Source organism: Propionivibrio limicola (assembly GCF_009469695.1).
In the GTDB taxonomy this organism is placed as follows: Bacteria; Pseudomonadota; Gammaproteobacteria; order Burkholderiales; family Rhodocyclaceae; genus Propionivibrio; species Propionivibrio limicola.
This window is the reverse complement of sequence record NZ_SSSR01000016.1, coordinates 1-55935: the sequence shown is the minus strand read 5'-3', so window position 1 is coordinate 55935 and position 55935 is coordinate 1. Positions and strand designations below refer to the sequence as shown.

Below are 55935 nucleotides of genomic sequence, written 5' to 3'. Positions count from 1 at the left end.
CCGACCTGTTCGCCGTGACTACCTATCCGGGGCCGTTTCGGGCCTCAACGTGCCGTTCCAATCGAAGCGGATGACCTTGGCGTCTGGGCTGTGTGACACTTGAAAGGCAATAAACGGGGACAGACCACGGTTTTTTCGTGCGCTTCTGCCGTAGCCGTGCAGCATACTTTCAGCTTCTTTGCATGTCTACGGCCTACGCTGACGCGATGGCCCGCTCAGTTGCTGCCCGCTCAGAGGATTAAACAGGGGGCAGACCACGGTTTCTGTTCGTGCAATTCAAATCAATTCTTGCGCAGTTGTCTCATCCTGCTTTCGCGGCCGCCCGGATTTTCCGGGGGTTGCGCGCCGTCCGAGTGCACGGGAAATCTCTTCTGTGAAGCGCGAATTGCCGAGCGCGAAATTTCCGTTTGTTGCGTTCCGGATCGCATCGACTACGCCCGGCTCCAGTTCGTAGCGGAAGAGTTCCCTGTAAGCGACTTGCCGGCAAGCAGGGTCGGCGCCAAGACCATCGTACAGAGCGTGCGTCGTGACCAGATCGCTGGCTTCGCCCTGCGCATTCGTGCGATAGCTGGACCACCGATAATCGCCCGGATGCTCCACCATGCCGGCGCGAACCGGATTGAGTTCGATATAGCGCTGGCAAGCGAGCAGATAGGATTCCTCCTGCGTCGGGCAGGAGCGAAAGCGCCCCTCCCAGAGTGAACCGGAACGCCGGTAGGTGCGGTTTACATACTGGACATAGCGCTGGCCCAGCGCCTTCATCAGCGCGCCGACGCCATTGCCGGAATCGGCGGAAACCAGCAGATGCACGTGATTCGTCATCAGCACGTAAGCGTGAATCCGGCAACCGGTTTTCGACGCATATTCCTTCAGCCAGTCGAGATAGAAACGATAGTCCTCATCGGCAAAGAAACAGGCTTGCCGGTTGTTGCCGCGCTGAATGACGTGCATGGGGACGTTGGGCAAGGTCAGTCGAGCGCGGCGTGGCATGGGGAGGGCTCCGTAAGGTCAAGACGGAAGCAGGATAGTATGAAACCGTGGTCTGTCCCCCTCATCGGCATGAAAACGCCCGGAAACAAACGGGGACAGACCACGGTTTTTTGTGCGCTTCTGCTGTAACCGTGCAGCATACTTTCAGCTTCTTTGCATGTCTACGGCCTACGCTGACGCGATGGCCCCGCTCAGTTGCTGCCCGCTCATGAAAACGCCCGGGCAGTGACGATTCGTCCCTTGTTTGATCCGAGTCTGCCGTACCTCCCCCCGTCTGCGCGATAATTGCGCGATGAACGATATTTCCCCCAAGACTGAACACGCCGCACCACGCGCACCCGGCAAACAAAAAGGAGGCCATGACCGACAGCCTGTGGCCTTCGATGTCCTCGCCGCCGATTCCCGTCGCCTCGCTTCGATGAAGCGCGACCTGCGCCATCTGTTTGGCGCCAAGCGCGATGCGCTGCAGGCCGAGTTTGAAAAGCTGCTGGAAAAATCCCGCGCCATTGTGGCGACTCGCCGCGAAAACCTGCCGAAGCCGAAATTCCCGGAAGAGCTGCCGGTCAACGAGCGCCGCGCCGAAATCGCCGCGCTGATCGCCAAGCATCAGGTCGTCATCGTCTGCGGCGAAACCGGCTCCGGCAAGACGACGCAGTTGCCGAAAATCTGTCTCGAGCTCGGGCGCGGCACGACCGGCCTGATCGGCCACACGCAGCCGCGCCGGATCGCGGCACGTTCGACGGCATCGCGCATCGCGCAGGAGCTGGAGAGCGAGCTCGGCAAGGTGGTCGGCTACAAGATCCGTTTCACCGACCGCACGTCGCCGCAGTCGTACATCAAGCTGATGACCGACGGCATCCTGCTGGCCGAAACGCAGGGCGATCCGCAACTGTCGGCCTATGACACGCTGATCATCGACGAGGCGCACGAACGCAGCCTGAACATCGACTTTCTGCTCGGCTATCTCAAGCAGTTGCTGCCGAAGCGTCCCGACCTCAAGGTAATCATTACCTCGGCGACCATCGACGCCGAGCGGTTCTCCGAGCATTTCAACAAGGCGCCGGTAATCGAGGTTTCCGGCCGGATGTTCCCGGTCGACATCCGCTATCGCCCGGTGCAGATGGAAGAAGCGGAGGAAGACGACGAGCGCGATCTGTACGACGCGATTGTGGATGCCTGCGACGAGTTGAACCGCATCGGCCCCGGCGACATCCTCGTCTTCCTGCCCGGCGAGCGCGAAATCCGCGACGCGGCGGAAGCTTTGCGCAAGCACACGTTCAACCGCGGCGGCGCGCAGACGGAAATCCTGCCGCTCTTTGCCCGCCTTTCGGCCGAGGAACAATCGCGCATTTTCAAGCCGCATCAGGGCCGGCGCATCGTGCTGGCGACGAACGTCGCCGAAACGTCGCTGACCGTGCCGGGCATCCGCTACGTCGTCGATACCGGGCTGGCGCGCGTCAAGCGCTATTCGTACCGCAACAAGGTCGAGCAGTTGCAGATCGAGAAGATCGCGCAAGCGGCGGCCAACCAGCGCGCCGGACGTTGCGGGCGGGTGTCGGCCGGCGTCTGCATCCGCCTCTACGACGAGGACGATTTTGCCAAGCGTCCGCCGTTCGCCGATCCGGAAATCCTGCGCTCATCGCTGGCCGGTGTCATCCTGCGCATGAAGGGGTTGCGCCTCGGCGACGTCGAGAAATTCCCCTTCATTGAAGCGCCGCCGCCCAAGGCGGTCAGTGACGGTTACCAGCTGTTGCTCGAACTGGGTGCGGTGACCGAAGAGCGCTCGCTGACGCCGGTTGGGCAGGAGCTGGCCAAGATGCCGCTCGACCCGCGTGTGGCGCGCATGATCGTTGCGGCGCGCGACGAAGGTTGCCTCAAGGAAATGCTGGTCATCGCCGCCGCGCTGACCGTGCAGGACCCGCGCGATCGTCCGCAGGAGAAGCAGGGCACCGCCGACGCCGCGCACAAGAAATTCGCCGACGAAAAATCGGAATTCCTCTCCTGGCTCAAGCTCTGGCAGTGGTACGAGGGCGAGCTGGAGAACAAAAAGTCGCACAAGAAGCTGGTACAGGCCTGCCATGCCAACTTCCTTTCGGCGCTGCGCATGCGCGAGTGGCACGACATCCACAGCCAGTTGCACGGCCTCGCCAACGAGCATGACTGGAAGGAAAACCAGATTCCGGCGACGTACGACGCGATTCACCGTGCCTTGCTCTCCGGTCTGCTCGGCAACATCGGCTGCAAGTCGGAGGATTCCGGCCATTACCTCGGCGCACGCGGCATCAAGTTCCTGATCCATCCCGGTTCGCCGCTCAACAAGAAGGCCGGCAAGTGGATTGCCGCCGCCGAAATCACCGAGACGACGAGGCTGTTCGCCCGCTGCGTGGCGCGCATCGAGCCGGATTGGCTGGAGAAGGTCGGCGCACATCTGCTCAAGAAGATCTATTTCGACCCGCACTGGGAAAAGAAGCCGATGCAGGCCGTTGCTTTCGAGCGCTCGACCTTGTACGGCATCGTCGTCAATCCGAAAAAGCGGGTGAATTACGGCCCGATGAACCCGCTTGAGGCACGCGAGCTCTTCATCCGCGAAGGGCTGGTGGCGGGCGAAATCGCCGAGGAATACGCGCGACGCTGGCCGTTCTACACGCATAACCACCAGTTGATGCTCGACATCGAGACGCTCGAACACAAGTCGCGCCGGCCCGACGTGCTGGTCGACGACGAACTGATTGTTGCGTTCTATGACCGGCTGATTCCTGAAGACATCACCAACGGCGCCGATTTCGACAAGTGGCGCAAGGAAGCCGAACGCGAAGATCCGAAGCTGCTGTATCTGCAGCGTGAAGACTTGATGCGCCACGAGGCGGCCGGCGTGACGACCGAGGCGTTCCCGCCCCAGATCAAGCTCGGCGGGGTGGATTTTCCGCTGTCGTACCACTTCGAGCCGGGAACGCCGCGCGATGGCGTGACGATGACGGTGCAGCTCGCGCAGCTCAACCAGATTCCGGTGGCGCGCTGCGAATGGCTGGTGCCGGGGCTGCTCAAGGAAAAGGTCGTGCAGCTCGTCAAAACGCTGCCGCAGAAAATCCGCTCGAAACTGGTGCCGGTGCCCGAGTTCGCCGCCGAGTTCGTCGGCGCGGTGCAGCCGTCCGACAAGGGTTTGGTCCCGGCGCTGATCCACTACATCCTGCAAACGCGTGGCCTCAATGCGCGGGGCTGGGAGATCACGCCGGACGCTTTCCGGCCCGATACCCTGCCGCCGCACTTCTTGTTCAACTTCAAGCTCATCGACGAGCACGGCCGGCAACTGGCGATGAGCCGCAACCTCAACGATTTGCGCGGCGAGTGGGGCGGGCAGGCGAAGCAGGAATTCTCCGACCTGCACGAAACGCCGTCCGAATACGCCGGCATGACCGACTGGGCGTGCGGCGAGCTGCCGGAGCTGATGGAGGTGAATGTCGGCGGGCAACAGGTGATCGGCTATCCGGCGCTGCACGACGACGGTGATTCCGTCTCCTTGCGCGTGTTCGATTCGCTCGAAGAAGCGCAGGCGGTGCATGGCGACGGGCTGTTGCGCCTGTTCAAACTGCAATTCAAGGAGCAGCTCAAGTATTTCGAGAAGAACCTGCCGAACCTGACGCAGATGGGCATGCAGTACATGGCGCTCGGCTCGCTCGACGATTTGCGCCAGCAACTGCTCGACGTCACCTTCGCCCGCGCCTGCCTCGTCGAGCCGTGGCCGACCGATGCGGCGAGCTTCAAGCAGCGCTGTGTTGAGGCGAAAACGCGGCTCGGCCTGCTGGCGCAGGAAATCTGCCGGCTGGTCGGGTTGGTGCTGACCGAATGGCTGGCCGTGCAGAAGAAGCTGCCGGCCTTCAAGGCGCATGCTGCCGCCGTGCAGGACATCGAAAAACAGATGGGGCGGCTGATGGGCAAGCGCTTCATCGCCGACACGCCGTTCGAGCGCCTGCAGCACTTCCCGCGCTACCTGAAGGCGATGGCGATGCGCCTCGACAAGCTGAAGGCCAATCCGTCGCGCGATGCGCAACTGATGGCCGAATACGCGCCGCTATGGACCAATTATGAGCGCCGCGCCATCGTGCTGGCCAAGCAGGGTGTGGTGAATCCGCAGGTCGAGCAGTTCCGCTGGTTACTGGAAGAGCTGCGCGTGCAGATGTTCGCGCAGGAATTGCGCACGCCGGCGCCGGTTTCGGTCAAGCGTCTACAGAAGATGTGGGAGGGGATTTGATCGGCACTACATCGAGCTGAGGGTTCGGCCAAACGCCTCGACGCGCGGCCAGTCGGTGAATTCGACGACGGTTGATGGATCGGTCGGCCCCTTGGTGAGATACATGATGAAGCGGATCATCTGCCGGTCGAAAAAGCCGTAGCGCGGGTAGTCGAGCTTGCCGGCGAAGACTTCCAGCTGTTGTGGCTTCCACGAAATCTGCCGGAGGAATTTGCGCAGGTAGGGGTTGGTTTCCGGCCGATTCTTTTCCGGCTTGCGGGCAACGATGTTGACCGTGAAGAAAGCGCTCGGCCGGCTTTCGAGCAGTGGCTGGTGGGCGTTGATGAAGTCGGCGACGTTCGGCCGGTGTTTGCCGTAGCGGATGCTGGCGCCGATGACGATCTTGTCGAATGATGCCGGATCGATTCGCTGGCCGTCGTCGATGGACGCGAGCGTGGTGACGTTGCCCGTCTGGTCGATCACCTGTTTGAGCCGTTGGCATATCTTCAGCGTGTGGCCATCGACGGTCGAGTAGAGGATGAGAATGTTGGCCATGATGATCCGGGGCGTGTAGTTTGCGGTTGGTTTTTGCGTTATAACCGACTTCAGTAAATTTCGCAGGAGGAAACATGGGCGCCGTCATGCTGGCTTTGCAGCGTACCTTGTCTTCGCTTGGGCGAGGCAAAATCTGGCTGTACATGCTCGGCCCGGCGCTGGCCGCCGTGGTGTTGATGGTGGTGTTGTCCGTGCTGATGCTTGAGCAACTCGTCACCGCGTTTGTCGAGCAGCCGCCAATGACCTGGGTGGCCGAATGGGGCGCCTTCTGGCTGGCGAAGGCGCTGGCCTTGCTTGGCGGCTGGCTGGTGATCCTCGCCGGCAGCTATCTCGTGGCGATGTTGTTGGCGGCGGTGCTGGTTTTGCCGCTGATGCTCAAATACCTGTCGGCGACCGATTACGCCGATCTCGCGGCGCTCGGCGATGACAGCCTTGTGGCCTCGACCTGGAACAGCGTGTGGGCGGCGGTCCTGTTCATCGCCGGATGGTTGCTGACGCTGCCGCTCTGGCTGATTCCCGGGCTGGCGCTCGTGTTGCCGGTGTTCTGGATGGGCTGGCTCAACCGGCGCACCTTTGCCTACGACGCGCTCGCCGAACACGCCACCGATGACGAATGGCGGGCGCTGCGCCGCCAGCACGCCATGCCGTTGCTGATGCTCGGCCTCCTCATGGCGCTGCTGGCGCATGTGCCGTTTCTCGGCCTGCTGGCGCCGTCGCTGGCCGCGCTGGCTTACGTCCATTTCTGTCTTGAGGCGCTGCGCCGCTTGCGGCAAGGCGCGGTGGTGAGTGTTCATTCGGACTGACTTTAGTTAACCGCTTTCGACGCAGAGGGCGCAGAGATACAGAGAGCGCAGAGAAAAAACCTTTTTGCTGGATGAGTTTTGTGGTTGTTCTCTGTGTTCTCTCGGGGTTTCTCTGCGAACTCTGCGTTAAGTGCGGTTTATGGGTTTAATCGTGGGGAGCAAAGCATGAATTTTGGGGCACTGATCATTGGCGACGAGATTTTGTCCGGCAAGCGAACCGACCGGCATTTCGCCAAGCTGGTCGAACTGCTTGGTGCACGCGGTTTGCGTCTGTCGTGGGTGCAGTACATCGGCGACGAGCGGCCGCGTATCGTCGAGACGTTGAAGCGCAGCTTCGCGGCCGGTGACGTCGTGTTCAGCTTCGGCGGCATCGGCAACACGCCGGACGACCATACGCGGCAGGCGGCGGCCGAGGCGCTGGGCGTCGATCTGGTCTTGCATCCGGAGGCCGAGCGCGAGATTCGCGCCCGCTTCGCCGACGACATGACACCGGAGCGCTTGCTGCTCGGCACTTTCCCGCGCGGCGTCGATATCGTGCCCAACCCGTTCAACCGCGTGCCGGGATTCCGCGTGCGCGATCACCACTTCCTGCCCGGCTTCCCCCAGATGGCGCACCCGATGGCCGAGTGGATTCTGGAGACGCATTACCGCCATCTGTTCAACACGAATCCGAAGGTCGAAAAGGCCTTTCTGCTGACCGGGCCGATGGCCTACGAAAGTGCGCTGCTCGACCTGATGGAGCGCATCGTTGCCGACTATCCCGATCTGCGTCTGTTCAGTCTGCCGATGCTGGGAAGGGACGGCCAGCGCAAGCATCTTGAGCTGGGCGTCGAAGGCGCCGCCGCCCGCGTTGATCTGGCGATGGAGGAAATCCGCCGCGAAGTCGAACGTCGTGGCGTGACGTGGCAATGGCGAGATTGAGGCGTTGCGACCTCTGCGTTGAGAGCGGTTTGACCGCCGTTACTGCGGTGCCGAAGTGCTCGGCGCCGGCTTGAGGTTGACCGGGGCGCTTTTGTCTTCGGCCGGCGCGTTCTTGCCCTTGGGCTGAATGATGGCGCGAACCCGTGCCTGCGGGGCGCCGGTCGCGGTTTTCGTCTCACCGTTGTTGGTGGCGGCGTATCTTTCGTTCAGGGCGTCATACGAGATGTAGTGCCCCCGGACTTCGTCTTGGCCGTTTTTCACCCAGGCGCGCACGAAGAATTCGGTTTTCTCGGAGCGGGCGTCATGCACGATGCGCTCGGCTTCGCCCTCGAAATACTCGTCGCTGTTGTCGCGCTTTTGCCGGAAACGGGAAAGCCCGCCGGCCCCGCCGGTGGCGACACCTTTCTGGAAGCCGTCGGCGTCCTGCGTGACGACCAGCTTGCTGGTGCGCAACTGCATGGTGCCTTGCGTCATCATGACGTTGCCTTCGAAGACCTGCACCTTGTTGATGTCGTCCATCGAAACGCGGTCGGCCTCGATGTTGATCGGTTTTTCCTTGTCCGCTTTTTCGGCATGTGCCGGATGAAGCGGCAGCATGACCACGAAGGCGGTCAGCAAGGCCTGCCGCACAGGCCGGCTGAAGTGGGTGTGGAGGAAATCAATCATGGCTGAGGTTTCTTGGCGGATTTGCTGGCGATGGAGGCCGTCGCTTGCGATTGGAGGACGTAGGTTTGTGCTCGCTGGTCGATATGCAGGCCGACGCCCTTGATCCACGACGGCCCTTGCGTGATCAGCACCGGTTTGTCGGTGAAGGCTTTTTCGTCGTCGGGCAGCACGGTCAGTTCGGTGGTCGTGAGGACGAGTTCGGCGTCCTTGGGCGTCGCGGCCCGCAGCACGCGGACATTGCCGGTGAGATCGACGCGCTCGTTGTCCTGACTCAAGCGGCCTTGGTCGGCGCTCATGGTGACGGTCGGCTTTTGGGCTTTCTGATAGACGAGATGCGGTTGGCGCAAGTCGGTGCTGTCATCGTCCGGATAGTGATGGATTTCCTTGGCGTTGAGCGTGTATTGCAGGACGCCGTTTTCGTCGAGCTTGCGCAGTTGAGCGTCACCAATGACGTAGTCGGGGTCGTGGCGGAATTTGCCGTCGCTGTGCTCGGACGGGAGGTCGGTGGCGTAACGCAGCCAGAAAGTCAGGACAGCCAGCGCCGCCAGAATGCTGAGCGGGAAGAGCGCGCTACCCCAGGGTTTCATCGTTCCACTCCGCGGTCGCCGGGCAGGAAGGGCGCATAGGCCGCATCGAGCTTGCCTTGGGCGTCGAGAATGAACTCGCAGATTTCGCGTACGGCGCCGTGGCCGCCAGCCAGTTGCGTGGTGTGGCGGGCGATGCGTTTGGCCAGCGCATGACCGTTGGCCGGCGTGGCGGAGAAACCGCAGCCGGCCATGATTTGCAGATCGGGCAGGTCGTCGCCCATGTACCCGGCTTCGGCGGCCTGCAGACCCAAGTCGCCCAGCAGACGTTGCATGACGGCCAGTTTGTCGCCGACACCCTGAAACAGCAGGTCGATGCCGAGGTTTTTCATCCGCGCTTCGACGCAGCCGGCCTTGCGGCCGGTGATGATGGCGACCTGGAGGCCGGCGTTCTGCAACATCTTCAGACCGAGGCCGTCGAGCGTGTTGAAGGCTTTGAGTTCGATGCCGTCGTCGGAATAGAACAGAGAACCATCGGTGAGGACGCCGTCGACGTCGAAGGCCATCAGTTTGAGGCGGTGGGCGTGGGCTTGCGCGTCGGCGAAGCGGGTCATTAGATGGCCTTGGCGCGGAAAAGATCGTGCATGTTGATGGCGCCGAGTAGGACGCCGTTGTCGTCGGCGACCGGGATCTGGTTGATCTGGTAACGCTCCATGATTTCGACGGCTTCGGCGGCCAGCTTGCCGCCGCGCATGAGGCGCGGGTTGCGCGTCATCACTTCGGCAACGGAGAGTGCCGTCAGGTCGCGACCCAGCGCGATGGCGCGGCGCAGGTCGCCGTCGGTCAGGATTCCAACGATCTTGTGGCTGTTGTCGACGACGACGGTCATGCCGATGCCGCAGCGGGAGATTTCACGGCTGGCCTCGGCGATGCTGGTCTCGGGGCCGACTGTCGGTACAGCGTCGCCGGTACGCATGACGTCGCACAGGCGGGTCAGCAGCTTGCGGCCGAGCGAACCGCCGGGGTGCGAACGGGCGAAATCCTCGGCGCCGAAGCCGCGCGCATCGAGCAGCGCGACGGCCAGCGCGTCGCCCATGGCCAGTACGGCGGTGGTGCTGGCGGTCGGGGCGAGGTTGAGCGGGCAGGCCTCCTGCTCGACGGCCGTATTCAGACAGACGTCGGCGTTGCGGCCCAGCGTCGATTCGGGCTTGCCGGTCAGCGCGATCAGGTGTGCGCCCTGGCGTTTGATCGACGGCAGGATGTTGAGCAACTCGCCGCTTTCGCCGGAATTGGAAATGCCGATCACGACGTCGTTGGCGGTAATCATGCCCAGGTCGCCGTGGCTGGCTTCGGCCGGGTGGACGAAGAAGGCCGGCGTGCCGGTGCTGGCCAGTGTCGAGGCGATCTTGCGGCCGATGTGGCCGGATTTGCCGATGCCGCAGACGATGACGCGGCCGCGACAGTTGAGCATCAGCGTCAGCGCGTCGAGGAACGATGAATCCAGACGATTGATCAGGGCGAGGATGGCGTCGGCTTCGATGCGCAGAACCTGTTGTGCAAGTTCGAGCGCTTTGCTGGAAGGCAGGATTTGGTTCATGTCGGTACAGCGGTTATGATTGGTCGAAGTATAGCAGAACCCCCCTGTGTCCCCGGTTGGCGGGGGCATGGCGACGAAACCCGGTGAGTCCGCTTTCGGGCCATCACATCCCAGAGCAGAGCCAGAAAACGCATGGAAACCCTGCCAATCATTCTGACGTTGTTGGGCGCTTCGGTGCTGTCCGTCATCATTTTTCGACGCCTCAATCTGCCGCCGATTCTCGGCTATTTGCTGGTCGGCACGCTGGTCGGTCCGCATGCGCTGAATCTGGTGCGGGACGTGACCGATGTGCAGCATCTGGCGGAATTCGGCATCGTCTTCCTGATGTTCTCGATCGGGCTTGAATTCTCGCTGCCCAAGCTGTTTGCCATGAAGCGCATCGTGTTCGGGCTCGGTTCGGTGCAGGTGCTGGTGACGCTGACGGCGGTCACCGGGATTGTCGTGTTGACGGGCCTGTCCTGGCAGGCCGGGGTGGCGCTGGGCGGGGCGCTGGCGATGTCATCCACGGCCGTGCTGACCAAGTTGCTCAGCGAGCGGCTTGAGCTGGATGCGCCGCACGGGCGGGAAGTCATCGGCGTGCTGCTGTTCCAGGATCTGGCCGTGGTGCCACTGTTGATCCTGATCCCGTCGTTTTCCCAGACGCCGGAACGGATGGCCTGGATGATGGGGCTGGCGCTGGTCAAGGCGGTGCTGATGCTGGCCATCGTGCTGCATTTCGGCAAGCGGATTTTGAGCCACTGGTTTTTTGTCGTGGCGCGCGGCAAGTCGGCCGAACTGTTCATGCTCAACGTGCTGCTGGTGACGCTCGGGCTGGCTTACCTGACCGAGGCGGCGGGGTTGTCGCTCGCGCTCGGTGCTTTCGTTGCCGGCATGCTGATTTCGGAGACTGAATACCGGCATCAGGTGGAAGAGGACATCAAGCCGTTCCGCGATGTGCTGATGGGCCTCTTTTTCGTGACCGTCGGCATGATGCTCAACTTGCCGCTGGTTGCCGAAAATCTGCTCGAAGTCGCGGCCTTGCTGGCCGGTTTCCTGTTCCTCAAGTTCGGCCTGGTTTTCGCGGCGTCGCGGCTGTTTGGCTCGACGACCGGCGGCGCCATGCGCAGCGGTCTGTGGCTATGCGCCGGCGGCGAATTCGGCCTGGTCCTGCTCGCGGTCATCCGGCAGGCCGACGTGGTGCCGGCGCCGGTAGTGCAGAAGGTGTTGGCGGCGCTGGTCATTTCGCTGCTCTTGGCGCCGTTCATCGTGCATTACAGCGAGCGCATCGTCTTGCGCTTTGCGGCCAGCGAGTGGCTGATGCGCTCGATGCAGCTGACCAAGGTGGCGGCGAAGGCGATGAGTACGGAAAAGCATGCCGTGATCTGCGGCTTCGGTCGCAACGGCCAGCACATCGCCCGCTTCATGGCGCACGAGGGCGTGTCCTATCTGGCGCTGGATCTTGATCCCGACCGGGTCGCCGAAGCGGCGGCCGCGGGCGAAAACGTTGTTTACGGTGATTCGTCGCGGCGCGAAACGCTGATCGCCGCCGGCGTCAATCGCGCCAGCGTGGTGATCGTTTCCTTTGCCGACAATCGTGCCGCGGAGCGGGTGATGCGTCACGTGCAGGAAATCGCGCCGGGCGTGCCGGTGGTGGTGCGGGCGCTCGACGAGAAGGATTTCGATGCGCTGTTGCGGGCCGGCGCGGCCGAGGTGGTGCCGGAAACGCTGGAGTCGTCGATCATGCTGGCTTCGCATGCGCTGATCCATGCCGGGGTGCCGATCAATCGCGTGCTCAAGCGCATCCGCGAAACACGGGTGGCGCGTTATCGCACGTTGCGCGGCTTCTTCCATGGCGAAAGCGATATCGACGAGAGCGAACGCGACAGTGAAGAACCGCGCTTGCGTTCGGTCTCGCTGGCCGAGGGGGCTTACGCCATTGGTCGTTTATTGGGCGAGCTTGAGATCGGCGGCGATGTCGAGGTGACGGCGATCCGGCGCCGTGACGTCAAGACGCAGGAGCCGTCCGCGGATACCTGCTTCGAGGCCGGCGATGTCGTGGTGCTGCTGGGCATCCCGGCCGCGCTGGCGGTGGCCGAGGAGCGTTTGCTGAAAGGGTGAGACCGCTAATAGGTCAGGCAGGCCGTGTAGCGGGTGCCGTCGGTGTATTGCGCGCTGGCGTCCTTTGTGCCGTCGGCCTGCGTTGTTCCTTCGCTTTGAGCGATCGCTTGCATTGATCCAGTGTCGGGTTTGCCGTCGTCGAGTGCCAGATCGAGTTGGCTGGCGTGCTTCCCGTCGATGTTGTCGGAACAGGCGTAGAAAGATCCGCCCAGCATCGTTTTGATCGGCTTCGTGCCGCTCAGGCCGAAACGGCCGCTTTCGGCGTTGGTCGGCAAGGCTTGGGCGGCGGCGTCCTTGGAGCTGAAGTCGGTTGAGCCGGTGGCCAGATTGGCGCGGCGCAGGTGTTCCCAGAGCAGCACGGATTCGTTGCCGTTGCTGGCGGCCGCCGGGTCGCTTTCGTTCCATTGGCCCTGAAGGACGCCGTTGCCGTTACCGGCGTGTCCGGCGGACAGGTTGGGCGAGAAGCGGGTGAGCGCGCCGTTGTCGTCGCCGGGCAATTTCCGGTATTTGTCCTGATAGCCGTAAATCATGGCCTGCACGTTGCGGAAATCGCCGGCGAGGTTCTTGACCTTGGCGCTGTTGATCAACTCCTGCCCTTTTAGGACGCCGCCGAGCAGCAGGCTGATGATGACAAGGACGATGGCGATTTCGACGAGGGTGAAACCGGGTTGTGTTCTGTGCATGGTTTGCTCCTTTGTCTGGCGACGGGATTCATGGAAGCTTGCCGGCCGTGATCATCCGGCTGAAAAGAACGGGGCGGCCAATCCAGACGACGAGGTCATCGATGCTCGACGAACGCTCGCCCGCTTCGTAGGTGGTCGTGTCGCTGTCGGCGTTCAGGCCGTTGGCGGTGAGGTCGGGGCCGGTGGAATAGAGGATGGCGACGGGACTGTTCGGCGTCGTTTGTGTCATGGCGTTGCCGGAAGCGTCCTTGACGGTCAGGGCCGAGGTCGGCTCCGTCGTTAGAGTGAAGGCGCTGGCAAAGGCCGAATCGACGCGATAGCGCCAGTAGCCGGTGAACGGGTCTGCCGCCGCGCTGCGGCGGGCGCCCCATGGATCGGTTTCGGGGAGACCGAGCGATTTCCAGGGCAGGTAGCCGTCGACGTTGACGCAGGAGGCGTCCTCGATGCCGTACTTCGCGGCGGCCGGGTCACTGGTCGTCGTCGGGCACGGAAGCCGGCCGTTGATGACGGCAAAACCATGCAGTGCTTCCTTGATTTCCAGAAGTTGTCGCTGTGCTTCGTTCATTTGCTGGATGTCGCGCTGGGCCGAAAGCGGAATCAGCATGCCGCCGAGCAGCAGGGCGATGATGGTGAGGACGATGGCCAGTTCGGCGAGGGTGAATCCGGTTGCCCGACTGGGAGCGGCGCGAACTGGCGAGCGCGGTGTCACGGTCGGCTCCGCATCTGGTCGTTGCTGTTCTGGGTGGGGGCGGAAAAGTCCGGGTTCCCCGACCAGGCATCGCTGTTGGCCGGATCGTCGACATAGTCGGAGAGCATCAGGGATGGGCGAGGGCGGCCGTGGCGGGTAGTGCCGGGGGCAATGAGGACGAAGCGTTTCAGCGCGCCATCGACGTTTAATGACGAGGTGCAGTTGCTGCCGTCCGCTTGCCGTGCGTCGTTCTTGTTGACCGCATAGGCGATTGTTCGCCCCCAGCCGTTTTTCAGGAACCACGGCGCGACGTACGGGGCCAGCGAGTCCTCGGGCAGGCGGCCGAAGCACGTCGTGGCGTCGCTGGCGCAAGTGCCGGCAGCGTTGATGTTCGCGATCGGGGCCGTGCAGCCCAGGCCGTTCGCGGCCGCGGGGTTGGGATATTTTCCTCCATTGGCGAGCGCGTGACGCTCTTGCGCCTGGGATGCTTCGGCCAACACGCGCTTTTCGATGGCCGCGATCAATTCCCGGGCGCTGATTCCGATGATCAGGTCGTTGATGACGGCATTGCCTTGTGCGTCTCGCCAGGGGCCGGCGATGAAAGGTCCGACAGTCGAGGTGTTGTTCCAATTGCCATGACGGTCGAGATAACTGCCAACCTCGTTCGGAAAGGTCAGCCGGTTCTGGCCGTTCAAGGGCGGACCGGGGGCGAAGATGAGAGCGGCCAGTTCGTCGCCGGCGGGGGAGAGACGCGTGCCTCCCTCGCCCGCGTAAAGGAGGAGTGTCCCGGGCGTGTCGCTGTTGATGGCCGCATTGTTGAGGCCGGGGCGGCGAAAGTTGTCGCTGACCACGTACCACAGCAGTTCGCCGTCGGCGTCGCGTAGCGGTCCGGTGGCGAGGGTTTTCCAGGGAAGTCGCCCGATGGCGGTCGCGCCGCCGGAAGAGCAGCTTCCCGAGGCGTTTCCCGAATTGGCGCTGCCGAAGTAGTTCGAGTCGGGGCAGGGCAGCGTGCCCGGCCGGTGATTGCTGTCGGTGCCGATGTCGCCCTGCATGACCGACCAGGCGATCAGCGCCTGTTTGGCCTGGGCGAGTGCGGCGAGTGTCTTGCGTTGTCTTTGCGCGTCGATGGCGGCCTTGGAGAGTGGAGATGCAATCAGGGAGGTAAACGCCAGCACGACGCCAAGCAGCATGATCAGCAATGCCGCGCCGCACTCGCCGTGTCGCCCGGTCGGAGGCAATGGCCGGCGTTTGGCGATTGCGGCGGAGCGGGCGATCATCGAACCGCCTTGCGAGTCGCAAGATGGCCTTCCCCGAGCAGAAGTGTCGTTTCGCCGCTGTGGCGGTCTATCGTGTCGCCGACTTTGACTCGGGCAGACGAGTGGCCTGGCCGCCGTACGAAAAATTCGCCCGGGCGCTGGAGGTTCGGGGTGAGGGAGACGGTGTCGGAGGATGCCTCGCTTGATGGAGCACCATTGACCCAGACCGTCCGTTTGCCGCTGCTGCGCATGACGACGCCGTTGACGGTGAGGGCGGTGTCCTTTTCGTCGCCGCTCCTGTTCCGAAGCTCCATTTCGCGTTGGCGATCCAGTTGCTGGCGTTCTTCCGGTGTGAAGAACAGGCGTTCGAGTTGCTCGGCCGCTCTCGCGAAGGATGTCGGGAGGAAGGGCTGGGAAACGGCGGCGACAAGCATGGCTGTTCGTAGCGGGCGGGACCAGCGGTGAGGCGACGGGCTCATCGCGCTTCCTCCTTGTCCGCGGACGCGATGTCGACCGTAATCCAGTCCACCCGGCAAGTCGCCTGCAGGTTGGCGCGACGGCCGGCTGTTGGCTGGGAAGAGAGTTCTCCATCGCCACGCGGCAGGCGGCTCAGGCGGCAGTTCTGGATGTGCGGGACGGCGCTGGCCTGCTGCCGCAGATCGGTGAAGAATCGCGTCAGGTCTTCTTCGTGCAGTAGATCGATTTGCAGCGTCATGGCGCTGGCGACAAGGAAAGAGGTGCCTGTCGCTCCAGCGTTGAGCTGCCGTTGCGGCCCAAGCTCATAGTGCAGACCCGGAAGGTGATGGCGGTCGCGAAGTGCTTTGAGCAGTTCGATCCATTCGGGGCGCTTTTCTTCCCCGATGATGCCGCGCGCGCTCAGCGTGGCGAACATGGAGGCATCCTCGCGGATTCGGCTTTCTGCGCTGTCCAGGCGTTGAAGCCTTGCGTAGGCCGCGTGGCGGGCGGCTCGTGCTTCGTTTTCCTCGTGGCTGGCACGTGCGATCGCACGGCTGGCCAGCAGGGTCAGGCTCGCGCCCGCAACGATCATCACGAGCGCGGCGGCAATGTACGGACGAAGCGCCTGGAAGTCTTTGGCGGAGAGTGTCATGGTCCCGGGCTCCGCGTGATCTTCAGTACGAATGTTCCGGCCGCGGGCTTGCCGTTTGCCTCGTCAATGCTTTGGTGCGACTGGGGCGCTTCGACGATGGTGGGGCTCTGCTCGACCGCAACGTGCAGGCCGGGTTGCGCGGCGAGCGCTTCAGTCAAGCGGTGAAATTCGCTTTGCATCTCGTCGGGTGTCGTTTGCGGATCGGTTTTGAGCTTGCCCCGGATGACGGCGCTTTCCGCCGCGTGGATTCCGGTTTTTCCGGGAGGCGCCATCCTGTCTGGGGCGCGTTGCCAGTCGATGGCGTCAAGTTCGATCGCTGGAATCCTTTGCAATGCGTGAGACAGTTGCCGGTAGAAGTGGTCCGGCGTTGCGTTGTCGCTGGCCACGGCTTGGTAGCTGGCAATGCTGTTGCTCAGCGTTTCGTAATCCACCGGGAGCGCTGGCAGTGTTTTTGCGATTTCGTCGTGGCGCTGCCCGAACTGCCGCGTTTCGCTGCGCAATAGCTCGGTGTTTTTGTTGATGACGTAGGTCTCGTGGAAGCGAAAGCCGGCGTAGATCAGGGAGAGCAGCAGCACGCTGGCCCCGATGCCGAGCAGTTGCCGGCGTACTTGTCGGATACGGTAGGGGCGACGCAAGTCGTCATCGGCAAACTGGACCGGAGGCGGCTTTCTGGCCAGCAGCTCGAGGAGGAGTTGTTCGCTGTCGCTGTCGGGCAGACGGGTTTTGAGTCCGGCTTTGCGGGCGCATGTCCCGATGTCGAGGATGTGGTAGCGGACGCCCGGCGAATCGGGGCTGTTTTCCCGAATCTGCCTGGCGACGTCCTGATGGGCCGGCAGGTAAGCGTTGAGCGGCTCGTTGTTTTCCGCCTGGTGGTGACTGACGAGGTATCGCTGGAGCTTTTGCGTTTCGATGGACAGTGCTTGCGCGATACCGGCGGCGCTGCCGTCCGGCAGCGGGGTCAGGCGGCTGAAACGGAGTGCGCCGCGGACGAAATGGCTTTGGCGCAGGCTCTGGTCCTGAATTGTCACCAGCAGAAGATTTTTGTCCGGGAGCCGGAGTTTGTCGAGCAGCACGGCCGAGGCCAGCGGCAGCGAATGGATGCCCTGCAATAACGTGTTGGCGTGCCCGATGACGTCGAGCCAGGGGAGCAGCGATTCTTTCCCGGTGAGTGCGGCGAGCAGGATGCGCTCGTCGTGGCGTCGGCTTTTTTCGATGCCCAGCGAGAGCGAGGCGGTCAGTCGGGCGTGGTGGAAATGCTGGCGGCTCCTGCGCTGAATGACCGCTTGCCGCTCGCGGCTCCGCAGGAGCGGGATGGTCTCCTCAAGGAAGCTTTCTTCGGCCAGATTGGCGAGCAGCATGAAGGGGCTGTCCGGATGGCGGGCAAGGTAGGTGCCAAATTGCCGGTGACCGGATACTTCGGGCGGGAATTCTTCCTCAAGGGTCAGCTGCCCGGCTTGTCTGCGATAGGCGCGCATACCGTGGGCCGTCAGATAAAGCAGGCGAGGGCTTTTCATGGCGCTCAGGTCCGGATGGCGCTGATGATGTCGTAGACCGGTCCCAGCACGGCGAGCATGATCCAGCCGAGCAGACAGCCGAGCAGCAGGGTCAGGACCGGTTCAATCAGTTGCTGTGCCTTCTCTACCGATTCTTTGATGTCGCGGTTGTAGAAGTAACTGACGTTGGCCAGTGCTTCGTCGAGCGTGCCGGTGTTCTCGCCGACGCGCAGCATGCGGATGACGAGGGGCGGGAAAAGGCGGGTGTGGTGGAACGCCGTCGTGATGTTCTGGCCTTCCATGACCAGTTGTTCGACGCGCTCGAGGCCACGTCTTATTTCGAGATTGCCGGCGCCGTCCTGCGTGGTGCGGATGGCCTGCAGTATCGGCACGCCGGACGAGTACAGCATGGCAAAGGTGTTGGCGAAGCGGGCGATGATGATCTTGCGCAGCAGGATGCCGATGAACGGCAGACGGAGTTTGAGTTCGTCCACGTGCGGCCGCAGGTGCGGCGTGGCGTGCAGCAGAACGCGTGCCGCTGCGGCGAGCAGGAGCGGCAACAGCAGGGCGATGTGCCAGTAGGCGACGAGCAGGTCGGACACCATGAACAGGGCGCGGGTCTGCCATGGCAGCGCATGCCCCATGTTTTTGACGAACAGCTTCAGCTGCGGAACCATGTAGAGCATCAGCGTGAACGTCGCCGCGATCACGAGGCTGCCAACGAAGGCCGGATACATCGCCAGTTTTTTCGTTTGCGAGGCCAGTTCGTCACGCCATTTGAGCGATTCGGTCAGGTGGCCCAGTACTTCGGGCAGGCGGCCGCTGGTCTCTCCGGCGTGGATCAGGCTGACGAACACGCCGTCGAAGGCGCGGGGCTGCCCGTTCATGGCCTGCGACAGCGTCTGGCCTCCCTCGATGGCTTCGGTCAGGCTGGCGATGATGGCGCGAAAGCGGCGGTGTTCCAGGCTGTCGCGCAGGTCGGACAGCCCTTCGAGAATGGGTACGCCGGCGCGGAGCAGTTTCTCGAGGTGAAAACAGAAGTGGATGAGTTCCCGGCGCGGCACGCTTCGGCCCATGGGCAACAGGCCGAGGCGTGTTGCCGAGGCGGTGACGAGGTCGAGCCCCATTTTCTCCAGGCGACGTTCGAGATCGACCAGGTTGAGGGCGTCGATACTGCCCCGTACCGTGCTTCCGTCCGGATCGACGGCCTTGTAGTTGAAGAGCGTCATGGCGGCTACATGCGATCGGTGAGGTCAACGACGCGAACGAGTTCTTCGAGCGAGGTCGAACCGTCGAGCACGCGTCGAATGCCGTCCTCGGCCAGCGAAACAAACCCCTGCTGCTCGGCGAGCGCCCGAATTTCGCGGGTGGAGCCGCGACGGGCAATGACCTCGTCGATGTCGCTATTTATGCGCAGGATTTCCATGATCGCGAGCCGGCCGCGGTAGCCTTGAAAATCACATTTTGTGCAGCCGCCCGCCCGGAAAAACGTTGGAGACGGCGTGCCGGCGCCAAGCAGTCGAACTTCGCGTGGATCGGCTGTGCCGGGGATCTTGCAGTGCGGGCAAAGACGGCGCACGAGTCGCTGGGCGACGATGCCGATGATATTGCCGGCCATGATGTCGGGCAGAACGCCGATGTCGAGCAGGCGCGGAATGGCGCCAATGGCCGTGCTGGTGTGCAGCGTCGCATAGACCTGATGTCCGGTCATCGCGGCGCGCAATGCCATTTCTGCCGTTTCCGGGTCGCGGATCTCGCCGACGAGGATGACGTCCGGATCCTGGCGCATCATCGAACGGATGCCGTTGGCGAAGTCGAGCTTGACGGCCTCGGCCAGCGAGGTTTGCCGGACCCGCGCCATCGGGTATTCGACCGGATCCTCAAGCGTCATGATGTTGATGCTCTCGGAGTTGATGTCGTTGAGCACCGAATAGAGCGTGGTCGTCTTGCCGCTGCCGGTCGGTCCGGTGACGAGAATGATCCCCTCCGGCCGGGCAATCATCCGCTTGAGGAGGTCGAGTTGCTGTTCGGCGAGACCGAGTTTGTCGAGTGGCATCAGACCTTTCTGACGGTCGAGGATGCGCAGGACGATGTTTTCGCCGTGAATCGTCGGCTGCGATGAGGCGCGAAAATCAATGGGCCGCCCACGCATGTTGAGCGAGATGCGTCCGTCCTGCGGTGCGCGCATCTCGGCGATGTCCATGCCGCACATGACTTTGATGCGCACGGCCATCGCCGGCCAATACGTTTGATGGAGCGAACGTACCTGGCGCAGCATGCCGTCGATGCGGTAGCGGATGCGTAAAAAGCCGTTTTCCGGCTCGAAATGGATGTCGGAGGCGTCGCGCTTGACGGCGTCGGTGAGGAGCGCGTCGATCAGCCGGACGACCGGCTGGCTGTATTCGTTGGCCGCCATTTGGAGGCTGCGCAAGTCGATTTCGCCGGTTTCGATCTCGTGCAGGATGCCATCGATTGAGAGTTCGTAGCCGTAGGCGTGGTCGATGGCGCCGTCGATCTCTGTTTCGGCGGCGAGAATGGTGTCGACTTCGGTAAATGGCGGCAGCAGGCTTTGCACCCTGTCGATGGCGACAATGTCGTTGATGTCGGCGACGGCCAGTGTCAGGCGCTTGTGTTCGCTGTCGTAATCGAGCGGAAGCAGTCGATGGCGTTTGGCCAGGTCGTGGGGAACGAGTGACAGCGCGGCCGGGTCGATGATGGCGGCGGTCAGATCGATGCTTTGTTTGCCGAGGCTTTCGGAGAGGGCGTCACGCAAGGTGGTCTCTGTCACGAAACCGAGTGCGACCAGCAGTTTTCCGACGGGGAGACCGCTTTTCGAATGCTCAAGCAAGGCGATGCGTAACTGGTCTTCGCTCAGGATGCCTTTGGCAATCAGCACCTGGCCAAGTTGTTTCGGTTGTGCGGTGTGAGCATCGGTCTGCATGGCTGCGGGAGATCGTGAGGGAATCTTTATGATTGCGGCACGCTTTCCTGACCGGGGAGCGTGAACGGTCTGAACTCCCCGGCCGGGCTGAAGAATGCTTTGTCCGGCAGCGACTCCCGCAGGCGGCTGTAGTCGCCGCCGATTGAGGAATTCTTGATTACCGTCGGGCGCAGCAGGATGACGAGTTCCGATTTTGACGACGAATTCGACCGCGTGTTGAAAAGCTCCCCCACGACCGGTACGTCACCGAGTACCGGGATGCGGTGGGTCTTGTTGTCTTGACGGTCTTCCATCAATCCTCCGAGCACGGCAATGTCGCCGCTGTTGATGCGCATGAGCGATTCGATTTCTCGTGTGCGGATTTGCGGGATGTAATTGGGAATGCTGGCGGGGATGATGGGGTTGGGGTCTTTTTTGAGTTCGGCAATGCTCGATATCGACGGGCGGACGTTGAGGGTGACGTTGTCGTTGTCACTGATCTGGGCGGTAATGCTCATGAAGAAGCCGACCGATACCGATTGCGGCGTCGTCGTGACGCCGACGGTGGTGCCGACATTTGCGGTTGTCGTTGTGTCCGACTTGACGTTGAAATAGACGTAGTCTTCGGTTACTTTCAGCGTTGCCGTCTGGTTGTTGAGTACCGAGAGCTTGGGGCTCGAGAGGACACGGATGTCACCGAAAGATCGCAGTAGTTCAATGGTGCTGGCCAAGTTGGTCGAGCCCGTCTTGGCATAGGAAATGATGTAGGGCGTGACGGTGTTGGTCAGATTGGTTGAACTGGTCGGCCGTGCGAGGTTGAATTCAGAGCTTCCTCCGATGCGCTCCCAGTCGATGCCTTGCTGGTAACCATCGGCGAGCGTTACTTCGACGACCGTGGCTTCGATGAGCACCTGCCGTTGGGCATTCTTCAGCACCCGGTTGACGAATTCCTGCACCTTCTCGTGTTGTTTCGAGTTTGCGCGAACGGAAATTACGCCACTCTCCGGGTTGGCGATCACTGCGGCGGAAGTCTTGGAGGTTTCCGGTTCGGTGGGTTGTCGACCGGTCTCTTGGACAATCCCCTTGATGTTGGCCTCCAGAGATTCCCAAAGACGGTTTTTCGATGAGTTTTCGATCTGGATACGTGACGTATTGGGGGATGTGGCGCCGTTGCCAGGTGTCAGTGCGCTCGTCGATATCTGGGTGTTGGTGGAAACGGTGCCGGTTACATTGCGCGCCATATTCACGTAATCGACCTGGTAGTGCTTGAGATAGGGGGTGTCCGGCATCACGACGATGTTTTTGCCGTCCAGTTCGAAACGCATATCGACCTGTTTGGCTATCCTGGCAAGTAGTTGCGGTAGCGTCTGGTCAATTGCGTTCAGCGTGATGTATCCACTGATGCCGGGATGAATGTCGACGTTCGCCTTGGCGTCGCGAGCCAGCGCGAAAAGGAGGTCGTGTACTTTCACGTTGTTCACCACGACCCTGTATGTTTCGGGCTTTTCCGTGGTTTCCGGGCGGGGGGCGGGGATGTTCTGTTGTTGAGGAGGAGGTGGCGCCTGAACGGCGGATGAAATGCTTTCTGCGCGCAAATGGCCTGTGGATGGCCCGCCCTTTAGCGTCGAAGACACACAGCCTGCAATAAGCAGCAGGCACAGGGCGAGGCTGAGGGTCTTGGTTTTTGGGATTGTCATTCCAAATGGCTATGCTTTGCGGTTAATTTCCGTAAAGTATTCCATAAAAATATTGTTTTGTAATTATTTTTTGCGAACGAGAAATGGCGAATTTGGCTATAATTAACGGTCGTTTTATTTCTTCGTGGATATTGCCGTGCCGGCCGATAGCTTGGTCAAAATTACCGATGTCAGTTTTGCTTACGATGAGCGGTCGATTCTCAAGGGAATCAACATGGAGATCCCGCGCGGCAAACTGGTGGCGATCATGGGTAACTCGGGGTGCGGCAAGACGACGCTGTTGCGTCTGATTGGCGGGCAGCTCAAGCCGACGAGTGGTGAGCTGCTTGTCGACGGCCAGTCGGTTCCGGATATGAGTCATGCCGAGCTGTACGCCATGCGCCGCCGGATGGGGATGCTGTTCCAGTTTGGCGCTTTATTTACCGATATCTCGGTGTTCGACAATGTGGCGTATTTGATGCGCGAACACACCGACCTGCCGGAAGAGCTGATTCGCGATCTGGTGATGATGAAGCTCAATGCCGTCGGTTTGCGCGGGGCGCACCATCTGATGCCGGCTGAACTGTCGGGCGGCATGGCGCGGCGTGTGGCGCTGGCGCGGGCGATTGCGCTTGATCCGATGCTCATCATGTACGACGAACCATTCGCCGGTCTTGACCCCATCTCGATGGGGGTGATCGGGCAATTGGTGCGCAAGCTGAATGATGCGCTCGGCGCCACGAGTCTGCTGGTGACGCATGATGTGCAGGAAGCGCTGATGATTGTCGATTATGTTTATTTTGTCTCGGACGGCCAGATTGTCGCCCAGGGGACGCCGGACGAAATACGCGCCTCTGCCGATCCGTTCGTTCATCAATTCGTCTTTGGTGAAGCGGATGGGCCGGTGCATTTTCATTATCCGGCGCTTCCTTTTGCGCAAGAATTAATGGGGGAGGGCGTAGGTGGTCGGTAAAGGATTTGCTGCGCTTCTCGATCTGCTTCGGGGAGGCGGGCATCGTGTCAATGACGCGTTGCAGACGCTCGGGTTTGCCGCGCGCTTTTTGGTAATGTTGCTCGTCTATTCGGGACAGTCTTTCCGCCGATTCAATCTGACGATTCGGGAAATCTATTTCTCCGGTTTCCAGTCGTTGCTGATCATTCTTGTCTCCGGTCTGTTCATCGGCATGGTGCTCGGTTTGCAAGGCTATGAAACATTGCAGCGCTACGGCTCGTCGGAAGCGCTCGGCGTGCTGGTGGCGCTGTCTCTGACGCGTGAGCTTGGACCTGTGGTGGCCGCGTTGCTGTTTGCCTCGCGCGCCGGCTCATCCATTACGGCCGAGATTGGTCTGATGAAGGCAACGGAACAACTGACCGCCATGGATATGATGGCGGTTAATCCGATCGCCCGCGTCGTCGGTCCGAGATTCTGGGGCGGCGTGATTTCCATGCCTCTTCTGGCGGCGCTTTTTTCCGCCGTCGGTGTATTTGGTGGTTATCTGATCGGTGTTGTCCTGATTGGCGTCGATGAAGGTGCCTTCTGGTCGCAGATGCAGGGATCGGTTGATTTCCGCCATGACATCTGGAGCGGTATCGTCAAAAGTTTCGTTTTTGGGGTGGCGGTTTCGCTGATTTCCGTTTTTGAAGGCTACGATGCCGTTCCGACGGCGGAGGGGGTGTCAGCCTCAATAAAACGAACCGTGGTGTATTCGGCGCTCACTATTCTGGCGCTGGATTTTGTGTTGACTTCCTTCTTGTTCCGAGGGGTTTGATGAGTCGTAAGTTGCTTGATCTGTGGGTGGGGTTTTTCGTGGCGCTGGGAGTCGCGGCGCTTCTTTTTCTCGCCTTGCGCGTGGGGAGTTTTTCTACCTCCGGATTTGGTCAGACCTATCAGCTGACGGCGCGCTTCGACAACATCGGGGGGCTCAAAGTACGCGGGCCGGTCAAAAGCGCCGGCGTTGTCGTTGGCCGTGTGTCCGATATTCGTTTTGATTCGGAGACTTACGAGGCGCTTGTGACGCTGACAATCGATGGCCGTTATTCTTTTCCCAAGGATACGTTTGCGTCGATCCTGACCGCCGGTTTGCTTGGAGAGCAGTACATCGGGCTTGATGCGGGCGGGGATGAAAGGAGGCTCAAAAATGGCGATTCGTTCGCAAAAACCCAGTCGGCTGTCGTGCTTGAGAAACTAATCAGTCAATTTATGTTCAATAAGGCTTCCGAAGGTCAGGATGCCAAGTGATGAATAGACGTTTCTTGAGATCGCCCAAGGTCAGAAAAGTGCTGGCGGCAACGGCAGGCATCCTGCTTTTCGGGGGCTTGTCCGGGTGCGCTACAACGGCGGGACATCCAAAGGACCCTTTGGAGAGCTTCAACCGTGCAATGTTCGCAGTCAACGAGGGGCTCGATGTTGTGATAAAGCCGGTTGCCAAGGGTTATGACGAAGTTATGCCAAGCCCGGTAAAGGCGGGAGTCGGCAATTTCTTTGGCAATATCGGCGACGCCTGGATATCGATCAACAACCTCCTGCAAGGCAAGCCTGTTGATGCCTGCTCGGATGTCGCCCGGGTGCTCGTCAACTCAACGTTCGGTGTCGCTGGACTTTTTGATGTGGCTACTGACTTTGGTCTTGAGAAACATGCCGAAGATTTCGGTCAGACGCTGGCTGTGTGGGGGGTGGGCGATGGCCCGTATTTCTTTTGGCCGGTAATCGGACCTCGCACAATGCGTGACACATTTGGCTGGGCGATTGATTCGTATGTCGACCCGGTTTGGAATATCGACCAGGTCGATGTCCGCAATACCTTGGCGGGGGTTCGTTTCATCGATGTGCGCGCAAGTCTGCTACCGGCAGACAAGGTGATCGAGGAGGCCGCCTTCGACAAGTACGACTATATTCGCAATGCGTATTTGCAGAATCGTCGCAGTGTCATCCATGATGGTAATCCGCCTCGACTTGAAGATGATGAATAAAGGTGTTGATCGTATGCTTTTCGCTTGTTTGAAGACTGTTTCGACCGTTGTGAAGTCGTTGTTCGCGATTTTTGCCGGGCTTGTTCTTTTTTGCTCTTCCGCCTTGGCCCAGGCAGAAGCGCCGGATGTGATGGTCAAGAGGGTGACAGAGGATGTGCTGAGCATCGTCCGGCAGGATAAGGATATCCAGAGCGGTAACACCAAGAAGGTACTGGAACTCGTCGAGGCGAAGGTGCTGCCGAATTTCAATTTTCAACGCATGACCGCCCTGGCCATGGGGCGCGATTGGAAGAAGGCGTCGGCCGAACAGAAAAAGCAGCTTGTGGACGAGTTCAAGACGCTGCTCGTTCGCACCTACTCGAACGCGTTGACGGGGTACAAGAATCAGACCGTGCGTTACAAACCGTTCAAAATGCAGGACGGTGCCGACGACGTCGTTGTAAAAACCGAAGTGGTTCAGTCGGGAAGCAAGCCCATACAGCTCGATTATTCGCTCGAGAAGCGGTCGGACGGATGGAAAGTCTACGACGTGATCGTGGCCGGCGTCAGTCTGGTGACCAATTACCGCGATACCTTTAACCAGGAGGTGCGGACAAATGGAGTGGATGGCCTCATTCAGATGCTGGCTTCGAAAAACAAGCAACTTGAATCAGCAAAAAAATGATTGAGCCAACCGAGAATGGCGTCCGGATAACGGGGCCGATGTTGACTGCCAACGCGCACGGCCTGCTGACTGCGGGCCGTGTTTTCTTGGCCGGACTGCCCGCTTCGGCGCTATGTGTCGTCGACCTCTCGCCTGTTTCCGAAGCGGATTCATCTTCTTTGTCCGTCGTTTTCGCTTGGCTCAGAACGGCACGGCAGCTCGGGGTGGACGTCCGTGTCGCCCATCCGCCGGCCAGCATGCTCAGTCTTGCTGCGCTTTACGGCGTTTCGGATACGCTGCCGCTTGTTTGAGCGTATTGCCGCTTCTGGTTTTCTGGGTTGGTTGTCATGGGTGTCGCTGTTTCGGTTCAGCAGGTAGTAAAGTGTTTCGGCGGCTTGCGTGCGCTCGACGGGGTGTCGCTGAACATCACCGAGGGTGAATTCTTTGGTCTCCTCGGGCCGAATGGGGCTGGCAAAACGACGCTGATTTCGTGCCTTGCCGGCTTGGTACGGGCGACTTCCGGCTCGTTGAGTGTCATGGGGCACGATGTTGCCGCGGACTATCGTGCGTCCAGACGGTTGCTCGGCGTGGTTCCGCAAGAACTCGTGTTCGACCCGTTCTTTACGGTCCGGGAGACGCTGCAAATCCAGTCTGGCTATTTCGGTATTCGCGACAACGGCGCGTGGATCGATGAAATACTCGAGAACCTTGATCTGACAGCCAAGGCGAATACCAATATGCGGAGGCTTTCAGGGGGGATGAAGCGACGCGTCCTCGTGGCGCAGGCGTTGGTGCATAAACCTCCTGTAATCGTGCTCGACGAGCCTACGGCTGGCGTTGATGTCGAGCTTCGCCAGGGGCTGTGGAGTTTTATCCGGCGGCTCAATCAGGAAGGGCACACCATCATCCTGACCACGCATTATCTTGAGGAGGCCGAAACCTTGTGCGACAGGATCGCGATGTTGAAGCAGGGGAAAGTCGTCGCCCTGGATACGACGCGTAACCTGTTGTCTCGCTATGCCGGTCATGCGCTGATCCTCAGGTTGGACAACGGCACGCCATTACCGGGCGACTTGTGCGCAAGGGCTGTTTACACCGATGGTGAATGGGTTGTCCGGCTGGGTGGCCTGGATGAAATCGAGCCGATCCTGGCGCAATTGCGTCTGGCGGGCTGCCGGGTCCTGGATTTGCGCCTTGTTCAGGCCGACCTTGAGGATGTGTTCGTCAGCTTGATGCAAGGCAACGTTGCGACGCCGTCGGGAGGGCTGGCTTCGTGATCGGCTTTCGCACCTTGCTTTACAAAGAATTGCTTCGCTTCTGGAAAGTGGGCTTTCAGACGGTTGCCGCCCCGGTGCTGACTTCCCTGCTGTATCTCCTCATCTTTTCCCATGTGCTGGAAGGTCATGCCACGGTCAATGGTATTCATTACACGGCGTTCCTGATCCCCGGTCTGGTGATGATGTCCGTGTTGCAGAATGCTTTTTCGAACAGTTCATCGAGCCTGATCCAGGCGAAAGTGATGGGTAGCGTTGTCTTTGTCTTGTTGCCACCGTTTTCGTATGTTGAGTTTTATCTGGCGTACATGCTGGCGGCGATGCTGCGTGGATTGATGGTCGGTGTCGGCGTGCTGGCGGTCACCGGATGGTTCGCCCCGCTCTCGGCGGCAGCGCCTCTCTGGATCGTTGTTTTCGCCGTGATTGGCGGCGCCATCATGGGGTCGCTCGGCATGATTGCCGGAATCTGGGCCGACAAATTCGATCAACTGGCCGGATTCCAGAATTTTCTGATCGTGCCGCTCACCATGCTTTCCGGCGTCTTTTACTCAATCCACTCGTTACCCGGCTTCTGGCAGAAACTGTCACACTTCAACCCTTTGTTTTATATGATTGACGGGTTTCGATTCGGTTTCTTCGGGGTGTCCGATGTGGCACCCCTGACAAGTCTGATCGTCGCTAGCGCTTGTTTTCTTACTGTTGCGACAGCAACGCTTTATATGCTGCGTAGCGGCTACAAATTGAGGTACTGATAATGATGGACTCAGAGCAGATCAAACAGATCATCGCCGATGGGCTCAGGTGCGAGGTGCTGCACGTCGAAGGGGAAGGGGAGTATTTCCAGGCGTTGGTGGTAAGTGCCGAGTTTGCCGGAAAAAACCGCGTCCAGCGCCAGCAAATGGTCAACAATCTGCTGCGGACCCATTTCGATAGCGGCGCGCTGCATTCGCTGTCGATGAAAACGATAACCCCTGGCGAATGGAGCGTACTGCGTGGATAAGTTACTGATCGAAGGTGGCGTGCCTCTTTCGGGAGAGGTTGCCGTGTCCGGCGCCAAGAATGCGGCGCTGCCGATTCTGTGTGCCAGTCTGTTGGCCGGCGAGCCGCTGGCCTTGAGCAATGTTCCGCATCTGAATGACATCGCGACGATGCTGCGCTTGCTGGGGCAGATGGGCGTCGCCGTGACGATGGACGGTGCCGACGGGATCGTGCTCGATAGCGGAGGGCTGAACAATCCCGTGGCCCCTTACGACATGGTCAAGACCATGCGGGCCTCGATTCTCGTGCTCGGTCCGCTCCTGGCGCGTTGTGGCGAGGCGAAGGTTTCCCTGCCCGGCGGCTGTGCGATCGGCGCGCGGCCGGTCGACCAGCATATCAAGGGCTTGCAGGCGATGGGCGCCGAAATCTCGGTCGAGAACGGCTACGTGCACGCGAAGGCGACACGTCTGAAGGGTGCCCGTATCGTGACCGATATGGTGACCGTGACCGGCACCGAAAACCTGATGATGGCGGCTGTGCTGGCCGATGGCGAGACGGTGATCGAGAACGCGGCGCGCGAACCGGAAGTTGTCGATCTCGCCAATTGCCTAGTCGCCATGGGGGCGCAAATTTCCGGCGCCGGGACTGACACGATCCGCATTCGCGGCGTCGAGCGCCTGCATGGCGGCGCGCACGCTGTTATGCCGGACCGTATCGAAACCGGTACTTACCTCTGTGCAGCGGCGGCGACCGGTGGAAACATCCGCCTCGTCCGCACCTCCGCCGCTTATCTTGATTCGGTGGTCGACAAACTCCTGGATGCCGGCTGCGATGTCACCGTCGAGCGCGACGCGATTACCCTCAAGGCGCCACCGCGTCTCAAGGCAGTCAGCCTGCGCACGGCGCCCTATCCGGCGTTTCCGACCGACATGCAGGCGCAGTTCATGGCGATCAACTGCGTTGCCGAGGGCGCGGCCGTGGTGCGGGAGACGATCTTCGAAAACCGCTTCATGCACGCGGTGGAACTGATCCGCCTCGGCGCCGACATCAAGATCGACGGCAATACGGCGCTGGTGACAGGCGTCGAGCAGCTCAACGGGGCAACGGTGATGGCCACCGATCTGCGGGCGTCCGCCAGTCTGGTCATTGCCGGCCTTGCCGCGCAGGGGGAAACGCTGATCGAGCGGATTTATCACCTTGATCGTGGCTACGAGCGGATCGAAGAGAAGCTGGCGCGGCTGGGCGCGCGGGTCCGGCGCGTGCGCTGATCGGCTGATGTCGGGCGCTCAGGCTTTGTGCGCCCGCTTGCTTGTCTCCGCATCGGTTTGGCCTCTGCGTGCTACAGTGACATTGTGCTGGACTTTCGTTCGTCGACCTTTCGCGGCCGGCGAACTGTTCCAGCGGCGAGAAACGTCTGTGCCTTAGCGCCTTCAGGTTTTCCGCTGGTTGAATGACAGGAGGCGCCACCTCGCACAGGACGATCCGTTAATCGAACGATTTGGGTCAGGGAGGTGCAAATGTCATTGTTGATCGGAGTGCCCAGAGAGGTTTTTCCGGGCGAGCGGCGGGTGGCAACGGTTCCCGAGGTGGTCGAAAAGCTGATCGGACAAGGCTTCCGGGTCGCAGTCCAGTCGGGCGCCGGGGACGCTTCCGCCATCAGCGATGAGGCGTATCGGGGGGGCGGCGCGGAAGTCCTTGCCGATGCCGATCAGGTCTGGTCGTCGGCCGACATCATTTTCAAGGTGCGCGCCCCGGCGGCGGAAGAGCTGCCCCTGATCCGTCCGGGCTGCACGCTGGTGAGTTTCATCTGGCCGGCGCAGAATCCCGATCTGTTGCAGCAACTGGCGGCGAAGAACGTCAGTGTCCTGGCCATGGACTGCGTGCCGCGCATCTCGCGCGCACAGAAGCTCGACGCGCTTTCGTCGATGTCCAATATCGCCGGCTACCGTGCCGTCATCGAGGCGGCGCATGAGTTCGGGCGCTTCTTCACCGGTTCGATTACCGCCGCCGGCAAGGTGCCGCCGGCCAAGGTGTTCGTCATCGGTGCTGGCGTTGCCGGACTGGCCGCCATCGGTACGGCGGCCGGACTCGGCGCCATCGTGCGCGCCAACGACACGCGTCCGGAGGTGGCTGATCAGGTCAAGTCGATGGGCGGCGAATTTGTCCCGGTCGATTACGAAGAAGAAGGTTCCGGTGTCGGTGGTTACGCCAAAGTGATGTCGGAAAGCTTCCAGAAGGCGCAGCGCGAAGTGTTCGCCAAACAGGCCAGGGACGTCGACATCATCATCACGACCGCCCTGATCCCGGGCAAGCCCGCACCGAAGCTGATTACCGAAGAGATGGTCAAGTCGATGAAGCAGGGCAGCGTCATCGTCGATATGGCCGCCGAGCAGGGCGGCAACTGCGAACTGACCGAGCCGGGCCGGGTGGTTGAAAAGCATGGCGTCAGGATCATCGGCTATGCGGATCTGCCGAGCCGTCTCCCGAAGCAGGCATCGACGCTCTATGCGACGAATCTCTTCCGCCTGATGGAAGACATGATCAAGACGAAGAGCATCGAAGGCGATCGCGTCAACATCGACATGGAAGACGAGGTGTTGCGTGGCACGACCGTGCTCAAGGAGGGCAACATCACCTGGCCGCCGCCTGCGCCGAAACTGTCCGCCGTTTCCGTTGTTCCGGCCACCGCCTCCAGGCCCGCAGCCGCGCTGCCCAAGGCGCAAGGTCACGGCGAGCGCGCTGGCCCGATGGCCGGCACGGCGACGGCGATCATCTTCGGCATCGGCGCGCTCCTGTTCTGGATCGTCGGCCGCTATGCGCCGGCCGCCTTCCTTGGCCATTTCACCGTCTTCGTTCTGGCCTGCTTCGTCGGCTACATGGTCGTCTGGAACGTCAAGCCGGCGCTGCATACGCCGCTGATGAGCGTGACCAACGCCGTCAGCAGCATCATTGCCATCGGTGCCCTGGTGCAGATTGCGCCGCCTCTTTCTACCGGCGTCGAGCGCCCCGATGAGTGGATTCGCTGGCTTGCGCTTGGAGGCATCGTGCTCGCGACGATCAACATGTTCGGCGGCTTCGCCGTGACCCAGCGCATGCTGGCGATGTTCCGCAAATAAAGGGGAGAAAAAAACATGACGAGCAGTCTCTCCGCTGTCGCTTACTTGGGCGCCGCGATTCTCTTCATTCTGTGTCTGGGCGGCCTGTCGACGCAGGAAACGGCGCGTCGCGGCAATCTTTACGGCATGATCGGCATGGCGATTGCCGTGCTGGCGACCGTGTTCGGCACGCAGGTGACGGGTGCCGGTCTGCCGTGGATCATCGGCGCCATGCTGGTCGGTGCGTCGATCGGCCTCTACGCCGCGCGTGTCGTGCAAATGACGCAAATGCCGGAGTTGGTGGCGCTGATGCACAGCATGGTCGGTCTCGCCGCCGTGCTGGTTGGCTACGCCAACTTCATCGACCCGGCCGTTTCCGTCGGTCTGTCGCCGGCCGAGAAGGCCATCCATGAGATGGAAATGTACGTCGGCGTGCTGATCGGCGCCGTCACCTTTTCCGGTTCGGTAATCGCCTTCGGCAAGCTTTCCGGCCGGATCGGCGGCAAACCGATGCTGTTGCCGGCGCGCCACTGGATCAATCTCGGCGCGCTGCTCGTCGTCATCTATTGCGGTTACGCGTTCATGCACGTGTCGAATGCCGCCGAAGCGATGACGCCGATGGTCGTGATGACGGTTATCGCGCTGCTTTTCGGCATCCACATGGTCATGGCCATCGGCGGCGCCGACATGCCGGTTGTCGTGTCGATGCTTAACAGTTATTCCGGTTGGGCCGCCGCGGCGACCGGCTTCATGCTGTCGAACGACCTCTTGATCGTGACCGGCGCGCTGGTCGGTTCGAGCGGGGCGATCCTCTCCTACATCATGTGCACCGCGATGAACCGCCACTTCCTGAGCGTGATCGCCGGCGGCTTCGGTAGCGAGGGCGGCTCGCCGGTCGCGGCGGGCGCCGTCCAGCCGGCCGGCGAAGTCAGCCCGATCCAGCCCGCCGAGACGGCCGATCTGTTGCGCGAAGCGAAGAACGTCATCATCGTGCCCGGCTACGGTATGGCGGTCGCGCAGGCGCAGCATACCGTCCATGAAATCACCCAGCTGCTGCGCGAGAAAGGGGTGAATGTCCGCTTCGGCATCCATCCGGTCGCCGGGCGCATGCCGGGGCACATGAACGTGCTGCTGGCGGAGGCCAAGGTTCCTTACGACATCGTGTTCGAAATGGAGGAATTGAATGGCGACTTTTCGGCGACCGACGTCGCCATGGTGATCGGCGCCAACGACATCGTTAACCCCGGTGCCCAGGACGACCCGGGCAGCCCGATCGCCGGCATGCCGGTACTCGAAGTGTGGAAGGCGAAGACGTCGATCGTCATGAAGCGCAGCATGGCTTCGGGCTATGCCGGCGTCGATAACCCGCTGTTTTACAAGGATAATAACCGCATGTTGTTCGGCGACGCGAAAAAGATGCTGGATGAGGTTCTGGCCGCGCTTAAAAGCCGATAATCGGCTATGGGCGCTTTCTTTCAGGCGCCCCGGCCGCAACTGCTGGCGTGGAAAACGTCAGATTTCGCCGACCGCGAACAGGCGGCGGTGTTCCTTGATCGCGTAGCGGTCGGTCATGCCGGCGATGTAGTCGGCGATGCGGCGCAGCTGGTCGTCGCCGGTCCTGAATTGCGGCGGCAACATGCGCGGTTCGCTCACGAAGGCGCTGAACATGTCGCCAATGATGCGCTGGGCCTTGTTTGTCATGCGCAGCACCTGATAGTGCTTGTAGAGATTGGCATGCAGGAAACGTTTCATTTCGCGCTGGGCGTCCAGCATCGGCGCTGAAAATCCGACAAGCGGCGGCGCGTTCCGGACATCATCGAGGCCCCTGACCTGGCGTTCGCGGATGTTGGCCGCGGTCGTCTCGATCAAGTCGGTGACGAGTGCATTGATCATGCGCCGGATTGTCTCGTGGATGAGCCGGCGTTTTTCCAGGTCGGGATGGCGGTTTCTCACCTGTCGGGCGTGGGTCGCGAACAGGCTGACCTCGTCGAGCTGTTCGAGCGAAATGAGTCCCGAGCGCAGCCCGTCATCGATGTCGTGGTTGTTGTAGGCGATTTCGTCGGCGAAGTTGCAGAGCTGGGCTTCGAGCGAAGGTTGCGTGCCATCGAGAAAACGCTGACCAAGCTCGCCGAGCTTGAGCGCATTGTCGCAGCTGCAATGCTTGATGATGCCTTCCCGGGTCTCGAAGCACAGATTCAATCCGTCGAACGCGGCATAGCGCTCTTCAAGCAGATCGACAATACGCAGGCTTTGCAGGTTGTGTTCGAAGCCGCCGTGCTCGCGCATGCAGTCGTTCAGGGCGTCCTGACCGGCATGGCCGAACGGCGTGTGGCCGAGGTCGTGGGCCAGCGAAACGGCTTCGACGAGATCCTCGTTGAGCCGCAGGGTGCGTGCGATGCCCCGCGCCATCTGTGCGACTTCCAGGCTATGCGTCAGGCGGGTGCGGAACAGGTCGCCTTCATGATTGACGAAGACCTGGGTCTTGTATTCAAGACGTCGGAAAGCCGTGGAATGGACGATACGGTCGCGGTCGCGCTGGAATTCACTGCGATGCGAGGGTGGTTCGTCGACGAAGCGTCGGCCACGCGAGTTGGCCGGCGTGACGGCATACGGAGCCAGTTCGCCGCTCAGAGGCTCCACCGTGCACTGATTTCCCGGATAAGCTGTTGAAGGACACTTTGCGCACTCATCCGGCCACCATCAATGACGAGATCCGCCACTTCGCGGTAGAGCGGGTCGCGATGGGTGAATAATTCGGTGAGTCGCCGTAGCGGATCGGCCACCTGCAGCAAGGGCCGGTTGCGGTCGTTGCGGGTGCGTTCCCAGAGCGTGTGTGGTGGCACGTTCAGGTAGATGACAAAACCGTGCGCGCGCATGTTGTCGCGGTTTTCCTGGCGTAGCACGCTGCCGCCGCCGGTGGCGATGACCTGCCGCCCCCTGAGCGAAAATTCCTCGATGGCCTGCGATTCGCGGTTGCGGAAACCGTCTTCACCTTCGATTTCGAAAATCGTCGGAATGCTGACGCCGGTACGCGCCTCGATTTCCTTGTCCGTGTCGATGAAATCCAGATTCAGCCGCTTTGCCAGCGAGCGGCCGAGCGTCGTCTTGCCAGCTCCCATCAGGCCGACAAGAAAGACATTTCGCGTATCGTATTTGTTATCCACTCGGGTATTCTACAGCACGCTTATCGGTGATGCGGGGAAACGGTCATGGCCGAGACGTTATCACCGGATTTTCGTTGCGAACAATCGCTTATAGCCTGTGTGCATTCCGCATTGATCGGAGTGCCCGGCAGAGGAGGAAAGTGTGACTTTTGCCATTCGATTGCATCAGACGGGCGGGCCAGAGGTGCTGCGCTGGGAAGAAGTGGCGGTGGGCGAGCCGGCGCCGGGCGAAGCGCGTGTGCGCCACGCGGCGGTCGGCCTTAATTTCATCGATACGTACCACCGGACGGGGCTGTATCCATTGCCGCTGCCGACGGGCTTGGGACTGGAAGGCGCCGGCGTGGTCGAGGCGGTCGGCGAGGGCGTGACGGACATCAAACCGGGCGATCGCGTCGCCTATGCCGGCGGACCGGTGGGCGCCTACAGCCAGGTGCGCTGCCTGCCGGCGGATCGGCTGCTCCGGTTGCCGGATGCGATCGGCTTCGAGACGGCCGCGGCGATGATGCTGCAAGGGCTGACCACGGCTTACCTCGTGCGGCGCACCTATCGTGTGCAGCCGGGCGACGTTGTGCTGATCCATGCCGCGGCGGGCGGCGTCGGGCTGATTGCCTGCCAGTGGGCCAAGGCGCTCGGGGCGACGGTGATCGGGACCGTGTCGACCGAGGCCAAGGCGGCCTTGGCTAAGAGTCACGGCTGCGATCACGTCATTTTCTACACGCGCGAAGACGTTGCCGCCCGGGTGCGGGAAATCACCGGCGGGGAAGGTGTGGCCGTCGTTTATGACGGCGTAGGCAAGGATACTTTCATCGGCTCGCTCGACAGCCTGCGCGTGCGCGGCATGATGGTCTCCTTCGGGAACGCATCCGGGCCGGTGCCGGCGTTCGACCCGCTGCTGCTCTCCCAGAAAGGCTCGCTCTTCATCACGCGGCCCGTCCTCATGCACTACACGGCCAAGCGCGACGAGTTGCTGGCCTTGGGGAGCGAACTGTTTGACATGGTCGTTTCCGGCCGGATACGGATCGGAGTCAATCAGCGCTACGCGCTCGCCGATGCGGCGTCCGCGCACCGCGATCTGGAAGCGAGGAAGACCAGCGGATCGACGATTCTGCTGCCGCCGCCATGAAAAAGCTCCGAGCCAAGGCCATTTCCTTCCGCGACCTGTTGGCGACGGCGTGGCCGATCATCCTCATTTCCGCTATCGGTTTTTATGTCGCCTATCAGTTCGTCAAACCGGCACCGCCGCGGCGCATGACGATCTCGACCGGTAGCGAGTCGAGCGCCTATCACGCCTACGCCCAGCGCTATGCCGAGATTCTGGCGGCCAATGGCATCAAGCTGGAGATCATTGCATCGAGCGGCTCGCAGCAGAATATCGATCGGCTGCTCGATGGCGAGGTGGATATCGCCTTCGTGCAGGGCGGTGTGCAGGCGTCTTTGTCGGGGCCGACGCAGAATAAATTGAGCTCGTTGGGCAGCGTGGCTTACGAACCGGTCTGGGTTTTCTATCGCAGCGAAGAGCGTATCGACAAGCTCTATCAGCTCAAGGGCAAACGCATCGCGGTTGGTGGCGAAGGCAGCGGCATGCGCGGTCTGGCGTTAACGTTGCTCGAAGCCAACGAGATTTCCGCCCGCGACAGGAATCTCGTGCCGGTGGAGGGGATGGAGGCCGCGAAGGCGTTGCGGCGCGAGGAGGTCGATGCCGCCTTCATCGTCGCCGCGCCGGAATCGCCGGTGGTTCAGGCGATGCTGCGTTCGCCGGGGGTGCGCGTCATGAGCTTCAGTCAGGCCGAGGCTTATACGCGGCGCTTTCCGTTCCTCTCCAAGCTGACCTTGCCGCGCGGCGTCGTCGATTTCGTGCGCGATCTGCCGCCGCGTGACACGGTGCTGCTGGCCGCTACGGCCAATGTGGTGGCGCGGGAAAACCTGCATCCGGCGTTGGTCAGCCTGCTCATGCAGGCCATGGCCGAGGTTAACGGCAAGAGCGGGTTTTTCCAGAAGGAGGGCGAGTTCCCGGCTTACAAGGACCGCAGTTTCGAGTTGTCCGACGAGGCGCAGCGCTTTTACAAGTCAGGGTCGCCATTCCTGCAGCGTTTCCTGCCGTTCTGGGTGGCTGTCCTGGTTGAACGGCTGTTCGTGCTGGTGGTGCCGGTCGTCGTACTGCTTTTTCCGCTGCTCCGCTTTGCGCCGACGCTCTACAGCTGGCGCGTGCGGTCCAAGGTCTTCCGTTGCTACGGAGAACTGAAATTCCTCGAAAACGATCTGAAGAAAAACTACGATCCGGCGCGCAAGGCCGACTATCTGAAGCAGCTGTCGTGCATCGAGGACTACGCCAACAGCCTGAATATTCCGCTGGCGTTCAGCGATCTCGTGTATACGTTGCGCGAGCACGTCAATTTTGTGCGCCGGCGTCTCGATGAACTGGAATCGGTGTCGGCTGATGAGCGGCCGGGAGACGACACCGTCGGTGCCCGGCAAGGAGGTGCTACGTGAAATCCTATCTGATCGCCAATCCCAAGGGCGGTTCGGGCAAGTCGACGCTCGCCACCAATCTGGCCGGCTATTTTGCCCGCCGCGGCCATGCGGTGATGCTCGGCGATATCGATCGCCAGCAGTCGTCGCGCGAGTGGCTGGCCATTCGTCCCGAAACGCTGCCGGCTGTGCGCGGTTGGGATATCGAAAAGGATCAGCCGGCGCGGCCGCCGAAAGGCGCCTCGCATGCCGTCCTCGATACGCCGGCCGGATTGCACGGAAAAGCGCTCGAACGCGTGCTCAAGCAGGTCAGCCGCGTCATCGTGCCGGTGCAGCCGTCGCTGTTCGATATCCTGGCGACGCGCCGTTTCTTAGATGAACTGCTGGAAGAAAAGGCCGTGCGCAAGGAGCGCGCCTTTGTCGCGGTCGTCGGTATGCGCGTCGATCCGCGCACCCGGGCGGCGGCTGAACTGGAGCGCTTCCTCAGTGCTTACGACCTGCCGGTGCTGGCGTATCTGCGCAATACCCAGCTTTATGTCCAGTTGGCCGCCAACGGCATGACGCTGTTCGATCTTTCGGCGGCGCGTGCTGCGAAGGATCTCGCGCAGTGGCAGCCGATCATCGATTGGGTCGATTCCTGAGTCGCGTTGCGCCTGCGGCACTGCGACCCTGTCACCGATTACCGGTAACGGTAATCGCGCTCGTAATAGCGGTCGTGCCGGTCATGGTGTCTGTGGTGATTGTGCCGTGAGGAATGGCTTGGCACGTAGTAAACCGGTTGTTCGACAACGCGCACGCTTCTGACGACGTGAACGGGGGGCGGAGCATCGTAGTAATACACCGGCTGGGCGTGATAAGGGGGCGGTGGCGCATAACCGACACGGTGCGATCGCCGCGGCCGGTCGCCGTTGTCGTTGCCAATGGCCGCGCCCGCCGCGGCACCGATCATGCCGCCGACAACGGCGCCGTCGCGCCCGCCGACCGAGCTGCCGACAACCGCGCCGGCGCCCGCGCCGATCAGGGCGCCGATGACGGCATCGTCGGCAACAGCCGCGGTCGCGGAAAAGAGACCGAGCGAGACGGTCAGGATGGAAACGAATCTGGCGGTTCTGTTTTTCATGGTGCGCATGGTTATGTACTCCCGAGGAACGTCTGAAATCAGCATAACCAGAATCAGACGACCAGTTGTGGCTGTGTCGTAAAGATGTGTAAGGAACTGTTTCCGGCGCTCTGCCTTCGCCTGGAATTGCTTTCCTTGTCGGTTGCCGCGACGAGGTAAAATAGCGCGATGTCTGATCCCCGCTTCGTACACCTCCGCCTGCACAGCGAATACTCCGTCACCGATGGCATCGTCCGTCTGGATGATGCCGTGGCGCGGGCCGTTTCCTACGGTATGCCCGCGCTGGCGCTGACCGATCTTTGCAACCTCTTTGGTCTGGTCAAGTTCTATCTCGCGGCGCGCGGCAAGGGCGTCAAGCCGGTGCTCGGCTGCGACATCCATCTGGCGAACGAAGTCGACCCCGACCGGCCTTGCCGGATGCTGTTGCTCTGCCGTTCGCACACCGGCTATTTGCAGCTGTGCGAACTGCTGACGCGCGCCTATCTTGCGCCGCGTCAGCGCGGGCGGGCGGAAGTGACCCGGCAGATGCTGAACGACGTTGGCGTTTCGGGCCTGTTGGCGCTGTCCGGCGCAGCGCAGGGCGATGTCGGCGAAGCGTTGCTGCAGGGCAACGTCGAGCTGGCGGCGAGTCGCGCGCGCTACTGGGCCGGGCTGTTTCCCGAGACGTTCTACCTTGAAGTGCAGCGCCCCCATCCGCGCGGGCAGGCGCAGCAGGAAGCGCTGGTCACGGCGACCGCCAGTCTGGCGGTGGAGCTGGATCTGCCGCTGGTCGCCACGCACCCGATCCAGTTCCTCGAACGCGACGATTTCAAGGCGCACGAGGCGCGCGTCTGCATCGCCGAAGGCTACATGCTCGGTGATTCACGGCGCCCCCGTCTATATACCGAGGAGCAGTATTTCAAGTCACCCGACGAGATGGTTGAGCTGTTTGCCGACCTGCCCGAAGCGCTGGAGAACTCGGTTGAAATCGCCAAACGCTGCAACGTCTCGCTGACGCTCGGAAAGAACTACCTGCCGAACTTCCCGACGCCGGAGGGCATGACGCTCGACGATTTTCTGTGTCAGGAGGCGGCGCACGGGCTGGAGCGGCGTCTGGCGCAGCTCTATCCCGACGAGGCCGAGCGCCTGAAGCAACGCCCGGCCTACGACGAACGACTGGCGATCGAAACGAAAACCATCGTCCAGATGGGCTTCCCCGGCTACTTCCTGATCGTGGCCGACTTCATCAACTGGGCCAAGAACAACGGCGTGCCGGTCGGGCCCGGGCGGGGCTCCGGCGCCGGTTCGCTGGTGGCGTTTTCGCTCGGCATTACCGATCTCGATCCGTTGCGCTACGCTCTGCTGTTCGAGCGCTTCCTCAACCCGGAACGGGTGTCGATGCCCGACTTCGACATCGACTTCTGCCAGGACAACCGCTGGCGCGTTATCGAATACGTGCGCGACAAATACGGCCACGACGCCGTGTCGCAGATCGCCACCTTCGGCACCATGTCGTCGAAAGCGGTCATCCGCGACGTCGGCCGCGTGCTCGACCTGCCGTACAACTTCTGCGACCAGCTCTCCAAGCTGATTCCGGTTGAGCAAAACAAGCCGCTTTCGCTTGCCAAGGCGATCGAGGCCGAGCCGCAGTTGAAGCAGCGGCTGGAAGATGAAGAAGAGGTCACGGAACTGTTCGAACTGGCCGGGCGCCTCGAGGACTTGACGCGCAATATCGGCATGCACGCCGGCGGCGTCTTGATCGCGCCGGGCAAGCTGACCGATTTCTGCCCGCTCTATTCGGCCGATGCCGGTGGTTCGGTCGTTTCGCAGTACGACAAGGATGACGTCGAGAAGGTCGGCCTCGTCAAGTTCGACTTCCTCGGACTGCGCAACCTGACGATTATCAAGCTCGCCGTCGACTACGTCGAAAAGCTCACCGGCAACCGCCCGGATCTCGATGCGCTGACCTTCGACGATCCCAAGGCCTACCAGATTCTCAAGGACGCCAACACCACGGCGATCTTCCAGGTTGAATCGGAAGGCATGAAAAAGCTGCTCAAGAAGCTGGCGCCCGACCGCTTCGAGGACATCATCGCTGTGCTGGCGCTCTACCGTCCCGGTCCGCTTGGTTCCGGGATGGTGGACGACTTCATCCTGCGGAAAAAAGGGCAGCAGTCGATCGACTATTTCCACCCCGACCTGAAAGGCTGTCTGGAGCCGACCTACGGCGTTATCGTCTACCAGGAACAGGTGATGCAGATCTCCCAGATCATCGGGGGATACACGCTCGGCGGCGCCGACATGCTGCGCCGGGCGATGGGCAAGAAGAAGGCCGAGGAAATGGCGCTGCACCGCGAAACCATCGCGGAGGGGGCAAAGAAAAAGGGCTACGACCCGGCGCTGGCCGAACAGCTGTTCGACCTGATGACCAAGTTTGCGGAGTACGGCTTCAACAAGTCGCACACGGCTGCCTACGCGGTGGTGACGTATCAGACGGCTTGGCTCAAGGCGCACCACTGCGCGGCGTTCATGGCGGCGACGCTGTCGTCGGACATGGACAACACCGACACGGTGAAGATCTTTTACGACGATGCGCTCGCCAACAAGCTCACCGTGCTCGGGCCGGACGTGAACGCCTCCGAATACCGCTTCGTGCCGGTCGACCGCCAGACGATCCGCTACGGCCTCGGCGCGGTGAAGGGGACTGGCGAGCAGGCGGTTAATGTCATCCTCAAGGCGCGTGAGGCGGGCGGGCCGTTCAAGGATTTGTTCGACTTCTGCCAGCGTGCCGACAAGCGCATGGTCAACCGCCGCACCATCGAGGCGCTGATCCGCGCCGGCGCCTTCGACTCGCTCGACGACCACCGGGCGCGGCTGATGGCCTCGGTCAGCATCGCCATCGAAGCGGCTGAGCAGGCCGAGCGCAACGCCCTGCAGGTCAGCCTGTTCGATGTCTTCGACGGCGCCGCGGCGGAGGAGCACAAGCCGCAGTACGTCGAGGTGCCGCGCTGGAAGGAGCGGGAAAAACTGCGCGAGGAAAAACTGGCGCTCGGTTTCTTCTTCTCCGGGCATCCGTTCCTCGAAGTGAAGCAGGAAGTATCGCGCTTCGCGCGCAAGCCGCTCTCGTCGCTGGAGCCGAAGAAAGAGCCGCAGCTGCTGGCTGGCCTGGTGGTCGGCGTGCGCACCAAGATCACCTCGCGCGGCAAGATGGCTTTCGTGCAACTCGATGACGGCACGACATCGCTGGAAGTTTCGGTGTTCAACGAAACGTATGAAGCCGAGCGCCCGAAAATCCGGGACGACGAGGTATTGATCATCGAAGGCAAGGTGCAGCGCGACGATTTTGCCGGCGAGGGCAAGGTGCGTGTCGTCGCCGAACGGTTGATGACATTGCCGGAAGCGCGCGGGCTATATGCCAAGCACTTGCGTTTGGCGCTGAACGGCCAGGCCAGCGGTCCCAATGCGGTGGCGGCGGCCAATCGTTTGCGCGACATTCTGGCGCCATTCTCGCCGGGCAATTGTCCGATCCGCCTCTCCTACCGCAATAATCAGGCGGTGTGCGAACTGGTGCTGGGCGACAACTGCCGGGTTCGACTCGAGGACGCGTTGCTGAACGCGCTCGGCGAATGGCTGAGCAGCGAGAACGTCTGTATCGAATACAGCTGAGCGGTCGTGGCGGCGAGTTGGCCGCCTGCCGTTCTCGCGACGGGATTGACCATCAAACCGCGTATAATTCGCGGTTTAGTCCATTTCTGATCGATGCCCGTCATGCAGGAAAAATATCAGCCCGAAGAGATCGAACTTGCCGCTCAGGCGCACTGGAAAAAGACCGGTGCGGCGCGTGCCATTGAAGACCTGAGCAAGCCGAAATACTACTGTCTGTCGATGTTCCCGTACCCCTCGGGCAAGCTGCACATGGGGCACGTGCGCAACTACACGATCGGCGACGTGCTGGCACGCTTCCACAAAATGCAGGGCTTCAACGTCATGCAGCCGATGGGCTGGGACGCTTTTGGCATGCCGGCCGAGAACGCGGCGATCCAGAACAACGTGCCGCCGGCGCAATGGACGTATTCCAATATCGAGTACATGAAGGGGCAGCTCAACCGTCTTGGCTTTGCCATCGACTGGGAGCGCGAACTGGCCACCTGCAAGCCGGATTACTACCGTTGGGAGCAATGGCTGTTCACCCGTCTTTACGAGAAGGGTCTGATCTACAAGCGCTACGGTACGGTGAATTGGGATCCGGTCGACCAGACTGTGCTCGCCAACGAACAGGTGATCGACGGCCGCGGCTGGCGCTCGGGCGCGCTGATCGAAAAGCGCGAAATCCCGATGTACTACATGAAGATCACCGCCTACGCCGAGGAACTGCTGGCCGATCTCGATCAGCTCGGTGGCTGGCCGGAGCAGGTCCGCCTGATGCAGAAGAACTGGATCGGCAAGAGCTACGGCTGCGAAATCAGCTTCCCGTACGATGCCGCTTCCATCGGCGCCGAAGGCCAGCTCAAGGTGTTCACGACGCGTCCGGATACGCTAATGGGCGCGACTTATGTCGCTGTTGCCGCCGAACACCCTCTGGCGACGCAAGCGGCTGCCAACAATGCGGCGCTGGGCGAATTCATCGAAGAGTGCAAGCGCGGCGGCGTCGCCGAAGCCGATATGGCGACGATGGAAAAGAAAGGCATGCCGACCGGTCTCCATGTCGTGCATCCGCTCAACGGCGAAAAACTGCCGGTATGGGTCGCCAACTACGTGCTGATGGGTTACGGCGAAGGCGCTGTGATGGCTGTGCCGGCGCACGACGAGCGCGATTTCGCGTTCGCGACCAAATACGAGTTGCCGATTCGCATGTCGATCGCTTCCAAGACCGGTGCTTACACCGATGTCGTCGCCCCTTGGCAGGAGGCGTACGCCGAGTACGGCGTGTGCACGAACTCTGGCAAATACGACGGCCTCGACTTTCAGGCGGCCTTTGATGCGATTGCCGCCGATCTCGAAGCTAAAGGACTGGGTGCCAAGCGCACGCAGTTCCGCCTGCGCGACTGGGGGATTTCCCGTCAGCGCTACTGGGGCTGCCCGATCCCGATCATCCACTGTGAATCCTGCGGCGACGTGCCGGTGCCCGACGACCAGTTGCCGGTCGTGCTGCCCGAAAACGTCACCGTCACCGGCGCCGGCAGCCCGCTCGCCAAGATGCCGGAATTCTACGAATGCAGCTGCCCGAAATGCGGTCAGCCGGCGCGGCGCGAAACCGACACGATGGATACCTTCGTCGAATCGTCGTGGTATTTCCTGCGCTATTGCTGCCCGGACAACGACCAGGCGATGGTCGACGAGCGCGTCGCCTACTGGTGCAAGGGCGGTATCGATCAGTACATCGGTGGTATCGAACACGCCATCTTGCACCTGTTGTACTCGCGCTTCTGGACCAAGCTGATGCGCGATGTCGGTTTGTTTGGCGATGTTAAATTGGACGAGCCGTTCGCCAACCTGCTGACGCAGGGCATGGTCGTGGCGCCGACTTTCTACCGTGACCTGGATGGGGGTAAAAAGCAGTGGATCAATCCGGCCGACGTCGAGTTGCAGTGCGACGAACGCGGTCGCCCGGTCGCCGCGACGCTGAAGAGCGACGGTCTGCCGGTGGTGATCGGCGGTACCGAAAAGATGTCGAAGTCGAAGAACAATGGCGTCGATCCGCAGGCCTTGATCGACCAGTACGGTGCCGATACGGCGCGTCTGTTCATCATGTTCGCTTCGCCGCCCGACCAGTCGCTCGAATGGTCCGATGCCGGTGTCGAGGGCGCCTACCGCTTCCTCAAGCGCGTCTGGCGTCTGGTGCATGAGCACGTCACGGCCGGCTGCGTTACGGCGTATGCCGGGGGCGAACTGTCGGCCGAGCTGAAAACCTTCCGTCGACAGTTGCATCAGACGATCGGCAAGGTGGCCGATGACTTCGGTCGGCGCAAGCAATTCAATACGGCGATTGCCGCCGTGATGGAGTTGCTCAACGCTTATGCCAAGCTGAGCGAAACCTCGGAGGTGGCCCGTACCGTTCGTCAGGAGGCGCTGGAGGCTGTGGTGCTGATGTTGTTCCCGATCGTTCCGCACGTCAGTGAAGCGGCGTTTGCCGAACTGCGTCCGGGGCAAACGGCCGGCAATCAGCCGTTCCCGCAAGTCGATGCCAGCGCGCTGGTGCAGGATGAAATCGAGCTGATGCTGCAGGTCAACGGCAAGCTGCGCGGCAGCCTGCTTGTTCCTGCCAGTGCCGATAAGGCGGCTATCGAGGCGGCAGCGCTGGCGTCCGAAACGGTGCAGAAACACCTCGAAGGCAAGGCGCCGAAAAAGCTGGTTGTCGTACCCGGTCGCCTCGTCAATATCGTGGTGTAACGCATGAGTGTCCGTCCGTCTGCAATGGTTCGTCGGCTCAAGGTCTGGCTGTTCGTGCTCGTTTCGGCGGCCATTGCCGGCTGCGGCTTCCAGTTGCGGGGGGCGTACACGCTCCCCTATGAGAGCTTCTATGTCGCGACCGGCGAGGCGTCGGTGATCGGCGCCGGGCTAAAGCGCTACATCCGCGCGTCGGGGGGCGTGCTCACCGACAGCGCCAAGGAGGCGCAAGCGGTTTTCTACCCGGAGGGTGAGATCCGCGAGACGGTTATTCTTTCGCTGTCCAGTTCCGGGAACGTGCGCGAGAAGCGGCTGCGCTATCGCTATGGTTATCGGATCGTCGATAACAAAGGGCGCGATCTGGTGCCGCCGGGGGCGGTCGAGTTGTTCCGCGACATGACCTATGCCGATTCGACGGTACTGGCCAAAACGCAGGAAGAGGATCTTCTCTGGCGCGACATGGAGACCGACCTCGTGCAGCAGTTGTTGCGCCGTATTTCGACGGCGAAGCCCGTGCCGCCGTCCGAGTTGGAGTGATTGCATGCAGTTGCGCGGCGAGCAGCTTTCGGCGCACCTCGAGCGAGAGCTGAAACCGGTTTACGTCGTTTATGGCGACGAACCGTTGCTGGTGATCGAGGCGGCCGATGCCATTCGGAGTGCGGCGCGGCGCCAGGGCTTCGGCGAGCGCGAGGTGCTGACGGCGATTGCCGGCTTCAACTGGAGTGATCTGCACCTTGCGACCGGCAACATGTCGCTGTTCGGCGGGCGCAAGCTGGTCGATCTGCGCATTCCGACCGGCAAGCCGGGGCGCGATGGTAGTGCAGCAATTCAGGACTATTGCGCGCGACCGTCGCCGGATGCGTTGTTGCTCGTTACGCTGCCCGGTCTCGACTGGGCAGAAGAGAAAGCCGCCTGGTTGAAGGCCCTGAATGAGGCCGGCGTGCTCATCAAGCTCATCCCGCCCAATCTGTCCGAGTTGCCGGACTGGATTGCCGGTCGCCTCCGGCGCCAGCGGCAGAGCGCTGAGGCCGACGCCCTGCGTTTCATCGCCGAGCGCGTCGAGGGCAACCTGCTGGCCGCCCATCAGGAGATTCAGAAACTGGGCCTTCTCTTCCCGGAAGGGAGGCTCTCACTCGCGCAAGTGCAGGAGGCCGTGCTCAATGTGGCGCGCTTCGATCTGGATGGCCTGCGCGAAGCGCTGCTGGCTGGCGATGCCGGGCGGCTGGTGCGGACGCTCGATGGCTTGCAGCAGGAGGGCGAGGCGCCGCCGTTGGTGCTGTGGGCGATGACCGAGGAAATTCGCGCGCTGGCGCAAATCAAATCAGGGCTTGAGGCGCGTCGGCCACTCGACGGCCTGCTCAAGGAGGCACGGGTTTGGGGGCCGCGCCAAACACTCGTCAAGCGGGCGCTGCAGCGCATCGGCAAAAGTCAGGCCGACGCCGCGCTGGCGCACGCCGCGCGCATCGATTGCCTCATCAAGGGCGTGGGAGAAGGGGATGTCTGGGACGAGTTTCTTCGTCTCGGCTTGCGTCTTGCGGCTTCGCGTTGAGGCAGGTTTTGCGTGCGGTGCCGGCGCGTTACTGGGGAGATTGTTTTGGTTTGTCGTCTTCAGCAGCGGGTGTGTCTGCGTCGGGGGCCAGATGCTCCCACAGACAATCCTCGTGCCATTCAAACTCGTCGGTGAGCCCCTGGCGGCACTTGCATTGCACCAGGCACTCGCCTTGGCAGTCCTCGTTGACGACCACTACGCGCACTTCCGGATCGACCTGGCGTTCGCCGTCCCAATAGCTGCATGTCGCGCAGACCTTAAGTTCAGCGGGAAGAATCAGTTTCTTGCTCATGATCAGTGAAGGAGGCAAATTTGATGACAATGAGAGTGAGCTTTTTGCCAATGGTTCCATTTGAGTGCTTTGATCGGTGGCTATAATCGAAACTTGATCACGAAAGAACAAGGGTAATCATGGATATCCAGCAGTACATGCAGAAAGTCGGTCGTCAGGCCCGCGCCGCGTCTCGCGTCATTGCCCGCGCAGACAGCAAAACCAAAAACGAAGCGTTGCGTACCATTGCGGCGGCGATCCGGCGCAATTCTACCGCACTTCTCGAGGCGAATCGGACCGATCTGGATGCCGCCCGTGCGGCGGGGCTGGAAGCGGCGATGCTCGACCGGCTGACGTTGACGGAGAAAAGTGTCGCCGCGATGGCCGAAGGCGTCGAGCAAATTGCCGCCTTGCCCGATCCGGTGGGGGAGGTTTCCGATCTCAAGTTCCGGCCGAGCGGCATCCAGGTCGGCAAGATGCGCGTGCCTCTGGGCGTCATCGGCATCATCTACGAGGCGCGGCCGAACGTGACGGCCGACGCGGCGGCGCTGTGCCTGAAGTCGGGCAATGCGGCGATCCTGCGCGGCGGTTCGGAAGCGATCAACTGCAACCGGGCGATTGCCGCGCTGGTGCAGGAAGGGCTGGCGGCGGCCGGCTTGCCGCCTGAAGTGGTGCAGGTAGTCGATACGACCGACCGTGCCGCGGTCGGGCATCTGATCACGATGCGCGAATTCGTCGACGTGATCGTGCCGCGCGGTGGCAAGGGGTTGATTTCCCGCCTGCTCGCCGAGGCTCGCGTGCCGATGATCCAGCACCTCGACGGCAACTGTCACGTCTATCTCGATGACGAGGCGAAGGCGGACATGGCCGTGACCATCGTCGAGAACGCCAAGACGCAGCGTTATGGCACGTGCAACACGACCGAATCGCTGCTCGTCGCCCGCTCCCGGGCGGCGGAGTTGCTGCCGGCAGTGGCGGCCATGCTGACGGCCAAGGGGGTGGAGATGCGCGGCTGTCCGGAGACGCGGGCGCTGGTCAAGGAGGCCAAAGCGGCGACCGACGAGGACTATGCGACCGAGTTTCTGGCGCCGGTCATCTCGGTCAAGGTCGTTGCGGGCATCGACGAAGCGATCGAGCACATCAACCATTACAGTTCGCACCATACGGAAACGATCGTCACCGAGAACTACACCAAGGCGTTGCGCTTTCTGCGCGAGGTCGATTCGGCCTCGGTCATGGTCAATGCGTCGACACGGTTCGCCGATGGCTTCGAATATGGGCTTGGCGCGGAAATCGGCATCTCGACCGACAAGATTCATGCCCGTGGGCCGGTCGGTCTGGAGGGGTTGACCAGCCAGAAATGGATCGTGCTCGGCACCGGGCAGGTGCGCGGTTAGGCCGCCATGATGATGCGGGCCGAGGCAGGATTTCAGGCCGTCGTTGGCGCGCCCGGTTTTTGCCTCGGCGTGCGTTGTAACGAGCGCGAAATTCTTGCGCTTGAATTTCTGGCGCCATGCTCCGAACAGGCGCCCGAAAATGCACTGGCGGCTGAAGCCGGCCGTCAGCTGCTCGCTTATCTTGCCGATCCTGCCTTTCATTTTTCGCTGCCGCTGGCGTTGATCGGGACTGATTTTCAGCGCCGGGTGCGGGCGCAGATCGCGGCAATTCCTTGCGGGCAGACGAAGACTTACGGCGAGTTGGCCAAGGCGCTTGGCAGTTCGCCGCGCGCCGTGGGCCAAGCCTGCGGCGCCAATCCATTTCCTGTTGTCGTGCCCTGTCATCGCGTCGTCGCCAGTGGCGGCGGCCTGGGAGGGTTTGTCCGCCAGCGCGGTGGTTTTCTGCTCGACGTGAAGCGCTGGTTGCTCGCCCATGAGCGCCGCTGAAATCTGCGCCGCCGATCGTGCCGAGATCGATATCTTCTGCGACACGCTTTGGCTGGAGGACGGGTTGGCGAAAGCATCGTTGGCCAGTTATCGCAGCGACCTCCAGCACCTGGCGCAATGGCTCGGTGCGCAGAGCAGGGAGGCCGGGCTCGTTGCCGCGGGCGAGCCGGAGCTGATGCAGTTCGTCGCACACCTCTCGCAGACCCGGCGGGCCACTTCTCAGGCGCGTTACATTTCAACGCTGCGCCGGTTTTACCAGTACTTGCTGGCGCGAAGCCGGATCACGCTCGACCCGACCCTGAAAATTGCCATGCCGGCCAGGCCGTCGCGTTTGCCCAAAGTGCTTTCCGAAAGCCAGGTCGATGCCTTGCTTGCCGCGCCGCCCAGCGACACGCTGTTGGGCCTGCGCGATGCCGCGATGCTCGAAATGCTCTATGCCACCGGTTTGCGTGTGTCGGAACTCGTCGGGCTGAAAATGCACGAAGTCAGTTTCGACATGGGCGTCGTACGGGTGTTCGGCAAGGGTGGCAAGGAGCGTCTCGTTCCGCTTGGCGAGCAAGCGATTGATCGCGTGCGGCGCTATCTTGATGAGGCGCGCGGCCTGTTGCTCTCCGGCCGGGCGTGCGATGACCTGTTTGTCACCGCGCGCGGCGGGGCAATGACGCGGCAGGCGTTCTGGCAGCTCGTTAAGCGCTATGCCGTGCAGGCGGGGATCGATCCGGCCCGCCTTTCGCCCCACGTCCTGCGGCATGCCTTTGCCACGCACCTGCTCAACCACGGCGCCGATCTGCGGGTCGTGCAGTTGCTGCTCGGGCACGCTGACATTTCGACCACCCAGATTTATACGCATATTGCCCGCGAACGCCTCAAGACACTGCACGGTCAGCATCACCCGCGTGCCTGACGTGTCGCACGGCGTGGCGGATCGGGAGAAAGAAACGATGAAAGCACCTCATGCGCCGGAAACGCCGGCGACAAAATTTCTGCGCCAACACGGAATCGCGCATTCGAGCCACCTGTACGACTATGAAGAGCACGGCGGAACCAAAGTGTCGTCACGCGAGCTGAATGTCGATGAGCACGCCGTGATCAAAACGCTGGTCATGGAGGATGAGGCGGCGAAACCGCTCATCGTCCTGATGCACGGAGACTGCAAAGTGTCTACGAAAGAGCTGGCGCGGCAGATCGGCTGCAAGAAGATCGAGCCGTGCAAGCCGGAAGTGGCGAACCGGCATACCGGTTTTCTGGTCGGTGGCACCAGCCCGTTCGGCACGAAAAAGAAGATGCCGATCTACGTCGAGAAAACCATTCTTGATTTGCCGTTGATCTACATCAATGGCGGTCGACGCGGTTTTCTGGTCGGCATCCATCCGCACGACCTGCTGCAAGTGTTGGTGCCGACGGTGGTTGAGGCGGCGCTGAAAGGGTAAAGCGCCTGGGTGGCGGGCGCCTTCAGGGTGTAAGACCGCGTTCGCCGCGCTCGATGGTCACGCCGACGCGACGCACGCCGCGCATCATGCCGAGCTTGGCGATCGAGATGCGCACCCAGGCGGCGCCAAAGTCGTCGAGCAAGATGTTGGCGATGTGCTCGGCGAGCTTCTCCAGAAGGTTGAAATGCCGGCTCGCCAGTTCGTTGCGCAACCGATCGACAACGACGGCGTAGTCGATGGTGTCCCGAATGTCGTCGCTGGCGCCGGCGTTGACCGTCGTCGTGCCGATCTGCAAGGAGATCTCGACGGTCTGCGGGACGGCCTTCTCGCGCGGATAAATGCCGATCAGGGTGGTGAGGCGAAGGTCGTCGATAAAAATGATGTCCATGCGGCGGTGCTGGGTGTGTCCGTGGGGCGAGGCGTGTCGCGTCGTGTAGAATTCCGCGTCGGGTTGAACGGCTGGGCCCGAGCGAGTGCGCATTCTACATCAGCCGACTTTCGTGAATTCCGGAATTATCCATGCCTAATTTCCTGATTGCCGCTTTGGCCGTTGTTGCGGCTTATCTTGTTGGGTCGATCCCGTTTGCCGTCGTCTCCAGCCGTCTTTTCGGGCTTGCCGATCCGCGCAGCTACGGTTCGAAGAACCCCGGTGCGACCAATGTGCTGCGCAGTGGCAACAAGGCCGCAGCGGCGCTAACCCTGCTCGGTGATCTGGCCAAGGGCTGGCTCGCCGTTTTTCTGGCGCAGTCGTTCGGCCCGGAATACGGTTTTGGCCAGGTGTTCGTCGGGGCGGTGGCGCTGGCTGTTTTCTTCGGGCATCTGTATCCCGTGTTCCTCAAGTTCAAGGGCGGCAAGGGCGTGGCGACCGCTGCCGGCGTGCTGCTCGCGCTTGATCCGCTGCTTGGGCTTTCCGTTCTCGGGATATGGTTGTTCGTCACCTTTACGCTACGTTATTCGTCGCTGGCGGCGCTCCTTGCCGCCGCGGCAGCACCCTTGCTGGCGTTTGTGTTCTGGGGCGCCAGCGTGATGGTGCCGGTGGTCGGCATCCTGGCCATGGCATTGATTGGTCGCCACTGGGCGAATCTGCAGCGCTTGATGGCGGGGACCGAGCCGAAGATTGGCGCCGGAAAAAAAGCGTCGGTTAAGCCTTGACGTAGAAACGTCGCGACGTAAAAAAAGCCGCTCGAAAGCGGCTTTTTTTGAATTTTGTGGTCGGGGCGAGAGGATTCGAACCTCCGACTCCTACGTCCCGAACGTAGTACTCTACCAGGCTGAGCTACGCCCCGACCGATGCGCTGTTGTCGTGTCAAAAAGACCGTGCAACTGCGAAGGACGCTAAGTCTAGCAAAGAATTTTTGTAAATGGAAGCGGGTAATGGCTCAATTGCCGCAATTGCACGGTTTGCTTCAGCCTGGGCCTGCTTTTTCGTGTGTTCCAGCGCGTCGGTGGCGCGAATTGCGGCCAGGACGGCGGCGAACTCGTCGCGTCCGCCATTCTCGATGGCGTGGCGCACGCAGGCGGCCTGTTCGGCCGATCCGTGCTGCATGACGTAAATCAGCGGCAGGGTGGGTTTGCCTTCGGCCAGGTCGTCGCCAAGGTGTTTCCCCGTTTCGGCTTCCGCCCCCGAATAGTCGAGAACGTCGTCAATAAGCTGGAAAGCCGTGCCGAGATGTGTGCCGTAATCGGCCATGCGCTGCTCCATGTCCGGCGTCGCCTGGCCGAGAATCGCGCCGAGGCGGGCGGCGGCTTCGAACAGTTTGGCCGTCTTGTAGCGGATTACCTGGAGGTAGCGGACTTCGTCGACGTCGGCGTCATGGCAGTTCATGAGCTGCAGCACTTCGCCTTCGGCGATGATGTTTGTCGCGTCGGAGAGGATCTGCATGATGCGCATGTCGCCGATCTCGACCATCATCTGGAAGGCGCGCGAATACAAAAAGTCGCCGACCAGCACGCTTGCCGCATTGCCGAACAGTGCGTTGGCGGTTTCGCGTCCCCGGCGCAGCGAGGATTCGTCCACGACGTCGTCGTGCAGCAGCGTGGCGGTATGGATGAATTCGACAACGGCGGCCAGATCGTGGTGGTGCGTGCCGCGATAGTCGAGCGCGCCGGCGGCGAGGAGAACCAAAGCCGGCCGTAGGCGCTTGCCGCCCGCGCTGATGATGTATTCGGCGACCTGTCGCACGAGAACCACGTCGGAGTGGAGGCGTTGGCGAATAACGCCGTTGACGGCCTGCATGTCCGACTCGATCAGCTTGTAAAGTTGCTCCAGTTTCACCGCGTTCACCGCATTCTTTTTTTGGCAAAAAAACTTTTGAATCTTAGGTGGGGCTTGCCTTGGGCGTCAAGTCGAATATCGGGGAAAGGCATCGAGCGAGCGATCGCCGTTGGTTTGTCGCCGGGCGGTCGCGCACCTATTGGCGTTAGGTGCCGAAGTCTTTGACTTGGCGGGAAAATTCCGTATAATCCGCGGTTCCGTGTTTTACCCTTTTTATTGGTTTTTTTGGAGTCCAACATGTACGCGGTCATAAAAACCGGTGGCAAGCAATATCGCGTTGCCGCTGGCGAAAAACTTAAAATAGAACAGATACCGGCAGAAGTTGGCGCAGAAGTTACCCTTGACCAGGTTCTCATGGTCGGCGAAGGCGAGTCCGTGAAAATCGGCGCTCCGCTCGTTGCCGGCGCTTCGGTCAAGGCCACTGTGCTTTCGCAAGGCCGTCACGACAAGGTCAAGATCTTCAAGATGCGTCGTCGTAAGCATTACCAGAAGCATCAGGGTCACCGTCAGAATTACACTGAAATCCGTATCGACGGTATTTCGGCCTAACGGAAAGGAAATAGACTCATGGCACACAAAAAAGCAGGCGGTAGTTCCCGCAACGGCCGCGACTCAGAATCGAAACGTCTTGGCGTGAAGCGCTACGGCGGTGAAGTAGTTCTCGCTGGCAACATCATCGTGCGTCAGCGCGGTACCGAATTCCACGCCGGCGAAGGTGTTGGCATCGGCAAGGATCACACCCTGTTCGCGCTCGTCGAAGGTCGCGTTCAGTTTGCGATCAAGGGCGAAAAGCGCCGCCGCACGGTCAGCATCGTTCCCGCCGCCTGAGCGTATTCGGGATAACCGCATCAGCGGCAGAAAAGCCCTATCCTTGCGGTAGGGCTTTTTCATTTGTGCTTGCCGCATCCTTCGCTAAATCGACCCGTAATCAGGAAAGTCCGTGACATGAAATTTATCGACGAAGCCAAAATCTATGTCGCTGCCGGTGCAGGTGGCAACGGCGTGGCTTCCTTCCGGCGTGAAAAATACGAGCCGGAAGGCGGGCCGGACGGGGGCGATGGCGGGCGCGGCGGCAGCGTGTATGTCGTGGCCGACCGCAACATCAATACGCTGGTCGAATACCGCTACACCCGCAAATTTCTCGCCCAGCGCGGCGAAAACGGCGCTTCGAGCGGTTGCTACGGCAAGGGGGGCAAGGACATCGTGTTGCGCGTGCCGGTCGGAACCGTCATTACCGATGTCAATACGCATCAGGTCGTCGCCGATCTGGCCAAGGACGAACAAAAGATTCTGATTGCCCAAGGCGGGCGTGGAGGCATGGGCAATATCCACTTCAAGTCCAGCACCAATCGCGCGCCGCGCCAATGCACCAAAGGCGATCCGGGCGAGGAGCGCGACCTGCGCCTCGAATTGCGCGTGCTTGCCGACGTCGGCCTGCTTGGCCTGCCCAATGCCGGCAAGAGCACGTTCATTCGTGCCGTCTCGGCGGCGCGGCCGAAAGTGGCCGATTACCCGTTTACCACGATGCACCCGAATCTCGGCGTCGTGCGCGTCAGCGAAAACAAGAGTTTCGTCATTGCCGACGTTCCGGGTCTGATCGAAGGCGCGGCCGAAGGGGCCGGGCTTGGCATCCGCTTTCTCAAACATCTGGCGCGTACCCGTGTGCTGCTGCATATCGTCGATCTGGCGCCGCCCGATCCCGAAGCCGACCCGGTGCGTGACGCCAAGGCGATTGTCCAGGAGCTAGAGAAATACAGCCCGGAATTGGCGGCCAAGCCGCGCTGGCTGGTGCTCAACAAACTCGATCTGATTCCTGAAGACGAGCGCGACCAGCGGGTTGCAGAGTTCCTCGCCGCCTATGGCGTCGATGCCGAAACGCCATGCTTCCGGATCAGCGCCATCAGCGGCGACGGCTGCCGACCGCTGCTATACCGGTTGCAGGAAGCGATCGACCAAGTGGCGGCAATCGAGCGACAAAACGAAGCGTCGCCCAATGCGTCTGTCGACGCCTACTTCCCCGAAGACTCGGAAGATTCCGAAGAGCATTCCTGAAACGATAGCGACGCTGCCAAAGAATAGCCATGGCCATTACCCGTATCGCCGACGCACAACGGCTCGTGATCAAGATCGGCTCCGCGCTGATTACCAACAACGGCTCCGGCATCGATCTCGACGCCATCCACGAGTGGGCGCGTCAGATCGCCGTGCTGCGGCAGGCGGGCAAGGAGGTGTTGCTCGTCTCCTCGGGGGCGATTGCCTGCGGCATGCAGCGGCTTGGCTGGGAGAGGCGCCCGAAGGCTGTGCATGAGTTGCAGGCGTGCGCCGCCGTCGGTCAGATGGGGCTCGTGCAGGTCTACGAAACAGCGTTCTCGAAACACGGGCTGCACACCGCGCAAATCCTGCTCACGCACGAAGATTTGGCCGACCGCACGCGTTATCTGAACGCCAGGTCGACGCTGACGACGCTGCTCTCGCTCGGCGTCGTCCCGATCATCAACGAGAACGACACGGTGGTTACTGACGAAATCAAGTTCGGCGACAACGATACGCTCGGTGCGCTGGTCGCCAACTTGATCGACGCCGACTGCCTGGTCATTCTTACCGACCAGACCGGTCTCTATACCGCCGACCCGCGCAAGGATCCGGCGGCGAAGCTGATTGCCGAGGCGAAAGCCGGCGATCCGGCGCTCGAAGCGATGGCCGGTGGCGCAGGCACGCAATACGGCAAGGGCGGCATGATTACCAAGGTCATCGCCGCCAAGCGGGCTGCCAACAGCGGTACGCATACGGTCATCGCCAGCGGCCGCGAGCCGGACGTCATGCCGCGCCTGTCACGCGGCGAATCGGTCGGCACGCTGCTTGTCGCCGAAACGCGGCAGCTTTGCGCACGCAAGCAATGGCTGGCCGACCACTTGCAGCTCAATGGAAAGCTTCTCCTCGATGCAGGCGCTGTCCGTGCATTGAGCGACGGCAAGAGCCTGTTGCCAATCGGCGTCGTCGAAGTGCTCGGCGACTTCGAGCGCGGCGCGGCGGTGGCCTGTCTGGCGCCGGATGGCCTTGAAGTGGCGCGTGGCCTCATCAACTACGCGAGCAGCGACGCCCGGCGCATCGCCCGGCACCCGAGTCAGGAAATCGAAAACATCCTCGGTTATCAGGACGAACCGGAGATGATTCATCGGGATAATCTGCAACTCAGCTAGTAGTCGGTCATGTTGAGTCGCATGAATAAATGCCTCACCACCATTCGCTATCGAGTGGATATTTCGGATAGTAGGCGCAAAGTGTGTTCGTCAAATCGCGCCTACAATCACTTAATGCGCGAAATAACGAACAGATAGGGCTTGACCCTTTTCTCTGTGCTAAATTGGTCGGGAATTCCCCCCTTAAGTACGTTGCCCTCGATTTAACGCACATGAAAATCAATCAAGCCGCCGTTCTAGCTCCTCCGTTGCTCGAAGAATGCAGCCAACTTGGGCAGCGCTTGGCCCGCTTGCGGCTGGCCCGAAAAATCAAGCAAACCGATGCCGCGCTGCGTGCAGGATTGTCGCGCAATACCGTATATCGGCTTGAGCGGGGCGACCCTGGCCTGGCGATTGGTCAAGTGCTGCGCTACCTGGAGGCAATCGCCCCTGGCAGCACGCTACTCGACCTCCTGTCAGAATCGGACCCAGCGCTTATTGCTTTGAAAATGCGCGAACAGTCCAAGCGCGTACGCGATTTAACCTCCGCTGAGCTCGAAGAACTGGACTTCTGACCCCGTGGCTGCAAAAGAAACCAAGCTGATGGCCTTCGCCTGCCTCGGCACGGATTGGGCGCCTTGCGGCCAACTCACGCTTGCCGAAGAAGGTGAGCGGCTGTTGGCGTCAAGCTTTGCCTACGGTCTGAACTACCTCAAGCGCGCAGATGCGCTTGAGGTCGACCCGGTGAGCTTGGGCCTGGGCGACCGGGAAGCCATACGCGGCAAGCGACTGCTGCCCGCCGCCCAGTTGCCTTTTTTTGGTGGTATTCGGGACGCCGCGCCCGACTCCTGGGGGCGGCGGGTCATCGAAGCCAAGCTGAAAGTGCCTGCCAACAGCCTGCCCGAGTCGCAGTACCTCCTGCATGCCGGCAGCGAACGCGTTGGTGCCCTGGACATCCGCACGAGTGTCACCAGCGGTTGTAAATTGACACAGGCCAGCGATTGAAAGTTGATACACCGAACTGAGAAGATCGGCGGTTTTTGAGGCGCCGGTGATCACGAACG

At 61.5% G+C, this 55935-nt stretch carries 55 protein-coding genes and 1 tRNA gene; 34 read left to right on the top strand and 22 right to left on the bottom strand.

The genetic code is table 11. The features are described from left to right. Positions 1-276 precede the first annotated feature (276 nt). Positions 277-990, bottom strand: coding sequence for a transposase (locus GH659_RS11235; RefSeq protein ID WP_153111496.1), 714 nt, complete (start codon positions 988-990; stop codon positions 277-279). Between the two features lie 292 nt (positions 991-1282). Here GH659_RS11235 and hrpA point away from each other — a divergent pair, with 292 nt between their 5' ends. Beyond that, on the top strand, positions 1283-5239 hold the full coding sequence (gene hrpA, locus GH659_RS11230) for an ATP-dependent RNA helicase HrpA (protein ID WP_211364211.1): 3957 nt from the start codon (positions 1283-1285) through the stop codon (positions 5237-5239). A 6-nt stretch (positions 5240-5245) separates the two neighbouring features. Here hrpA and hemG read toward each other — a convergent pair whose 3' ends face one another. After that, positions 5246-5773 carry a menaquinone-dependent protoporphyrinogen IX dehydrogenase gene (gene hemG, locus GH659_RS11225; RefSeq protein WP_153111495.1) on the bottom strand — a complete coding sequence of 176 codons (528 nt, stop codon included), beginning with the start codon at positions 5771-5773 and terminating at the stop codon, positions 5246-5248. A gap of 74 nt (positions 5774-5847) precedes the next feature. On the opposite strand from hemG, the gene GH659_RS11220 reads away from it, so the two are divergent. Continuing rightward, on the top strand, positions 5848-6576 hold the full coding sequence (locus GH659_RS11220) for an EI24 domain-containing protein (RefSeq protein WP_153111494.1): 729 nt from the start codon (positions 5848-5850) through the stop codon (positions 6574-6576). 165 nt (positions 6577-6741) lie between these two features. Beyond that, the gene (locus GH659_RS11215) at positions 6742-7497 is read left to right on the top strand and encodes a competence/damage-inducible protein A (RefSeq protein WP_153111493.1); all 756 of its coding nucleotides are present in this window, start codon (positions 6742-6744) and stop codon (positions 7495-7497) included. Positions 7498-7536: 39 nt separating this feature from the next. On the opposite strand, the gene lptA is transcribed toward GH659_RS11215, so the two are convergent. The 4 genes from lptA to GH659_RS11195 are packed head-to-tail and all read right to left on the bottom strand — an operon-like array spanning position 7537 to position 10284. Next, a complete protein-coding gene (gene lptA, locus GH659_RS11210) occupies positions 7537-8163 on the bottom strand; it encodes a lipopolysaccharide transport periplasmic protein LptA (protein WP_246167818.1) in 627 nt (208 codons plus the stop codon). Next, positions 8160-8750: an LPS export ABC transporter periplasmic protein LptC gene (lptC, locus tag GH659_RS11205; protein WP_153111492.1), complete on the bottom strand. Its 591-nt coding sequence runs from the start codon at positions 8748-8750 to the stop codon at positions 8160-8162. The genes lptA and lptC overlap by 4 nt, the downstream gene beginning before the upstream one ends. Then, the gene (locus GH659_RS11200; RefSeq protein WP_153111491.1) at positions 8747-9301 is read right to left on the bottom strand and encodes a KdsC family phosphatase; all 555 of its coding nucleotides are present in this window, start codon (positions 9299-9301) and stop codon (positions 8747-8749) included. Before GH659_RS11200 ends, lptC begins: the two co-directional genes overlap by 4 nt. Continuing rightward, positions 9301-10284 carry a KpsF/GutQ family sugar-phosphate isomerase gene (locus tag GH659_RS11195; protein ID WP_153111490.1) on the bottom strand — a complete coding sequence of 328 codons (984 nt, stop codon included), beginning with the start codon at positions 10282-10284 and terminating at the stop codon, positions 9301-9303. The genes GH659_RS11200 and GH659_RS11195 overlap by 1 nt, the downstream gene beginning before the upstream one ends. 132 nt (positions 10285-10416) lie before the next feature. Here GH659_RS11195 and GH659_RS11190 point away from each other — a divergent pair, with 132 nt between their 5' ends. After that, positions 10417-12381 carry a monovalent cation:proton antiporter family protein gene (locus GH659_RS11190; RefSeq protein ID WP_153111489.1) on the top strand — a complete coding sequence of 655 codons (1965 nt, stop codon included), beginning with the start codon at positions 10417-10419 and terminating at the stop codon, positions 12379-12381. Positions 12382-12386: 5 nt separating this feature from the next. Here the strand turns inward: GH659_RS11190 and GH659_RS11185 are convergent, their stop codons facing one another. Genes GH659_RS11185 through mshL form a run of 9 tightly spaced genes read right to left on the bottom strand, consistent with a single transcriptional unit; the run spans position 12387 to position 22001 of the window. Beyond that, the gene (locus GH659_RS11185) at positions 12387-13064 is read right to left on the bottom strand and encodes a type II secretion system protein (RefSeq protein ID WP_153111488.1); all 678 of its coding nucleotides are present in this window, start codon (positions 13062-13064) and stop codon (positions 12387-12389) included. A 28-nt stretch (positions 13065-13092) separates the two neighbouring features. After that, positions 13093-13773, bottom strand: a complete 681-nt coding sequence (locus GH659_RS14805) for a type II secretion system protein (protein ID WP_170285876.1) — start codon at positions 13771-13773, stop codon at positions 13093-13095. Next, the gene (locus tag GH659_RS14800) at positions 13770-15029 is read right to left on the bottom strand and encodes a hypothetical protein (protein WP_170285875.1); all 1260 of its coding nucleotides are present in this window, start codon (positions 15027-15029) and stop codon (positions 13770-13772) included. Before GH659_RS14800 ends, GH659_RS14805 begins: the two co-directional genes overlap by 4 nt. Next, positions 15026-15487, bottom strand: coding sequence for a hypothetical protein (locus GH659_RS11175; RefSeq protein WP_153111486.1), 462 nt, complete (start codon positions 15485-15487; stop codon positions 15026-15028). Before GH659_RS11175 ends, GH659_RS14800 begins: the two co-directional genes overlap by 4 nt. Beyond that, the gene (locus GH659_RS11170; protein ID WP_153111485.1) at positions 15484-16116 is read right to left on the bottom strand and encodes a hypothetical protein; all 633 of its coding nucleotides are present in this window, start codon (positions 16114-16116) and stop codon (positions 15484-15486) included. Before GH659_RS11170 ends, GH659_RS11175 begins: the two co-directional genes overlap by 4 nt. Beyond that, on the bottom strand, positions 16113-17630 hold the full coding sequence (locus tag GH659_RS11165; protein WP_153111484.1) for a hypothetical protein: 1518 nt from the start codon (positions 17628-17630) through the stop codon (positions 16113-16115). Before GH659_RS11165 ends, GH659_RS11170 begins: the two co-directional genes overlap by 4 nt. A 5-nt stretch (positions 17631-17635) precedes the next feature. Further along, positions 17636-18838 (bottom strand): type II secretion system F family protein, encoded by a 1203-nt coding sequence (locus GH659_RS11160; RefSeq protein ID WP_153111483.1) that lies wholly within the window; start codon positions 18836-18838, stop codon positions 17636-17638. A 5-nt stretch (positions 18839-18843) separates the two neighbouring features. Beyond that, a complete protein-coding gene (locus GH659_RS11155) occupies positions 18844-20550 on the bottom strand; it encodes a GspE/PulE family protein (protein ID WP_153111482.1) in 1707 nt (568 codons plus the stop codon). 26 nt (positions 20551-20576) lie between these two features. After that, complete coding sequence (gene mshL, locus GH659_RS11150) at positions 20577-22001, bottom strand: pilus (MSHA type) biogenesis protein MshL (protein WP_246167817.1); 1425 nt, start codon at positions 21999-22001, stop codon at positions 20577-20579. A gap of 361 nt (positions 22002-22362) precedes the next feature. Between mshL and GH659_RS11145 the strand changes: the two genes are divergently transcribed. The 12 genes from GH659_RS11145 (at position 22363) to pntB (ending at position 32620) form a co-directional block, all read left to right on the top strand. Further along, positions 22363-23178: an ABC transporter ATP-binding protein gene (locus tag GH659_RS11145; RefSeq protein WP_425499992.1), complete on the top strand. Its 816-nt coding sequence runs from the start codon at positions 22363-22365 to the stop codon at positions 23176-23178. A 22-nt stretch (positions 23179-23200) separates the two neighbouring features. Then, the gene (gene mlaE / locus GH659_RS11140; RefSeq protein WP_211364214.1) at positions 23201-23974 is read left to right on the top strand and encodes a lipid asymmetry maintenance ABC transporter permease subunit MlaE; all 774 of its coding nucleotides are present in this window, start codon (positions 23201-23203) and stop codon (positions 23972-23974) included. Next, positions 23974-24444 (top strand): outer membrane lipid asymmetry maintenance protein MlaD, encoded by a 471-nt coding sequence (gene mlaD, locus GH659_RS11135; protein WP_153111479.1) that lies wholly within the window; start codon positions 23974-23976, stop codon positions 24442-24444. Before mlaE ends, mlaD begins: the two co-directional genes overlap by 1 nt. Beyond that, positions 24444-25175, top strand: coding sequence for an MlaA family lipoprotein (locus GH659_RS11130; RefSeq protein ID WP_153111478.1), 732 nt, complete (start codon positions 24444-24446; stop codon positions 25173-25175). Before mlaD ends, GH659_RS11130 begins: the two co-directional genes overlap by 1 nt. Before the next feature lie 13 nt (positions 25176-25188). Further along, positions 25189-25839, top strand: coding sequence for an MlaC/ttg2D family ABC transporter substrate-binding protein (locus GH659_RS11125; protein WP_153111477.1), 651 nt, complete (start codon positions 25189-25191; stop codon positions 25837-25839). Further along, positions 25836-26129: an STAS domain-containing protein gene (locus GH659_RS11120; RefSeq protein ID WP_153111476.1), complete on the top strand. Its 294-nt coding sequence runs from the start codon at positions 25836-25838 to the stop codon at positions 26127-26129. Before GH659_RS11125 ends, GH659_RS11120 begins: the two co-directional genes overlap by 4 nt. 36 nt (positions 26130-26165) lie before the next feature. Then, the gene (locus tag GH659_RS11115) at positions 26166-27095 is read left to right on the top strand and encodes an ABC transporter ATP-binding protein (protein WP_153111475.1); all 930 of its coding nucleotides are present in this window, start codon (positions 26166-26168) and stop codon (positions 27093-27095) included. Further along, a complete protein-coding gene (locus GH659_RS11110) occupies positions 27092-27844 on the top strand; it encodes an ABC transporter permease (RefSeq protein ID WP_153111474.1) in 753 nt (250 codons plus the stop codon). The genes GH659_RS11115 and GH659_RS11110 overlap by 4 nt, the downstream gene beginning before the upstream one ends. Before the next feature lie 2 nt (positions 27845-27846). Continuing rightward, positions 27847-28092 carry a BolA family protein gene (locus GH659_RS11105; protein ID WP_153111473.1) on the top strand — a complete coding sequence of 82 codons (246 nt, stop codon included), beginning with the start codon at positions 27847-27849 and terminating at the stop codon, positions 28090-28092. Beyond that, positions 28085-29338, top strand: a complete 1254-nt coding sequence (gene murA / locus GH659_RS11100) for a UDP-N-acetylglucosamine 1-carboxyvinyltransferase (RefSeq protein ID WP_153111472.1) — start codon at positions 28085-28087, stop codon at positions 29336-29338. Before GH659_RS11105 ends, murA begins: the two co-directional genes overlap by 8 nt. A gap of 249 nt (positions 29339-29587) precedes the next feature. Beyond that, on the top strand, positions 29588-31186 hold the full coding sequence (locus GH659_RS11095) for a Re/Si-specific NAD(P)(+) transhydrogenase subunit alpha (protein WP_153111471.1): 1599 nt from the start codon (positions 29588-29590) through the stop codon (positions 31184-31186). Positions 31187-31201: 15 nt separating this feature from the next. Further along, on the top strand, positions 31202-32620 hold the full coding sequence (pntB, locus tag GH659_RS11090; protein WP_153111470.1) for a Re/Si-specific NAD(P)(+) transhydrogenase subunit beta: 1419 nt from the start codon (positions 31202-31204) through the stop codon (positions 32618-32620). 57 nt (positions 32621-32677) lie between these two features. Here the strand turns inward: pntB and GH659_RS11085 are convergent, their stop codons facing one another. Then, positions 32678-33805 (bottom strand): deoxyguanosinetriphosphate triphosphohydrolase, encoded by a 1128-nt coding sequence (locus GH659_RS11085; RefSeq protein ID WP_211364210.1) that lies wholly within the window; start codon positions 33803-33805, stop codon positions 32678-32680. Next, positions 33793-34329 (bottom strand): shikimate kinase, encoded by a 537-nt coding sequence (locus GH659_RS11080; protein WP_153111469.1) that lies wholly within the window; start codon positions 34327-34329, stop codon positions 33793-33795. Before GH659_RS11080 ends, GH659_RS11085 begins: the two co-directional genes overlap by 13 nt. Positions 34330-34471: 142 nt before the next feature. On the opposite strand from GH659_RS11080, the gene GH659_RS11075 reads away from it, so the two are divergent. The 3 genes from GH659_RS11075 to GH659_RS11065 are packed head-to-tail and all read left to right on the top strand — an operon-like array spanning position 34472 to position 37439. Beyond that, complete coding sequence (locus GH659_RS11075; RefSeq protein WP_153111468.1) at positions 34472-35452, top strand: quinone oxidoreductase family protein; 981 nt, start codon at positions 34472-34474, stop codon at positions 35450-35452. After that, the gene (locus GH659_RS11070) at positions 35449-36819 is read left to right on the top strand and encodes a TAXI family TRAP transporter solute-binding subunit (RefSeq protein WP_153111467.1); all 1371 of its coding nucleotides are present in this window, start codon (positions 35449-35451) and stop codon (positions 36817-36819) included. The genes GH659_RS11075 and GH659_RS11070 overlap by 4 nt, the downstream gene beginning before the upstream one ends. Next, a complete protein-coding gene (locus tag GH659_RS11065; protein ID WP_153111466.1) occupies positions 36816-37439 on the top strand; it encodes a ParA family protein in 624 nt (207 codons plus the stop codon). The genes GH659_RS11070 and GH659_RS11065 overlap by 4 nt, the downstream gene beginning before the upstream one ends. A 38-nt stretch (positions 37440-37477) precedes the next feature. On the opposite strand, the gene GH659_RS11060 is transcribed toward GH659_RS11065, so the two are convergent. Beyond that, entirely contained in the window at positions 37478-37918 is a 441-nt protein-coding gene (locus GH659_RS11060) for a YMGG-like glycine zipper-containing protein (RefSeq protein ID WP_153111513.1), read from the bottom strand. Positions 37919-38086: 168 nt separating this feature from the next. On the opposite strand from GH659_RS11060, the gene dnaE reads away from it, so the two are divergent. From dnaE to holA, 4 genes are all read left to right on the top strand, one after another. Further along, entirely contained in the window at positions 38087-41563 is a 3477-nt protein-coding gene (gene dnaE, locus GH659_RS11055) for a DNA polymerase III subunit alpha (RefSeq protein WP_153111465.1), read from the top strand. 102 nt (positions 41564-41665) lie between these two features. Continuing rightward, positions 41666-44287: a leucine--tRNA ligase gene (gene leuS / locus GH659_RS11050; RefSeq protein ID WP_153111464.1), complete on the top strand. Its 2622-nt coding sequence runs from the start codon at positions 41666-41668 to the stop codon at positions 44285-44287. A 3-nt stretch (positions 44288-44290) separates the two neighbouring features. After that, positions 44291-44821 carry an LPS-assembly lipoprotein LptE gene (locus GH659_RS11045; RefSeq protein ID WP_246167816.1) on the top strand — a complete coding sequence of 177 codons (531 nt, stop codon included), beginning with the start codon at positions 44291-44293 and terminating at the stop codon, positions 44819-44821. Between the two features lie 4 nt (positions 44822-44825). Further along, positions 44826-45833, top strand: coding sequence for a DNA polymerase III subunit delta (holA, locus tag GH659_RS11040; protein WP_153111463.1), 1008 nt, complete (start codon positions 44826-44828; stop codon positions 45831-45833). A 28-nt stretch (positions 45834-45861) separates the two neighbouring features. Here holA and GH659_RS11035 read toward each other — a convergent pair whose 3' ends face one another. Next, positions 45862-46125 carry a hypothetical protein gene (locus tag GH659_RS11035; protein WP_153111462.1) on the bottom strand — a complete coding sequence of 88 codons (264 nt, stop codon included), beginning with the start codon at positions 46123-46125 and terminating at the stop codon, positions 45862-45864. A gap of 119 nt (positions 46126-46244) precedes the next feature. On the opposite strand from GH659_RS11035, the gene GH659_RS11030 reads away from it, so the two are divergent. The 4 genes from GH659_RS11030 to ybaK are packed head-to-tail and all read left to right on the top strand — an operon-like array spanning position 46245 to position 49417. Continuing rightward, complete coding sequence (locus tag GH659_RS11030; protein WP_153111461.1) at positions 46245-47501, top strand: glutamate-5-semialdehyde dehydrogenase; 1257 nt, start codon at positions 46245-46247, stop codon at positions 47499-47501. 6 nt (positions 47502-47507) lie between these two features. After that, positions 47508-47987 (top strand): methylated-DNA--[protein]-cysteine S-methyltransferase, encoded by a 480-nt coding sequence (locus tag GH659_RS11025; RefSeq protein WP_211364209.1) that lies wholly within the window; start codon positions 47508-47510, stop codon positions 47985-47987. Next, complete coding sequence (gene xerD / locus GH659_RS11020) at positions 47974-48891, top strand: site-specific tyrosine recombinase XerD (RefSeq protein ID WP_153111460.1); 918 nt, start codon at positions 47974-47976, stop codon at positions 48889-48891. Before GH659_RS11025 ends, xerD begins: the two co-directional genes overlap by 14 nt. A 37-nt stretch (positions 48892-48928) precedes the next feature. Further along, positions 48929-49417 (top strand): Cys-tRNA(Pro) deacylase, encoded by a 489-nt coding sequence (ybaK, locus tag GH659_RS11015; RefSeq protein ID WP_153111459.1) that lies wholly within the window; start codon positions 48929-48931, stop codon positions 49415-49417. A gap of 22 nt (positions 49418-49439) precedes the next feature. Here the strand turns inward: ybaK and GH659_RS11010 are convergent, their stop codons facing one another. Next, the gene (locus GH659_RS11010) at positions 49440-49805 is read right to left on the bottom strand and encodes a dihydroneopterin aldolase (RefSeq protein WP_153111458.1); all 366 of its coding nucleotides are present in this window, start codon (positions 49803-49805) and stop codon (positions 49440-49442) included. A gap of 131 nt (positions 49806-49936) precedes the next feature. Here GH659_RS11010 and plsY point away from each other — a divergent pair, with 131 nt between their 5' ends. After that, positions 49937-50569, top strand: a complete 633-nt coding sequence (gene plsY, locus GH659_RS11005; RefSeq protein ID WP_153111457.1) for a glycerol-3-phosphate 1-O-acyltransferase PlsY — start codon at positions 49937-49939, stop codon at positions 50567-50569. Between the two features lie 57 nt (positions 50570-50626). Here the strand turns inward: plsY and GH659_RS11000 are convergent. Next, a tRNA-Pro gene (locus GH659_RS11000) sits at positions 50627-50703 on the bottom strand. Positions 50704-50723: 20 nt separating this feature from the next. Further along, on the bottom strand, positions 50724-51692 hold the full coding sequence (gene ispB / locus GH659_RS10995) for an octaprenyl diphosphate synthase (protein ID WP_153111456.1): 969 nt from the start codon (positions 51690-51692) through the stop codon (positions 50724-50726). A 237-nt stretch (positions 51693-51929) separates the two neighbouring features. Here ispB and rplU point away from each other — a divergent pair, with 237 nt between their 5' ends. The 6 genes from rplU (at position 51930) to GH659_RS10965 (ending at position 55876) form a co-directional block, all read left to right on the top strand. After that, positions 51930-52241 (top strand): 50S ribosomal protein L21, encoded by a 312-nt coding sequence (gene rplU / locus GH659_RS10990; RefSeq protein ID WP_153111455.1) that lies wholly within the window; start codon positions 51930-51932, stop codon positions 52239-52241. Positions 52242-52259: 18 nt separating this feature from the next. After that, on the top strand, positions 52260-52520 hold the full coding sequence (rpmA, locus tag GH659_RS10985; protein WP_153111454.1) for a 50S ribosomal protein L27: 261 nt from the start codon (positions 52260-52262) through the stop codon (positions 52518-52520). A gap of 117 nt (positions 52521-52637) precedes the next feature. Continuing rightward, on the top strand, positions 52638-53744 hold the full coding sequence (cgtA, locus tag GH659_RS10980; protein WP_153111453.1) for an Obg family GTPase CgtA: 1107 nt from the start codon (positions 52638-52640) through the stop codon (positions 53742-53744). Positions 53745-53773: 29 nt separating this feature from the next. Continuing rightward, positions 53774-54892 (top strand): glutamate 5-kinase, encoded by a 1119-nt coding sequence (gene proB, locus GH659_RS10975; RefSeq protein WP_153111452.1) that lies wholly within the window; start codon positions 53774-53776, stop codon positions 54890-54892. 212 nt (positions 54893-55104) lie between these two features. Further along, positions 55105-55446, top strand: coding sequence for a helix-turn-helix domain-containing protein (locus tag GH659_RS10970; protein WP_153111451.1), 342 nt, complete (start codon positions 55105-55107; stop codon positions 55444-55446). Positions 55447-55450: 4 nt separating this feature from the next. Continuing rightward, entirely contained in the window at positions 55451-55876 is a 426-nt protein-coding gene (locus tag GH659_RS10965; protein ID WP_211364208.1) for a HipA N-terminal domain-containing protein, read from the top strand. Positions 55877-55935: the final 59 nt, after the last annotated feature.

Coding starts and splice junctions, on each gene's coding strand:
- GH659_RS11045 (WP_246167816.1), top strand. CDS start 44,291: ATGAGTGTCCGTCCGTCTGCAATGGTTCGTCGGCTCAAGGTCTGGCTG.
- GH659_RS11215 (WP_153111493.1), top strand. CDS start 6,742: ATGAATTTTGGGGCACTGATCATTGGCGACGAGATTTTGTCCGGCAAG.
- lptA (WP_246167818.1), bottom strand. CDS start 8,163: ATGATTGATTTCCTCCACACCCACTTCAGCCGGCCTGTGCGGCAGGCC.
- GH659_RS11120 (WP_153111476.1), top strand. CDS start 25,836: ATGATTGAGCCAACCGAGAATGGCGTCCGGATAACGGGGCCGATGTTG.
- plsY (WP_153111457.1), top strand. CDS start 49,937: ATGCCTAATTTCCTGATTGCCGCTTTGGCCGTTGTTGCGGCTTATCTT.
- pntB (WP_153111470.1), top strand. CDS start 31,202: ATGACGAGCAGTCTCTCCGCTGTCGCTTACTTGGGCGCCGCGATTCTC.
- GH659_RS11125 (WP_153111477.1), top strand. CDS start 25,189: ATGCTTTTCGCTTGTTTGAAGACTGTTTCGACCGTTGTGAAGTCGTTG.
- GH659_RS11160 (WP_153111483.1), bottom strand. CDS start 18,838: ATGACGCTCTTCAACTACAAGGCCGTCGATCCGGACGGAAGCACGGTA.
- GH659_RS11035 (WP_153111462.1), bottom strand. CDS start 46,125: ATGAGCAAGAAACTGATTCTTCCCGCTGAACTTAAGGTCTGCGCGACA.
- GH659_RS11155 (WP_153111482.1), bottom strand. CDS start 20,550: ATGCAGACCGATGCTCACACCGCACAACCGAAACAACTTGGCCAGGTG.
- GH659_RS11130 (WP_153111478.1), top strand. CDS start 24,444: ATGAATAGACGTTTCTTGAGATCGCCCAAGGTCAGAAAAGTGCTGGCG.
- mlaD (WP_153111479.1), top strand. CDS start 23,974: ATGAGTCGTAAGTTGCTTGATCTGTGGGTGGGGTTTTTCGTGGCGCTG.
- holA (WP_153111463.1), top strand. CDS start 44,826: ATGCAGTTGCGCGGCGAGCAGCTTTCGGCGCACCTCGAGCGAGAGCTG.
- GH659_RS11010 (WP_153111458.1), bottom strand. CDS start 49,805: ATGGACATCATTTTTATCGACGACCTTCGCCTCACCACCCTGATCGGC.
- GH659_RS11060 (WP_153111513.1), bottom strand. CDS start 37,918: ATGAAAAACAGAACCGCCAGATTCGTTTCCATCCTGACCGTCTCGCTC.
- GH659_RS11235 (WP_153111496.1), bottom strand. CDS start 990: ATGCCACGCCGCGCTCGACTGACCTTGCCCAACGTCCCCATGCACGTC.
- GH659_RS11200 (WP_153111491.1), bottom strand. CDS start 9,301: ATGACCCGCTTCGCCGACGCGCAAGCCCACGCCCACCGCCTCAAACTG.
- GH659_RS11115 (WP_153111475.1), top strand. CDS start 26,166: ATGGGTGTCGCTGTTTCGGTTCAGCAGGTAGTAAAGTGTTTCGGCGGC.
- ybaK (WP_153111459.1), top strand. CDS start 48,929: ATGAAAGCACCTCATGCGCCGGAAACGCCGGCGACAAAATTTCTGCGC.
- GH659_RS11220 (WP_153111494.1), top strand. CDS start 5,848: ATGGGCGCCGTCATGCTGGCTTTGCAGCGTACCTTGTCTTCGCTTGGG.
- rpmA (WP_153111454.1), top strand. CDS start 52,260: ATGGCACACAAAAAAGCAGGCGGTAGTTCCCGCAACGGCCGCGACTCA.
- hemG (WP_153111495.1), bottom strand. CDS start 5,773: ATGGCCAACATTCTCATCCTCTACTCGACCGTCGATGGCCACACGCTG.
- GH659_RS11190 (WP_153111489.1), top strand. CDS start 10,417: ATGGAAACCCTGCCAATCATTCTGACGTTGTTGGGCGCTTCGGTGCTG.
- rplU (WP_153111455.1), top strand. CDS start 51,930: ATGTACGCGGTCATAAAAACCGGTGGCAAGCAATATCGCGTTGCCGCT.
- GH659_RS11030 (WP_153111461.1), top strand. CDS start 46,245: ATGGATATCCAGCAGTACATGCAGAAAGTCGGTCGTCAGGCCCGCGCC.
- GH659_RS11195 (WP_153111490.1), bottom strand. CDS start 10,284: ATGAACCAAATCCTGCCTTCCAGCAAAGCGCTCGAACTTGCACAACAG.
- GH659_RS11095 (WP_153111471.1), top strand. CDS start 29,588: ATGTCATTGTTGATCGGAGTGCCCAGAGAGGTTTTTCCGGGCGAGCGG.
- GH659_RS10970 (WP_153111451.1), top strand. CDS start 55,105: ATGAAAATCAATCAAGCCGCCGTTCTAGCTCCTCCGTTGCTCGAAGAA.
- lptC (WP_153111492.1), bottom strand. CDS start 8,750: ATGAAACCCTGGGGTAGCGCGCTCTTCCCGCTCAGCATTCTGGCGGCG.
- cgtA (WP_153111453.1), top strand. CDS start 52,638: ATGAAATTTATCGACGAAGCCAAAATCTATGTCGCTGCCGGTGCAGGT.
- GH659_RS14800 (WP_170285875.1), bottom strand. CDS start 15,029: ATGATCGCCCGCTCCGCCGCAATCGCCAAACGCCGGCCATTGCCTCCG.
- GH659_RS11170 (WP_153111485.1), bottom strand. CDS start 16,116: ATGACACTCTCCGCCAAAGACTTCCAGGCGCTTCGTCCGTACATTGCC.
- GH659_RS11165 (WP_153111484.1), bottom strand. CDS start 17,630: ATGAAAAGCCCTCGCCTGCTTTATCTGACGGCCCACGGTATGCGCGCC.
- proB (WP_153111452.1), top strand. CDS start 53,774: ATGGCCATTACCCGTATCGCCGACGCACAACGGCTCGTGATCAAGATC.
- leuS (WP_153111464.1), top strand. CDS start 41,666: ATGCAGGAAAAATATCAGCCCGAAGAGATCGAACTTGCCGCTCAGGCG.
- GH659_RS11105 (WP_153111473.1), top strand. CDS start 27,847: ATGATGGACTCAGAGCAGATCAAACAGATCATCGCCGATGGGCTCAGG.
- GH659_RS11070 (WP_153111467.1), top strand. CDS start 35,449: ATGAAAAAGCTCCGAGCCAAGGCCATTTCCTTCCGCGACCTGTTGGCG.
- xerD (WP_153111460.1), top strand. CDS start 47,974: ATGAGCGCCGCTGAAATCTGCGCCGCCGATCGTGCCGAGATCGATATC.
- dnaE (WP_153111465.1), top strand. CDS start 38,087: ATGTCTGATCCCCGCTTCGTACACCTCCGCCTGCACAGCGAATACTCC.
- GH659_RS11185 (WP_153111488.1), bottom strand. CDS start 13,064: ATGCACAGAACACAACCCGGTTTCACCCTCGTCGAAATCGCCATCGTC.
- hrpA (WP_211364211.1), top strand. CDS start 1,283: ATGAACGATATTTCCCCCAAGACTGAACACGCCGCACCACGCGCACCC.
- GH659_RS11025 (WP_211364209.1), top strand. CDS start 47,508: ATGATGATGCGGGCCGAGGCAGGATTTCAGGCCGTCGTTGGCGCGCCC.
- GH659_RS11175 (WP_153111486.1), bottom strand. CDS start 15,487: ATGAGCCCGTCGCCTCACCGCTGGTCCCGCCCGCTACGAACAGCCATG.